Source organism: Kribbella sp. NPDC000426, from assembly GCF_040300265.1.
Taxonomy (GTDB): Bacteria; Actinomycetota; Actinomycetes; order Propionibacteriales; family Kribbellaceae; genus Kribbella.
The window spans coordinates 335735-393405 of record NZ_JBEPDK010000002.1; the positions used below are offsets into that span (position 1 = coordinate 335735).

Here is a 57671-nt window from a genome sequence, read left to right on the forward strand (position 1 = left end):
ACTCCACGGCGACTCGGGCTTCGGGGACGTCCGGCGTACGGTCTCGCGTCCGCAGGCCAGGCACGTTCGGACGCCGGCCTTCGCGATGATCACGGCGAGCAGGCGGTCGAGGTCGCTGGATCGGCCGACGGTCACCCGGTCGGCATCCCAGACGTAGACGCCCGGTCCGCGGCCGTCGTAGTTCAGGCCCGATGAGTCGATGCTGATCGTCGTACCCAGACCGGTCAGGGAGTCGACCGGCGCCTCCGGTCCCTCGCGCACCGACTGCCGCTCGTACACGGACAGGCATTCGAGCAGCCGCCTGGTCGCCTCCGACTCGAGCACGTCGTGGACCAGCGACGACTTGCCTGAGCCCGAAACGCCGGTGACGACGGTGAACCGGTCCTTGGCGAAATCGACGTCCACTCCCTGCAGGTTGTGCGCGCGGGCGCCTCGCACCTGGATCGCATTGCTGGACCGACGGTCTGTGCGCGGATGCGCTCGAGGCCGCACCGGCGGCTGTTTGTCGGCGACAGGTGGGCCGCAATGCTGCAGACGTCCGCCGTCGGGTCCGCCGCCCGGCCCCAGATCGATGCGCCAGTCGGCCGCGGCGATCACGTCAGGCTGGTGTTCGACGACGACCACCGTGCAGCCGTTACCGGTCAACCGGTCGAGTACTGCGAGCAACCGATCCAGGTCGCCGGGATGCAGACCTGTCGTGGGTTCGTCGAGCAGCACGAGGTCGCCGGACCGCGCCTTGGCCACCTCGCGGGCGAGCCGTACGCGTTGAGCTTCCCCGCCGGACAGGCTCGGAGACGGCTGCCCGAGGGTCAGATAACCAAGCCCGACCTCTTGCAGGGGTTGCAGGATCCGGATCACCGAGGGGTGGTCGGCGAACACCGCAGTGGCTTCGTCGATGCTCAGAGCCAGTACGTCGGCAATCGACCGGCCCGCCCAGGTCGCCTCGAGGACCTCGGGACGGTAGCGCTGACCGTCACAGGCCTCGCACGGAATCCAGATCGGCGCCAGGTTGGTCATGCCGATCGCGACCGATCCCATCCCCTCACAGTCCGGGCACGCACCCTCTGCCCGGTTGAAGGTGAAGTCCGACGGCGAGCGCCCGGTCTCGTTCGCGAAGACGTCGCGGATCCGGTCGAGCACTTTGCTGTACGTCGCCGGGTTCGACCGCGGGTTGTTGCCCAGCGGAGCCTGATCCACGGCCCGGGCGCGTGTCGCCGGCGCGTCGAACGCTGCACATCCGACCGGGCCACGCTCGCGGAGCGACGCCAGCAGCACTTCCCGGGAGAGGGTGGTCTTGCCTGCTCCTGACGGCCCGGTGATCACGGTCAGCGATCCGAGCGGGATCTCGCAGTCGACGGCGTGGAGGTTGCGCAGGTTTGCGCCGGTGACGCGGATCCGATCGTTGGACACCGGGCGTTGCGCTCGCTGTCGGCGTACTCCGGCAGAGAAGCCGATGCCCGAGGCCGTGCCGGCTCGCCAGAGGTCCGCCGGAGGGCCTTGAAAGACCAGCCGTCCGCCGCCGTCTCCACCGCCCGGCCCGATCTCGACGACGTCGTCGGCCATGGCGACGGCCTGTGGGTCGTGTTCGACCATCAGCACCGGTCCGGGGAGCGCGGCGATGGCGTCGAGCAGCCGACGCAGATCGTTGTGGTGCAACCCGATCGTCGGCTCGTCGAGGACGTGCAGCAGATCTTCGAGGCGGCCCGACAGTACGACGGCGAGCCGGGTCCGTTGCGCCTCGCCGCGCGACAGCGTCGGCATCGACCGGTCGAGCGCGAGGTACCCCAGACCGAGCTCTTGCAGCGGACGCAGCCGTCGCAGCAGCTCGTCCTGGAGGCGTCGAGCGCGTGGTTCGAGCTCCTGCACGAAATCGAGCACTTCGGTCACCGATCGCGCTGTCAGCTCCTGAAGCGTGACGCCGGCGATGCGGTGCGACGAGGTGTCGTTGTCACCGCGGAACGCCGACGGCGCGAGCGGCCGGACCCACGCGCCACACTGCGGACAGATCGGCGCCCGCAGCACCGGAGTACCACCGAGCAGCACTTCGGGCCTGCCCAACGCATCGGCCTGTTCCAGCGTCGCCCGGACCTCGGCGGCCGACATACCGGGTTGAAGGGTGGCCACACGTACGACGATGTCGTGGGGGAGCGCCGGGTCGAGCCGTGCCCTGGAGGTGGCTGAGCGGGGACGGCCGTCGACGGTGACGTGGGCGAACTGTCCTCGGATACCGGCGAGCAGACGCGCGTGACTTCCTACCAGCCCGCGCACGATCGCCACCTCGACGTCGAGGGCGCCGTTGCCGGCGAGCATGTCCAGAGCGACGGTCAGGCGTTCCTCGGCCGAGAGCGCCCGGACGGGCACGTGGCAGTTTGGGCACTCGACCTCAGCGAACCGCGAGTACAAGATCCGCAGGAACGGGTGCAGGCCGACCGATGTCGCCACTGTCGAGGCTGGGTTCCGATTGAGCACATTCTGAGCCACGGCGACAGCCGGCCCCAGCCCTTCGATGTGCCGAACTCGAGCAGCGGGAACCCTCGCAGTGTTTCCCCCGAGCGCCAACGACTCGAGCAGTCGCCGCCGCGCCTCCGCATAGACCACGTCGAAGGCCAACGACGACTTTCCGGACCCCGACACCCCTACAACCGCGGTCAGCCCGGGGCCGAAGGTCACATCAACGTCGCGCAGGTTGTGCTCGGCGGCGCCTTGTACGTCGACAGCCCGCGGGCGCGGGGTGGTTGCCGGGCCGCGCGCACGCCCAGCCCCGTCGTCACCCGCACTCCTGCGCTCCACCCGGCCATCCTTGCAGCTCCCGGGGACAGGAACGACCCTCCGCGTTTCGCGCGGCGCTTGACCAGCTGTGCCACCAGATCGCCTACCAGCTACAGGAACGCCAAGCTGTCCCTGTCCCGTTGCTCCAGGCAACCACCACTGCACCCTGCGCCGAACTCAGTCGTCGACGCGGCCGCGGTTGGTTACTTGGATGTGGGGGGCGCGTTGGGCGACAGCGCTCACGAGTTCGTCGTACGGGAGAGATCGGCCGAGAATCTCGTGGCTACCTGGCCAAGGACACGACGGCCCCCACGCCTTGGTACTGCGAGGAAGCGCCTCCTCGTCCAGCAACATCACAACCAGCCTCGGTTCCCACGTCTCGTCGCCCTCGTCGTTGACCTCATGCCGCTCCAACCGGCACACCCCGCGGATCTCACCCCAAGGAATCGCCCGCGGCTGCTCCCCACCCAAATAGATCCCCGAGTCGTCAACAGTCAGCAGTACGTCGTCATCGTCCGACTCACGCCGCTCCTCCAGCGCCGTGATCGCCCCCACCACCAGCAAGATCGGCAGCCCGACCGCGAAGATCAACGGCGTACCACCCCATGCCAGCCACACAGCCTCCAGCGGCTCCCGCACAGACTCTCCGCGGATCGACTGCACCACGACGATCCCCAGCGTCATCACCACCATCAGCCCGAACACCACGGTCCCGAGCGCGAGCGCGGTCGTCGTCGTACCGATTCCGTGGCGTTTGACGACGAACGGCTCGCTGAGTTGGTGCGCTGACGGCATACGGGCATTGTCGGCGCTGTCACGCAGCGACACCAGAGCTCTCACGGATTCCTCATCAGAACGGTCGGAACGGTCCTCCGGACGGATGAAATCGCCGTACCTGACCGCGCACGGACTTTGGTCCGGCCCCGGTGTCCGCAACAATCGCTGCATGCCGGACCGCCAGACCGCAGTCGCCACCCGCAAACCTCCGCCGTCGCGCAGCAGTTCGCGCCGCCGGAGGAAGGGCGGTATGTGGCGCCGTGGATGGTTCATCGCGCTGCTGGCGGTCCTGTCCGCGGCCACGCTGATCTTCCATCGTTACGTTCCGAACTCGATCGGCAACCTCGGCAGCCTGCTCGACACGTTCCTCCCCTGGGTCGGCCTGGCCGTGCCGGTCCTCGCCGTCGCAGCTCTGGTACGCCGTTCTGCGACCGCCGGCGTCGCTCTCCTCGTCCCGGCACTGGTGTGGGGCGTGATGTTCGGCGACCTGCTGCTCCCGGGCAAGGGCTCCGGCGGCGCCTACGACCTGCGCGTCCTCACCCACAACGTCGACGCCGCGAACCCGGACCCGAAGGCGACCGCGGACGACCTGCTCGGCGCCGACGCGGACGTGATGGCGCTCGAGGAGCTCACCACGCAGGACCTCAAGGTCTACAAGGCCGCCTTCGCCTCGAAGTACCCGTACCAGGTGTCCCGCGACACCGTCGCTCTGTGGTCGAAGTACCCGGTGGTGGAGACCAAGTCGGTCGACGTCGGGTTCGCGTGGACCCGCGCGCTGCGGGCCGAGGTCAGTACGCCGGAGGGCAAGGTCGCGGTGTACGTCGCCCATCTCGCCTCCGTCCGCGTCGGCACGAGCGGCTTCACGTCCGACCAGCGCAACAACACGATCAAGGCGCTCGGCCGGCAGATCGCGGACGAGAAGCTGGCCGGCGTGATCGTGATGGGCGACTTCAACGGTACGGCGAACGATCGCAGCCTCGCCCCGCTGACGGCCGGGCTGCGCTCGGCGCAAGGCGCGGCAGGGACCGGGTTCGGCTTCACCTGGCCGTCGAAGTTCCCGATGGCCCGCATCGACCACATCCTCGTGCGCGGCGTCACACCGACCAAGGCCTGGGTGATGAAGCCCACCGGCAGCGACCACCGCCCGGTCGTCGCCGAGCTACGAATCTGACGCGATCCCCTTGCGATAGGCGTACCGGACTGCCTCCGCGCGATGCCTGGCGCCGATCTTCGCGAACGTGTTGTTGATGTGCGTCTTCACGGTCGCCTCGCTGATGAACAGCTTCCCGGCGATCTCCGGATTGCTCAGCCCCCGCGCGATCAACCGCAGTACCTCGGTCTCCCGCGCCGTCAGTCCGTCGCTGCCGGCCGACTCGGGCGCGAGCCCCGCGATCAAACGCTTCGACACCTCGGGATCGAACGTGGACTGCCCGGCAGCGGTCGACCGCAGCGCGGCGCCGATCTCGGCACGCCCGGCGTCCTTGGTCAGATACCCGCGCGCCCCGGCACGCAGGGCGTTCGCGATCGAGGAATCATCGGCGTACGTCGTCAGCACCAGTACGGCGACGTCCGGGAAGTCGGCCGTGATCCGGGCCGTCGCCTGCGTGCCGTCGAGGACCGGCATCCGCAGATCCATCAACACCACGTCAACGTTGCCCTCAGCAACCAGAGCGGCAACCAGCTCGACGGCCTCGACACCGTTCGCAGCAGCGCCGACGACCTCGACTCCGTCGATGAGCCCGAGCAGCGCCACCAGACCCTCACGCACGACTTGCTGATCGTCCGCCACCACCACACGGATCGCATCACTCATTCGGCACCTCCGCGACCACCAGCCAGTCGTCCCCGTCCGGACCCGCCGTCAGCGTCCCACCGACCAGGGCCAGCCGCTCGCGCATCCCGGCGAGCCCGAAACCTTCGCCACCTGTCGCCCCCTTGTTCCGCACGGACAGCCGCACGCCGGCCGAGTAGGCGAGCTCCATCCGGATCGGCTGACCGGCTGCGTGTCGAGCCGCGTTCGTCAGCGCCTCCCGGGCAGCGCTGAGCAAGGCAACGGTCACCCCGGAGTCGGTCCGCTCGACCGTACCGGTGACGCTCAGCCGCACCGCCGTACCGTGGTCGTTCTCGTGCTGTTCCGCCAGCGCAGCGACCGCCTGCGCCAGGTCCTGCACGGAGTCGGCCCGCAGCGCGGCGACTGCGTTCCGCGCCTCCGTCAGTCCCTGTACGGCGAGCCGCCGCGACCGCCGTACCCGCTCCAACGCTCCATCCACATCACTGCGCTCGTCGAGCAACGCCTCGGCCACCTCGAGTTGAACGCTCAACGCACCCAGCGAATGCGCGAGTACATCGTGCAGATCCCGCGCGATCCGCCCGCGCTCCTCGAGCGTGGCCGCCCGGGCGTGCTCGCTCTGCGCCAATCGGGTCTGCTCGAGCAACTGCTCGGTCTGCCGGGCCTGGACCTCGTACTGCCGCCGGTTCAACCCGAACGCGACGAGGACGGCCGTCCACAGCAACTGCGTGAAGTACCAGGTGTCCGGCTGGCCGAACCACCACGCCGACCCGGCGTACGCCGCCATCACACCGATGCCCGCGGCAACGATCGGCCGGTTGCCGTGCCGCTGGAAGTCGATCACGGCGATGTCGGTGATCGCGACCAGCACGAGGGCCAGCGAGTTCGACTGCGGGTAGCCGGCGATCAGGGCGTTGACCACGGCGACCGCGGAAAGCAGCACGAGCGCGGCGTACGGGCGAGACGCCATCAGCACCGAGCCGACCGCGAAGACGACGAAGCTGACGCTCAGGACAACCCAGACCCAGGCGTCCGCCGGGCGTGCGGTCGCGAGTACGGCGACCACGACGCCGGCGGTGAGGACACGGCCGACCCAGCCGCTCTCGCCGTGCGGCCGCGTCGGCAGCAGCGCCTTCAGGTTCACCGGGTGCTGTACTCCTCCGCCTCGCGATGGGCCTTGTTCTGGATGACCACGGACTGAGTCAACAGGTTCGCACCCATCGAGACCATCAGCGCAGGGCCGCCGGACATCGAGGCGCCGAGCAGGTGCCCGACTCCCGCCAGCCCGAGGCGGACGACCAGGTAGGCCACCATGATGCCGAGTCCGGGCATCCCGAGCCGGAAGAACACCTTCCCGGCGCGCCGCTCGACCTGGGCGACCCGGCCGGAGGCGGTGCCGGCGATCAGGGCGACCGCGGCGCCGATGACCAGCAGGACGACGTCGATGAAGCCGAGGCCGGTGTGCCGGTCGTACAGCTGATAGACCCCGGCCCCCATCAGGATCAGCGGCCCGCGCCAGACGTCGGTGTCGGAATTCTCCAGCTCGGACCAGGACAGCCGCCGGGCGAGGACGAGGACGACGACGGCGACGACGACGAGTGCGTTGGGTAACGTTCCGAAGCTCATGTCACGGACGGTAGGTCTGTCCGGTCTCTACAGAGGACCGACCAAGGGTGGAGATCCGGGTGGAGAACCGTCGGGCGCCGGTGTCGCCGCCCGCTTGGTTGAAAGTAGGAGTAACGTTCCTCACCGGTAACACCACGATGCGTCACACTCGACGATCCGGAGGGGCGATGCTTCCGCAACAATCCATCCTGAGACTGGATGCCACGGCGATCGACTACATCATCATCGCCTTGTACTTCGTCTTCGTGCTCGGCATCGGGTACCTGGCCAGACGCGCGGTCTCCAGCAGCCTGGACTTCTTCCTGTCCGGCCGCTCGCTACCCGCCTGGGTGACCGGCCTGGCCTTCATTTCGGCCAACCTCGGCGCGATCGAGATCATGGGCATGTCGGCCAACGGTGCGCAGTACGGCATCCCGACCGTGCACTACTTCTGGATCGGCGCGGTCCCGGCGATGCTGTTCCTCGGCGTCGTGATGATGCCGTTCTACTACGGCTCGAAGGTCCGCAGCGTGCCGGAGTTCATGCTGCGCCGGTTCGGCAAACCCGCGCACCTGGTGAACGCGGTCAGCTTCGCCCTGGCGCAGGTGCTGATCGCGGGCGTGAACCTGTTCCTGCTGGCCACCATCGTGAACGTGCTGCTCGGCTGGCCGATCTGGGTGTCGGTGATCGTTGCCGCGGCCATCGTTCTGAGCTACATCACCCTCGGCGGCCTGTCCGCGGCGATCTACAACGAGGTCCTGCAGTTCTTCGTGATCGTCGCCGCGCTGCTGCCGTTGACGCTGGTCGGCCTGCACAAGGTCGGCGGCTGGCAGGGCCTGGTCGACAAGGTGAGCGCGTCGCCGGGCGGTTCGGAGCAGATGTCGGCCTGGCCGGGTAACGCACTGAGCGGCTTCAGCAACAGCTTCCTGTCGGTGATCGGCATCGTCTTCGGTCTCGGTTTCGTGCTCTCGTTCGGTTACTGGACGACGAACTTCACCGAGGTCCAGCGCGCACTGGCCTCGAAGAACATGTCCGCGGCCCGGCGTACGCCGATCATCGGTTCGTTCCCGAAGATGTTCATCCCGTTCATCGTGATCATCCCGGGCATCATCGCCGCGGTGATCGTGCCCGAGATGGCGCAGTTCAAGGCGAACGGGACTGGCGACGTCGACTACAACGACGCGTTGTTGCTGCTGATGCGCGACCTGCTGCCGAACGGCATGCTCGGCCTGGCCATCACCGGTCTGCTGGCGTCGTTCATGGCCGGTATGGCGGCCAACCTGAGCTCGTTCAACACGGTCATGTCGTACGACATCATCGAGCGGTACCTGATCAAGGACCGGCCGGACGAGTTCTACCTGCGAACCGGCCGGATCGTGACGGTGGCCGGCACGCTGGTCGCGATCGGCACGGCCGCGATCGCCTCCGGCTACAGCAACCTGATGGACTACCTGCAGCAGCTGTTCTCGTTCTTCAACGCACCGCTGTTCGCCACGTTCATCCTCGGTATGTTCTGGAAGCGGATGACCGCGACGGCCGGCTGGATCGGTCTGGTCAGCGGTACGGGGACCGCGATCCTGGTGTTCATCCTCTCGGAGAACGGCGTGATCAACCTGCCCGGGCAGGGCGCCAGCTTCGTCGGTGCGGGTGCGGCCTTCGTGGTCGACATCGTGATCAGCGTGGTGGTCAGCCTGATGACGATCCCGAAGCGGGATACCGAGCTGGTCGGTCTGGTGTACTCGCTGACGCCGAAGGAACAGCGCACCGAGGTGGCGGTCGCGGGCGACGGCGGCTGGTACCGCAAGCCGGTCCTGCTGGCCGGGATCTCACTCGCGCTGACCATCGTCCTCAACATCATCTTCGCCTGAGGGAGCCTTCGAGATGGCAGACAAGAAGAAGGCCGGTGCCTTCGACATCCGGATCGTGATCGCGGCCCTGGTCGGCATCTACGGTGTGGTGCTGACGATCCTCGGCATCGTCGAGAAGCAGCCGGAGATCGACAAGGCCGCCGGTATCAACATCAACCTCTGGGGCGGCATCGGGATGCTCGTGTTCGCGGCCCTGTTCGTGCTATGGGCCCGGCTGCGGCCGATCGCCGTACCGGTCGAGGAAGAGTGACCGTGTCCGTTTGAGAAACATCGGCGTCTCTTGCGATCCTGCTGCCGGGCGCCGATGTTTCCTACTCTCGAAGTACCCGATCAGGAGGAACTTCGAGATGACGATCACTTCTGACAGGCCCGACCTGTCGACCGCGGCACAGCAGTACGCCGAGCAAGGCTTCGTACTGGTGAAAGGCCTGCTCAGCAAGGAAGAAGCGGCGTCCTACCGGCAGCGCAGCCACGACCTGCTGGCCCAGCTGAACCGGTCCGACGACCCCACCTGGGGCGCCGCCCGGGGGATGACCGAGGCGCCGACCAAGCTGCAGCACCTACACGACGCGCAGTTCTACGACGCGGCGTTCTCGAAGCTGCTGGTGGACCCGCGGTTCACCGACGTGGCCGCCGCGGTGATGGGTGTGGACAACGTGCAACTGCACCACACCAAGCTGTTCGTGAAGCCGCCGGAGAACGGTTCGCCGTTCCCGCTGCACCAGGACTACCCGTTCTTCCCGCACACCTACCACCGGGTCGGGGCGGCGATCTTCCACTTCGACGACGCTCCGGTGGAGAAGGGGTGCGTGCGGGTCATCCCGGGCAGCCACAAGGCCGGTCCGCGCGAGCATGAGGCCGAAGGGTCGTACCACCTGCTCGAGCCGGCCTTCGAGGAGGCGACGCCGCAGCCGGCCGAGGCGGGCGACGTCCTCTTCTTCAGCTACTTCACCGTCCACGGGTCCGGGGTGAACGTGAGCGACGAGGCCCGCACGACCTGGCTGATCCAGTACCGCGACCCGTCGGACCCGCCGGCGGTCAAGACCCACGACTGGTCGCTCGGTCAGGGCATGATGCTGCGAGGGGTCGACCCGACCGGCAGGAGTGCTGTTTGAGTCTTGCATCCGTCGCAGCGGCGGATCGGTTCGTCGACCTCGCGGGACTACTGGAGTCCTGCGAGGTCGACGGCTTCCACGCGGACTTCCTCAGCTGGGGTCACTACCGGCCGGAGTACTGGCGCAACTACTGGCATACCCACTCCTTCCACGAGGTCTGCCTCGCGTACACCGGGGAGGGGCGTTTCAACTCCGGAGACGTCCGCTACGACGTCACCCCCGGCTCCGTCTTCCTCGCCCGCCCCGGCGACGTACACGAAATCGAGTCCTCCCACACCTCGCCCCTCGGAATCGCCTTCTGGGGCTTCACCTTCCGCCCGGCCGCCTCCGGCGTCCGAACGGGGGACACGAAATCCCACCCTGCCGCAGACCGACGGTCGGCGGTTCCGGACCTTTCCGGTTGGTGGTCGGGGCTGACTCGGGCCGACGGGCCGGTGGTGTCGGATCGGGTCGGCTCGTTGCCGGCTCTCATCACGGCGCTCGCCGCCGAGGCGGCTGCGCCGGTGTCCGGCTACAGCACCGCACTCGGCGCCCTTGGCGCCACTCTGGTTCTGGAGACGGCCCGTGCATTCGCTCTCGACGAGGACCTAGCTGTTGAACCTGTCCGCAAGGACAGGAGTCCGCTGGTGGTGGAGGCGATGCAGCGTCACCTCCGCGACAACCTGTCCCGGCCGATCACTGTCAGGGATGTAGCAGCGGCCGCCCATCTCTCGGAGCGTCACGCCGAGCGCCTGTTCACCCAGCAGACCGGTGCGTCGATCATGTCGACGCTGCGCCGCCTACGTCTCGAGCTGGCTGCCCAGCTTCTCCTGGATCCCACACTGACGATCACCGACGTAGCGCGGGCCTGCGGCTACTCGGACGTCCGTCCGTTCTCCACAGCCTTCCGCCGCAAGTACGGACGCACCCCCGGCGACCACCGCCGCGCCGGCGGCACAGAGTTCATTTAGGGCATGTCTCCCAATCCCGCGCCTACTGCGCGGCACTCGGCACGGCACCTCGCCGCACGGGTGCAAAGGGAACGATGCTCCGCATCGACCCCTTCGCCCCCGCACGCCGATGCACCGCACCGAGCACCTGCTCGCTACGGCGGGGGATTGGGAGACATGCCCTAGAACGACACCTGCTCCGTGGAGTCGGTGCGGAGTACGGACTCCTGCTGGAACTTCTTCTCGTACACGCTGCGGATCTCCTCGATCTTCTTGCTGCTGTCCTGCGCGCCGTCGACCGGATACAGGAAGACGACGACCTTCGACCGCTCCTTCACGATCTGCCCGCTGCCGTCCTTCCACTGCCCGTTGCCGGCCAGCACAGTCAGCCCGTCCGGAAACCGCGGCGTCACCGTGTCGTTCACGAACCGGTTGAACTGGAAGTCGGTCACATCCGGCCCCGGCTTGTCGGACCTGCCCGGACAGGTGGTCCAGGGACGAGGTCTGCCCAGTTGCCGTCGCGGGCTGCCCGGTTGGTACCACCGGCAGTGGTATTCTGGTCACATGCGAGTGAGCCTGCTCCTTAGTTAGCCGTACTGGCGCGGTCAGTACGGCATCCCCTCCTGCGTGAGGGGCTTTTTTATGTCTCGGGTGCCGTCTGGCACATTAAGGCTCAACAAAACACACGAAGTATGGAGTAGGACCGTGAGCGAGCAGGTGGAGGACACTCCGATCGACCGGGGTGGCTACGACTTCAACGCCATGCAGGCCAAGTGGCGTCCGGTGTGGGAGAAGCTGGACCCGTTCAAGGCGAAGGACGACGGCTCCGCGGAGCGTCGCTACGCCCTCACGATGTTCTCCTACCCGTCCGGCGACCTGCACATGGGCCACGCCGAGGTGTTCGCGCTGCACGACGTGCTGGCCCGCTACTGGTTCCAGCAGGGGTACGACGTGCTGAACCCGATCGGCTGGGACTCCTTCGGCCTGCCCGCCGAGAACGCCGCGATCAAGCGCAACGAGCACCCGGCGACGTTCACCTACGCCAACATCGAGACCCAGGCCGAGTCGATCCGCCGGTATGCGATCAGCTTCGACTGGTCCCGTCGCCTGCACACCTCGGACCCGGAGTACTACCGCTGGACGCAGTGGCTGTTCCTGCGGCTGTACGAGCGCGGCCTGGCGTACCGCAAGGCGTCGTACGTCAACTGGTGCCCGCACGACCAGACCGTGCTGGCGAACGAGCAGGTCATCCAGGGACGCTGTGAGCGCTGCGGCCACGAGGTCACCAAGCGCGAGCTGACCCAGTGGTACTTCAAGACCACGGAGTACGCGCAGCGGCTGCTGGACGACATGGAGCTGCTGCAGTGGCCGGAAGAGATCCTGCTGATGCAGCGCAACTGGATCGGCCGGTCCGAGGGCGCGTTCGCGAGCTTCCAGGTCGAGGGTCGTGACGAGCCGATCAAGGTCTTCACCACCCGTCCGGACACGCTGTTCGGCGCCACCTTCATGGTGGTCGCGCCGGATGCGAAGCTGGCTGCCGAGCTGGTCACTCCGGACCAGCAGGCCGCGTTCGACGAGTACCTGACCGCCGTCAAGGCGTCCACCGAGATCGAGCGGCTGAGCACCGAGCGCGAGAAGACCGGCGTCTTCCTGGGGTCGTACGCGATCAACCCGGTGACCGGGCAGCGGATCCCGATCTGGGCAGCGGACTACGTGCTGGCCGACTACGGCACCGGCGCGATCATGGCCGTGCCCGGCCAGGACACCCGCGACTGGGAGTTCGCGGAGAAGTTCGGCCTGCCGATCGTCCGCACCGTGCAGCCGCCTGCCGACTTCGACGGCAAGGCGTACACCGGTGAGGGCGCCGCGATCAACAGCGCGAACGACGAGATCAGCCTGGACGGGCTGGACGTCGCCGACGCGAAGTCGCGGATCATCGACTGGCTGGACGCCAAGGGCCTGGGCGAGCGGACGATCAACTACCGCCTGCGCGACTGGCTGCTGAGCCGCCAGCGGTACTGGGGCTGCCCGATCCCGATCATCCACTGCCCGTCCTGCGGCGAGGTGCCGGTGCCGGACGACCAGCTACCGATGGAGCTGCCCGACCTGCGCGGCGCGGACCTGCAGCCGAAGGGCGTCTCGCCGCTGGCGGCCGACCGCGAGTGGGTCGAGGTCGACTGCCCGAAGTGCGGCGGCAAGGCCGAGCGGGACACGGACACGATGGACACGTTCGTCGACTCGTCCTGGTACTTCCTGCGCTACCTGTCCCCGCAGTACACCGACGGTGCCTTCGACCAGGAGGTGGCGGACCGCTGGATGTCGGTCTACCAGTACGTCGGCGGCAAGGAGCACGCGGTACTGCATCTCCTGTACGCGCGTTTCTTCGTCAAGGCGCTGCACGACATGGGTCTGCTGAACGCCGTCGAGCCCTTCACCCGGCTGCTGAACCAGGGCCAGGTGATCAACAAGGGCAAGGCGATGAGCAAGTCGCTGGGCAACGGCGTGAACCTGGGCGACATGCTCGACGAGTTCGGCGTGGACGCGGTCCGGCTGACGATGGTGTTCGCCGGTCCGCCCGCGGACGACATCGACTGGGCCGACATGTCGCCGGGAGGCTCGCTGAAGTTCCTGCAGCGGGCCTGGCGGCTGGCGGCATCGGTCGAAGCGCCGCTGGGGTCGGATCCCTCGACCGGCGACGTCGAGCTGCGCAAGCTGACCCACCGCACGGTGGCCGACGCGGCCGAGCTGATCGACTCGCACCGGTTCAACGTGATGGTGGCCCGGATCATGGAGCTGGTGAACGCCACCCGGAAGGCGATCGACTCCGGTCCGGGTGCGGCCGACCCGGCCGTCCGCGAGGCGGTCGAGACGGTGTCGATCCTGCTGAGCCTGGTCGCGCCGTACACGGCCGAGGACATGTGGGCCGAGCTGGGCCACGAGCCGACCGTCGCCAAAGCGGGTTGGCCGAAGGTCGACCCGGCGCTGCTGGTGCAGGACACGGTCACCTGCGTGGTCCAGGTCGCCGGCAAGGTGAAGGACCGGCTGGAGGTCTCGCCGGACATCTCCGACGCCGACCTGGAGAAGCTGGCGCTGGACTCCGACGCGGTGCAGAAGGCGCTGGACGGTCGCGGTACCCGCAAGGTGATCGTGCGGGCGCCGAAGCTGGTCAACATCGTCCCGGCCTGATGGATTCCGTCGTACTGGATGTTCACACCGGTGCTCGTGAGGTCGTCATGGACCTCACGAGCCGGTGTGACCAGTTCGTGTCGGGGCGCGGCGACGGGCTGCTGCACGTCTTCGTCCCGCACGCGACCGCCGGTGTCGCGATCCTCGAGACCGGCGCCGGCAGCGACAGCGACCTGCTGGCCGTGCTCGAGGACCTGCTGCCGCGCGACTTCGACTGGCGGCACCGGCACGGCTCGCCCGGCCACGGCCGGGACCACGTGTTGCCGGCGCTGATTCCGCCGTACGCGACGGTTCCGGTGCTGCGCGGCCGGCTGACGCTCGGAACGTGGCAATCGATCTGCCTCGTCGACACCAATCGCGACAATCCCGACCGGCATGTCCGGTTGTCGTTCCTGGCCGGTTAGTGGACTACTAGGTAACTGTCGGCCAACGTATTTTGGTGACTTATCGTGATGTTGCGGATCGCGTTACGTTTGCGAAACACGACTCCGCTTGAATTGCCGCATGGCAGCCCTGGACACCTTGCGCGACGTCACCGTTGAGCTCCTGGTTCGCGCCACCCGAGGGGTTTGCGACGGTAGCTTGCTGAATGCCGATGCCGGTCGCGCGGACACCAGCGCGCGCATCGACGACTGGTCCGGCATCCTTTCTCTCTACGCCGCCGAAAATGAATCCCACTCGGTTCGCGCAACTGCTTGAAACGCGCATTTCTGATCCCGCAACCATTCCTTTCCAGACTCAGATTTGTTGCCTCAGTCAACAACTTGTGTGACCCAGACCGCATCCCGCACGCCGGGCAGTCCCGCCACGAGCACGCTTGTCACGCTATGTTGTGACAGGAACGTGGGGCCTCCAGAGGGGTGACAGGCGGTGTCGGACACGGATGGCCGGGCTGACGGTCGGCGGGGTTTCGCCGATCTGTTGCTCGACCTCAGGGTCCAGGCCGGACTGTCTCAGGAGGAGCTGGCCGACCGCGCCGGGCTGAGTGTGCGCTCGATCCGCGAGATCGAGGCCGGCCGGGTCGCGCGGCCGCGAAAGGATTCGGTCCGGCTGCTGGCTTCTGCGCTGGGTCTGCAGGACACGTCGCAGTTCCTCGCTGCGGCCGGGCACGGTACTGCGCGACGCGTCGTCCAGCCGCCTGTTGTTTCGGTGGCCGATGCCGCTCCGACCGGGCTGCGCTGGCGTGGCACGCGGCCGATCCCGGACGGGCTCGTCGGCCGCGAGCAGGAGCTGTTCGAGCTGGAGGCGCTGCTGCGGCAGAACCGGCTTGTCACGCTCGTCGGTCCTGGTGGGGTCGGCAAGACTGAGCTGGCCCTGGCAGCGGCTGACCGGTTCTCCGGTGCGGAGACGACGGTGGTGGTCGTTGATCTGACCACGGTTCAGCGCGACGCCGCCGTACCGTCGGCCATCCTCGACGCCTTTGGCACCGCGCCCGGGACGTCGGACCTGGACGACGTACTGTCCGGTCGCCGGCCGGGCGACCTGGTCATCGTCGAGGACAACGCCGAGCACGTGCTCGACGGCGTCGCCACGGTCGCCAACCGGATGGTCCGCAGCTTCCCGGGCGTCGGCGTGCTGGTCACGTCGCGGATCCCACTGGGCCTCCCGGACGAGGTCGTACGGCGGGTGCAGGTGCTCGGCGTACCGGCGAACGACGAGAACTTCGAGGAGATCGCAGCGTCGCCGGCCGTGGAGATGTTCTGCCGCCGGGTGGCTCGGGTGCGGCCCGGCTTCGTCCTGACACCTGCGAACGCTCCGACTGTGGCGCGTCTGTGCCGGCGGTTGGACGGCCTGCCGCTGGCGCTGGAGCTGGCGGCCGCGCGGGCGGGGTCGTTGTCGGTGGAGACGATCCTTGCGGCGCTGGACGACCGGTTCCGGTTGCTGTCGGGGCCGCGGCGGTTCGGTGCACCGCATCAGCGGACGCTCGCGGACACGATCGCGTGGAGCGTGGACGCGCTGTCCGATGCGGCGCGGCAGTTGCTCTACCGGTGCTCGGTGCTCGGTTCCCCGTTCACGCTTGAGGCGGTGGCCGGGGTGTGTACGGGCGAGCCGATCGACGGCCTTGACGTACCGATGCTGCTGGCCGAGTTGGTGGAGAAGTCACTGCTGCAGCCGGTGCTCGAGTTCGAGCAGTTGTACGGCACGCGGTACAAGCTGCTGGAGACGATCCGCGAGCACGCGTATGCCGGCCTGTCGTCGCAGGGCGATGACCTGATCGAGTTCCGGGACCGGGCGGTCGCGTGGTGTTCGACGTACGTCGCGGGGCTGGAGGGCGCGTGGTCGTCGCCGGACCGCGATCGGCAGTACCGGGCGGCGCATGCCAACTCCGCGCTGTTCGAGGTGGCGTTGGAGCGTGCCGCTGAGCTGGGGGAGTGGGACGCGGCCGCGCGGATCGTGCTCGGGTTCCGGATCGCGTGGCAGTACCAGGCGAGTGTGGCCGAGAGCGGGATCCGGTGGGCGACGCTGTGTGCTTCTAACGTGTCCGACAAGGAGATCAGCGGTCGGCTGCTGGCGATCGCGGGACGACTGTCCAGCCTGACCGGTGACATCCGTGGAGCGCGCCGGCACTACGGCGAGGCGCGCACGCTGATCCCGGGCGAGACCGAGATGGGGCTGGTCGCTCGCGGCGGCTGGGTGTCGTCCGGCTCGCATCTGCTCGACACACAGAGTCTGGCCGAGATCCCGGCGCTGGTAGATGACGCTCGCAAGCATGGCGACGTACAGCGCTCAGCGACCGTGCAGGCGATCTGTGGGCTCGCGTTGCTGCGCTGGGGCCGACTGGAGGAGGCCAAGGAGCTCCTGCTCGCGTGGGAGGCCGCACTGGTCAATCCGGGCGTCTACCCGGACGAGATCGCCTACATGGCGCTCAGCCGGGTCGACCTGGAGCTGGGGAACCTGCCCGAGGCACGTCACTGGGCTGTGCTGGCCCGCGACAGCCAGGCGTCGGACGATCCGGAGCGGACCAAGGTCGCCGGCTGTCTGGCGATGGTCGAGTTCCACGACGGCCGGTACGACGAGGCCCGGGCGCTGCTCGACCAGGCGGACGCCGACATCCGCGGCCACCGCGGGTACTTCGACTACCTGGTGATGCTGTACCGGTCCCGGCTGGCGCGTGCCGCAGGTGAGGTCGAGCAGGCACAGGTGTCGATCCGGGACGCCGTGAACCGGCTGCTGCTCGAAGGGCGGGTCGTGTATCTGCTCGAAGTACTGCCGGAGGCTGTGGCGGTCCTGCACGCGCTGGGTCGGTCGGAGGCGGGAGACGCCTTGTGCGGGCAGTTGCTGGCGTGGCAGCGGTCGATGGACCCGCCGATGCTCCCGACGGCGTGGGCGGTGCTGCAGGAGTCGTGTGAGAGCGCTTCGGCGGCGGATGGATGGCCTGAGCCGGATCCGGCGGCCGCAGTACAGCGGCTGGCCAACGACGTACTCGCTGCGCTTTCCTGAGCGCTCTCTCGACGGCTTTTATGACGCGGATCCGCGAAAGCTGCCGGGTAACTGCCGGTTGATCTGCCTCGTCCTGACATGGCTGCCGGACGAAGAATTACAGCCGTAGGGCAGGTTCCACGAAGCAGAGTCCGACACCGGGCGACGGCAGCGAAGGGGTGGTGAACCATGAAGAGGCCATGGACCACCGCCGGACTGCCGACGAGCGCGGCGAAGGCGACGCGGAGGGCATCCGGCGGCTGGTTGGTGGGGGCGCCGAGCGGCTGCCGAGAGCTCCGGGGTGCTGTGGAGTGCGGATCTGTCCTGCCTGTACCGGACGCTGTGCACCGTCAGGGCACCGCTTCCGGGGCGGGGTTCCAGCAGCGGGTCAGGCACACGACACAGGGGACGAGTGCCACGACCCGGCCGGCACGGGTAAACCGACGGGTTTGGTCACCCGTCGGCGGGCCAGCCGCTGGGGCCTCCCGGAACCTCGACGAGCTCGCGGTCAAGGCCGGTCCTGCGCGGTACCGGATACGGGGAGTAGCTCGTCGAGGCTCCATCAACTTCAGCTGACAACCAGGGGGAGTCAGCAGGACGAGCCGGGCTGATGACGCACGTGGGGACGTCACCAGCCCGGCGCAGGTCCCGAGCGAGGTGAAGGCTTCGGAGGGGTGGCCTTCACCTCGCTAATCTCCTACCACTGCCGCCTTGTCGAACGCGTAGCCGACCATCCAGTGGGGCTGCAAGCGGCAGTAGACGATGTCGTCACCCCAGCTCGACGGTGAACTGCCGTAATGATTGGTGAGATGATCCTCGATCTCCGCGAAGTCCGGGTGCTCCGCGGTCAGGAACTCGACGTCCCCGTGGCTGAACACCCCGATCCGCTCACCGTCGACGTACGAGATGCTCGCCGCGGGCCGCTTCTTCAGCTGCTTCGCCTTCGCCGCCGACCCCGAAGTCGTGAACACCCACCGGCCGTGCAGGAGGTGTCCGTCCACCGCGCTGATCCGCGGCTCACCCCGCGCCGTCACCGTGGCCAGATTCAGCGTGCACATCCCGGTCAGAACCCCCACCAGCTCCTCGGCATTGAGCCGTCGCGGACCCGTGATGATGTTCCGCAGATGCTGCGTCGATTGGGCGTACGCCGCGTCCAACAACTCCTGCAACTCGGTGACTTCCGCCGCTGTCTCCTTCATGTTGTGGAGTCTGGCACTGCGCTCCGACATTAACTGTCCGGTAACCTCGCTGCATGTCAGCCCGCGTGCAGGTCGTCACCGACTCCACGGCCGGCCTGTCCACGCACGAGGTCCTCCGCCACCCGCTGACCGTCGTACCGCTCCAGGTCGTGATCGGCGGCACGTCGTACGACGACGGCGCCACGTCGGCCGACGCCGTCGCGGAGGCGCTCAAGACCTTCACGCCCGTCTCGACCAGCCGGCCCGCGCCGCAGACCTTCGCCGACACGTACGCCGCCTGCGCCGCCGACGGCGCCGAGGCGGTGGTGTCGATCCATCTGTCCGGCGACATGTCCGGCACCTTCGAGGCCGCGATGATCGGCGCCAAGGAGTCGCCGATCCCGGTCCGCGTGGTCGACTCCCGCTCGCTCGGCATGGGCCTCGGCTTCCCGGTCCTCGCCGCGGCCGCCGCCGCCTCCGCCGGCGAGGACGCCGCCGCGGTCGAGGCCGCGGCCCGAGCCACGATGAAGTTCACCTCGGCGTACTTCTACGTCGACACCCTCGAGTACCTCCGCCGCGGCGGCCGAATCGGCGCCGCCCAGGCCCTCCTCGGTACGGCGCTCGCCGTCAAACCGCTGCTCACGATCAGCGGCGGCCGCATCGTCCCCCTGGAAAAGGTAAGAACCTCCAGCCGAGCCATCGCCCGCCTCGCCGACATAGCCGTCCAACGCGCCGGCGACGCCCCGGTCCAACTGGCCGTCCACCACCTCTCCAGCCTCGAAAAAGCCCAATCCCTGGCGGACGACCTCTCCACTCGCCTCCCCAAAGCCGAAGAAGTAGTCCTCCGAGAAGTAGGCGCCGTCATCGGCGCCCACGTAGGCCCCGGCCTCCTAGCCGTAGTCGTCAGCCCCCGCTAACTCGCGTCTGCCCGTCGGCGGTTCTCCACAGGTTCGAAGTCGTGGGTTCGCAGGCGTCGCGAACTCGTACCTTCTCTGGGCGTGAAGGTCTTCCGCCGTACCCCCACGCCCGACCCAGGCGCCCGAGAGCGAGCCCTCGCCCGCCTCGCCGCCCACCCGCCGTCGCACCCCCGGCCGGACCTCGCGCCCAACCAACCCGAACAGGTCGTCGGGCCCGGCGGCGAACTCCTTCACAACCCGACCGACCCCCGCCGCGAACACCCTCGCGACGACTACCCGGAGGAGCGTGATGATGAGGTGCGCGGTGGATGGATACCCGAACAGATCCGGCCCGAACGACTCCGAGACGCCCGCTGGACCCTCACCCCACGCCACGTCCTGGTCCTCCTCGCCGTACTGGCCATCGGCCTGTCCTGGGCAGCCTGGACCTTTCTCCGAGCCCGCCCCGAAACCCTCCCCACCACCCAACCCACCATCGCCACCACCGGCTCACCCGTCGCCCAACCCGGCACCAACCAATCGCCAGGAGCCAACCCCTCACCGGACCCCAACCAACCACCAGCCACCAACCAACCACCACCCACCAACCAACCACCACCCACCAACCAGCCGCCGGGCACCAACCAGTCGCCGGGAACGAACCAGTCGTCGGGCGCGAACCAGTCGCCAGGCACTGGCCAGTCGCAAGGCACCGCTGGCTCGCCCGGCCAACCCCTCGTCGTCGTGTACGTCGCCGGCAAGGTCCGCCGCCCCGGCCTCGTCCGAGCCCCCACCGGCTCCCGGGTAGCCGACGTACTAGCCCTAGCCGGTGGCCCTCTCCCCGGCGTAGACCTCACCACCCTCAACCTCGCCCGCCAAATAACCGACGGCGAACAAATCACCGTCGGCCTGCCAACCCAACCCCCACCCACCAACCCACCAGCCGCAACCACCCCATCCACCCCGACCGGACCATCCACCGCCTCCGTCAACCTCAACACCGCCACCCTCGCCCAACTCGACGCCCTCCCCGGCGTGGGCCCCGTCCTGGCCCAACGCATCCTCGACTACCGCACCCAGAACGGCCCCTTCACCACCATCGACCAACTCCAGGAGGTCCCCGGCGTAGGCCCCAAAAAGTTCGACTCCCTAAAACCCCATGTCCACCTCTAACCCCACCCCCAACCCACAACCCGCCGAGCCGCACGATCCACCGGCCGGCGAACCCGTGGACACGGCTGCTGGCGAGGCGCCTGCGGGTGAACCGCTCGATGTGCGGTTGTTGGTGCCGGCTGCTGTGGGCTGGCTGACTGCGGTGGTGCTGGTTGGTCAGCGTCCGCTTGCTGCCGCTGTCGTCTCCGTCGTCGCGCTCACCTTCGCCGTCATCCTCGGCCTCGTCCTGCGCAGGAGGCCGACCCACCCCCGCCGAACGACCGGCTGGACAACAGCCGGCTCTCTAGTCGTGATCGCCGGACTCGGCATCGCGGCCGCCCTCCAATCCGCGACCCTCCGCAGCGGCCCGATTCGCGAGCTCGCCGCCGCCTTCGCGACCGTCAACGTCCGGCTCAAGATCGAAGGAGACCCATCACTTCGCCAAAGCACCACCAGCCGCCGCCCGCCGTACGTCGTCGTCAAGGCAACCATCGAGGAGGTACGCACCCACTCGGCCTCATCCGGCATAACCACCACCCGCATCCGTACGCCGGTCTTCGTCATCGGCACGGCCAAGTGGCAGACCGTCAGATACGGCCAGCACGTCGACGCCACCGGCAGGTTGGAAGGCGTCGAAGACGGCTCCGACGTAGCCGCGATGCTCTCGACCCGCTCACCACCACGGATCATCGACCAACCACCGTGGTGGCTGCGCGCCGCCGAGCAGGTCCGGGCCGGCCTGCGCAAAGCCGTCGCCAAAGAGCCTGACGACGTCCGCGGTCTCGTCCCAGCACTCGTGATGGGCGACGTCTCCGGAGTCTCCGCCGAGCTGAACGCCGACTTCCAGACAACCGGACTAACCCATCTCTCGGCCGTATCCGGAACGAACCTCACCCTGTTGCTCACCTTCGTACTCCCGTTGGCACGCCTGGCCGGAGTGCGAGCCCGCGGTCTGACCGCGGTCGGAGTGGCCATGGTCGTGGCCTTCGTCATCCTCGCCAGACCACAGCCGAGCGTCCTGCGAGCGGCCGCGATGGGCCTGATCGCGCTAGCCGCGATGACCAGCGGAGGTTCCGGGCGCCGCGCCGTACGCAGTCTGTCGGTTGCGGTGATCGTGTTGCTGCTGCTCGATACCTCGTTGGCGCGTTCGGCCGGGTTCGCGTTGTCGGTGCTCGCGACCGCGGGCATTGTCCTGCTCGGACCCGGCTGGCGTGACGCTTTGGCGAGGTGGTTGCCGGGTTGGCTGGCCGATGCGATCTCGTGTCCGCTTGCTGCTCAGCTGGCGTGTACGCCGGTAATCGCGTGGCTCTCGGGACAGGTGTCGCTGGTCGCGGTCGCCGCCAACCTCCTGGCGGGCCCGGCGGTCGGTCCGGCGACGATCCTCGGTTTCATCGCGGCCGGAGTCGCCTTGCTGAGCACCGAACTCGCTCAACTGGTCGGCTGGGTCGCGGGCTGGCCTGCCCGCTGGATCATCCTGGTCGCCCGCGAAGGCGCGGACCTCCCGGGCGCCGCCAACGCCTGGCCGGCAACCGTGGTCGGGATCGTCGTCCTCACCCTGCTCTGCCTGGTCCTCGTGCTTGGCCTGCACCGCATCCTGGCGCGCCCGATCGCGATGATCCTGGCGGTCGTCGTACTGGCCGTCGTCGTACTGCGTCCCGTCGGCTCGCTCGGTTGGCCGCCCGACGACTGGCTCTTCGTGGTCTGTGATGTCGGGCAGGGGGACGGGCTCGTGCTCAGAGCAGGCGAGGGTACGGCGGTTGTCGTCGACACCGGGCCGGATCCGGCTGCGATGGATCGGTGCCTGCGGGACCTGGGGATCAAGCGCATCCCGGTGCTCGTACTCAGTCACTTCCATGCCGATCATGTCGGCGGGCTGGCCGGCGTACTGAACGGGCGGAAGGTCGACGAGATCGAGGTGACGCCGTACTTCTCACCGCGGGCGGAGTACAGCCGGCTGGTCGGACTTGCGGCGCAGCACGGCATCGGCTTGCGGACGGTCGCGTTCCACGAGAAGCGGGTGGTCGGTCAGCTGAGTTGGACGACGCTCTGGCCGGCGCGGGTGCCGGCCCTGCCACCGCCCGGTACGTCGTCGGCGACCTCGTCGGATGAAGGTTCGCCGGAGAACAACGCCAGCATCGCGATGATGGTCGAGGTCGCAGGTCTCCGGATCTTGCTCACCGGAGACCTCGAGCCGGAGTCGCAGCGAGCTGTCCTCGCATCAGGTGTCGATCTGCGTGCCGACGTACTGAAGGTTCCGCACCACGGTTCCGCCCAGCAGGAGCCTGAGTTCATCGCGGCCACCCACGCCCGGTTGGCCCTCATCTCCGCCGGCCGCGACAACGACTACGGCCACCCGGCCCCCAGAACCCTCGACCTCCTGTCCCACGACACCATCCGCACCGCCACCACCAGCGTCAACGGCCCGCTCGCCGTCACCAACCACAACCACCAGCTAGCCCTCACCACAACCCACCCCCCGCCATAACCACATGAGGGGCAGTGGTCTAGGAGAATGTGACGGCTGTGGTGGGGACGGTGTTTTCGGGTTGGTCGCCCAGGGACCAGGCGGCTACGCGGGAGACGACGTGAGCCGGGATCTGCTCCGAGATCCCTGGGACGGCGGGGATGTCGTAGGTGCCGTGGGCGTCGTGGGGGAGGACTACGCGATAGCCGCGCGCCAACGCGGTCTTCGACGTTGCGGCCACGCACATCTCGGACATGACGCCGCAGATGGCCAGTGCCCGTACGCCGGCCGAGACCAGGATCTCCCCGAGCGCGGTCCCGTCGAAGCCGTCGTCCCGCGGCTTCCGTACCACGTGCTCGCGCGGCCCAGGCTTCACCGGCAGGTACAGCTCCCACCCCGGCGTCTCCGGCTCGTCATCCGCACCGGGCGGACCGTCGTTCTGCAGATGTACGACGACCGCTCCCGCCGCACGCGCCCGCTCCAACAACTCACCCACGCGCTCAAGCAGCCGATCCGCCCCGGGCACCGCGCCCGCGCCCGATACGAACGCGGTCTGCATGTCCACGACGATCAAGGCGTCGGCAGGTTGGGTCATGAGGCCATCCTCGTTGGTTCGGCGAGGGTGCGCACTCGGATTGTCGGGTCGGCGTGGGATGCTGGCTCGGTGGCTGCTCGTAGGGGTTCTGCGCCGAAGCTCGGTGATGTGTTGCTGGTGACCGGGGCCGAGTCGTTTCTGGCGGATCGGGCGGTGCGGTCGGCGATCGCGGCGGTGTCGAAGGATGCTGCTGACGCCGAGGCGACCGATGTCGACGCGGCCACGCTGGACGTCGGCGTGTTCGCCGAGCTGACCGGCCCGTCGTTGTTCGCGAGCGAGCGGGTCCTGGTGCTGCGATCGCTGGAGAACCTGCCGAGCGAGATGGTGCCGCACCTGATCGAGTACGCCGGGTCGCCGTCCGACGACGTGCTCGTCGTACTGGTGCACTCAGGTGGTCAGAAGGGCAAGGGCGTTCTCGACAAGCTGCGGAAGGCCTCGGTCAACGAGGTCGTTGCGACGGCGCCGAAGGCGTGGGAGCTGCCGCAGTTCGTGGCAGGGGAGATCCGGCTGCACGGCGGGACCGTCGACGAGGGCGCGGCGTCGGCGCTGGTGGACGCGGTCGGGCATGACCTGCGGGCGTTGGCCGGGGCGTGTTCGCAGCTGGTGTCGGATTCCGGCGGCCAGGCGGTGACGGCCGAGCTCATCGGGCAGTACTTCGGTGGTCGCGCCGAGGTTACGAGCTTCGCGGTCGCGGATGCGGCGATCTCCGGGCGGACCGAGCCCGCGCTGGAGCAGCTGCGCTGGGCGCTGGACTGCGGGGTCGCGCCGGTGCTCGTGACGAGTGCGATGGCGGGTGGGTTGCGCGGGCTGGCGAAGTACTCGAGCGCGCCGAGCGGGATGCGCGAGGCGGATCTGGCGCGCGAGGTCGGCGTACCGCCGTGGAAGCTCAAGCAGCTCAAGCAGCAGTCCCGTGGCTGGACTCCTGGCGGACTCGCGACCGCGATCAAGGCTGTCGCTCAGGCAGACGCCGACGTCAAGGGAGCCTCTGGCGACGCCGGGTACGCCCTGGAGCGCATGGTCCTCACCATCACCCGCGCTCACGGCCGCCGCTGACCCGCCACCTCTAGCCAACCGCGCCGGGCACGCCCGGCTCCAACGGGCGCGCCGGGTTTTGGGCATGCAAAAACGATCGGCCGGTCGTTGGGGACGGGCCGATCGTTCGGAGCGGCCGCGCGTCAGGCGCGCGGCCGGGGCCTCAGAGGGAGGCGGCCTTCTTGAAGAGGGCCGACTTCCGGTTGGCAGCCTGGTTGGCGTGGATGACGCCCTTGCTGACGGCCTTGTCGAGCAGGCGGCCGGCCTTGCGGGCGGTCTCCTGGGCCTTGTCTGCCTCACCGGCCTCGACGGCCTCGTGGAAGCGGCGCACAGCCGTCTTGAGGGTCGACTTCACCGACTTGTTGCGAAGTCGCGCAGCCTCGTTCTGGCGGTTGCGCTTGATCTGGGACTTGATGTTCGCCACGAAGAAGAGCCTCGATCAGGTGTGTGCGGTCAATACGGAAGGTGTCGCGGCGCACGGCTATACACCGCCCGTGGGCGCGCGAAGAGCCAGATTACCAACAAGCCGACCCCAGCTCCAAACTCACTCCTGCGGCAGGCCCGCCTCGGCGGTGGATTTCAGGCGGGTGAGGGTGACGTGGATCCCGTCGGCGTTGCGGGGAGTGCGGTTGCCGAAGAAGGGGCGGAAGAGCGCTCGGAGGAGGCTGGGGCGGTGGTCGGTCCAGGATTCGGTGACCTCGCAGCCGCCGTCGGCCGGGGTGAACGAGTAGTCCCAGAGTGATATCGGGATCGGGCCGAAGTGGATGGAGAAGGCGAAGCGGCGGCCTGGCTCGGCGGCGACCACCCGGCCGAAGGTGAACCAGCGCACGACGCCGAGGCGGTTGTGGCCGATGAATCGCTCGCCGTCGACCGTCCAGGTGACGCGGGTGCATTCGGGACTCCACTCGCGCATCCGAGGTAGATCGCTCACCAATGAATAAAGGGACTCGGGCGTCGCGGCCACCGAGATCGACTCGGTCAGATCGGGCATCGGGTTTTCCCTTGCTGTTGGCATCGGCCTGCTGGAGTGAGGGTGACACTGCCGGCGGGTGACGGCATACTCAGGGCCCCGCGAGCCAACGCTCCGCCATCGCGCCGTCCAGCCCTGGAGGATCTCCGTGACCCGCAAACGCCAGGCGATCATCGTCGCCTCAGCGCTGATCGCCGCCACCGCCGGCGTACCGCTGCTGGTGAACGCCGCCAACGCCAGCCAACCGGCGACCCGAGCCGCCGACCCCGACGTCAAGCGCTCCGCCACCGGTTCGTACATCGTCCAGCTCGACGACTCCCCGGTCGCGGAGTACGACGGCGACATCGCCGGTCTGGCCGCCACCAGGGTCGTGCCAGGCGGCAAGCTGCTGAAGACCGCGGCTCCGGTCGTCGACTACGTCAAACACCTGGCCGGCGAACGCGACCAGCTGCTCAAGACGAACAACGTCAAGAAGCTCTACGACTACAACTACACGTACGCCGGTTTCTCCGCCGAGATGTCGTACGACGACGCGGTCAAGCTGGCGAAGTCGTCCGGGGTGAAGAGCGTCGAGCCGAGCGAGATCGAGCACGCGGACACCGTCGACACCCCGCGCTTCCTCGGCCTGTCCGGCAAGGGCGGGGCCTGGCAGCAGGCCGGCGGTGTCGACAAGGCCGGCGACGGCGTGATCATCGGCATGATCGACTCCGGGTACACCCCGGAGCGCCCGAGCTTCGCGCCGATGAAGACCACGAAGCAGTCCGACGCGATCATCGCGAAGAAATGGAAGGGCACCTGCCAGGCCGGCGAGGAAGCGCCCGTCACCTGCAACAACAAGGTGATCGGCGCCCGGTACTTCGACAAGGGCATCGGCACCCGCCCGATCCCGGAGGAGTACAAGTCGCCGCGTGACTACGGCGGCCACGGCACGCACACCGCGAGCACTGCGGCCGGCAACTACGGCGTCGAGATGAGCGTCATGGGCCGCGACTACGGCAAGGGCTCCGGGATGGCGCCGCACGCCCGCCTCGCGATCTACAAGGCGTTGTGGGCGGTGGACGCGACCGGCGGCGGAAGCGGTACGGACGCCGACATCGTGGCTGCGATCGATGCCGCGGTCGCTGACGGCGTGGATGTCATCAACTACTCGATCTCCGGCAGCGGATCGTCGTACGTGAATGCCACCGGGCTGGCCTTCCTCAGGGCCGCCAAGGCGGGCGTGTTCGTCGCGACGAGCGCCGGCAACACGGGCCCGGGCGAGGCGACGGTCGGCAAGACGTACCCGTGGGTGACGTCGGTTGCCAACGGCACCCATGACCGCGACATCCAGACCACGGTCACGCTCGGGAACGGGAAGTCGTACACCGGCGCGGGGATCGGCGCCGGCGTACCGCAATCGCCGGTGATCCTGGCCAAGGACGCGGGCCTCGCCGGCGCCGACCCGGCCAACCTCACGCTCTGCCAGGCCGGCACGCTCGACCAGGCGAAGGTCAAGGGCAAGATCGTGGTCTGCGACCGGGGCGTGAACGCCCGCGTCGACAAGAGCCTGCAGGTGAAGAACGCCGGCGGCGTAGGCATGATCCTGCTCAACCTCACCCCGAGCACCCTCGACTCCGACCTGCACTCGGTCCCGACCGTTCACCTCGACGACAAAGCAGCCCCTGAGGTCAAGGCCTACGTCAGCGGCACCGCCGACCCGACCGCGACCATCAGCGCCGGTACGCCGGTGCGCGTCACGGCCCCGATGGTCGCCGCCTCGTCCAGCCGCGGCCCGTCCCCGGCCGGCAACGGCGACCTCCTCAAACCGGACGTCATGGCACCGGGTACGAACGTCCTGGCCGCGACCACGGCGTTCAGCGCGGCCGGCGGCGAGTACGCGTTCATGAGCGGTACGTCGATGTCGACGCCGCACATCGCCGGCATCGCCGCCGTGCTGAAGGCCAAGCACCCGACGTGGTCCCCGATGGCGATCAAGTCCGCGATGATGACGACCGCCACCGACAAGGACACCGCGGGCAAGCCGATCAAGAACGACTCCGGCTCGCCGGCCAACCCGTTCGGGTACGGTGCCGGGCTCGTGCAGCCGAAGCTGGGGATGGACCCCGGCCTGGTCTACGACTCCACGTACACCGACTGGACGAAGTTCGTCTGTGGCTCCGGTCAGGTCCCGGCTACGCACGAGCTGTGCGCGAACGGCAAGATCGACCTGAGCGACCTCAACTACCCGACGATCGCGATCGGCGACCTGGCCGGCAAGCAGACCGTGACCCGGACCGTGACGAACGTCGGCAAGCTGCCCGAGGTCTACTTCCCGAAGGTCGAGGGCCTGAAGGGTCTCAAGGTGACCGTCTCGCCGCGGATCCTGATCACGCTGCCCGGCCGGAGCACGACGTACAAGGTGACGTTCGAGAACAACGGCGCCCCGCTCGAGCAGTACTCGTTCGGCCGGCTGGTCTGGAAGTCCTCGAAGCACTCCGTGGCCAGCACGCTGGCCATCAAGCCGCTCACGGTCAAGGCGCCGACGCAGGTCAACGGAACCGGGACCACAGGTTCGGTCGAGGTACCGATCACGGCCGGGTACGCCGGGACGCTCAACACCAGCGTTGTCGGCCTGACCCCCGCCACCGTCGGCGAGGCCGCGCTGAAGAACCCGGGCGGCGTGGCGTTCCCGACGACCGCTCCGAAGGCCAACGACCACGTCGCGAAGTTCACGGTCGACGTCCCGGCCGGTACGACGCACGCCAGGTTCTCCACGTTCGACGCGGACTACCCGGCCGGCACTGACCTGGATGTGTTCGTCTACCAGGCCGGGACGACCACTCTGCTCGGTAGCAGCACAGGCGGTTCCTCAGAGGAGGAGGTCAACCTCCCACGGCCCGCAGGCGGCAAGGTCGACGTGTACGTCGACCTGTACGCCGGAGCCAACGAGCAGACCATCAAGCTCAACCACTGGGAGCTCCAGAAGCCCGAGGCCAACCTGACAGCCGCACCGGCCACCCAACAGGTGCAGGTGGCCGGCGCGGCGAGTGTGACTGCTAACTGGACCGGGCTGACGGCCGGTACGAGGTATCTGGGTCAGCTGCGCTTCACCGACGGCGCAGACGGCTCCGGCTCGACCATCATCCGAGTGGACGGCTAGGGCTGGACCTGGCGAATTGTCTCGTCAGGCTTGGCGGTCGCGACCTGCTTGCACTCGCCGGTCGCGACCGCACACCGGAAGAGCTTCTGGGCCGGACCGGCCTCGTCGACCACGATCACGTTGTCCGGGTCCTCGAAGACCCCGTCCTCGAACCACTTCGTGCCGGCCGGGAGCTTCATCTTCGTGGCCTTCCCGGTGGCTATGTCGACGGCGACCCCGATGTTGCTGATGGTCATCGTCGCCCCGTCCGGGGACACCGAGACGTACGGCGCGGCAACCGGAGCCTTGAAGCAGTACTGACGCTTCGTCTCGAGCCCCTTGGCTCCCAGCGTGGCGGCTGTGACGCAGGACTGGTCGCCCTTGTAGGTGATGTGCGTGACGATGTTGGTGCTGCGCGTCACCTGGAGGGTGCCGGCGCTGAATGTCCCGACCGTCCGGACCTCGGTCGCTCCAGGCTGCCAGAGCTTCACGGCCACCGGGTCCGGAGAGTGCTCCTCCATCCAGATGCCGTCCTTGTTCCAGCCGACGAGTTCGAGGTTCGGGATCTTGACGGACAGGCTCGCCACCTCCTTGCCGGACCTGATGTCGACGACGGCCACCCGGTTCTCCGCCCGGCCGTACTTCGAGAGCGCGACGGCGAACTGTTGTCCGTCGGGTGAGATCGACGGGCTGAAGCCGCCGAGCGGCCCGATCGGCCGGACCTTGCCGTTCGCCGAGAGGATGGCGACCTGTGCCTTGTCGGGATCGGGGTAGCCGGTCTGGACGAACCAGCCGCCCTCGGTCCGCGCGACGACCTGGCCCTTCACGCCGGGGTTCTTGACGGTGGTGCCGCCGTCGTGAAGGAGGGCCCACCAGGTGTCGAGCGGGTTGTCCGGGTTGTTGTCGACCGTGGTCGTGTACGGGATCCGCGGTGCCCCGGTAGAAACCGGGCCTGTGGCAGGCAGACCGGCCACGGACGGCTGGTCGGGCTTGGTCAGGCCGTGCAGGTACGGCACCGCCAGAGTCAGCACTGCCGCGATGCCGGCCGCGGCCACTGCCATCGGCACCCAGCGGCGGCGGGTCGACGTACCGGTGCTGTCCAGCTCCAGACCGGGGCCGTGGGCGGAGTCCGGCACAGTGTCGGCCTTGGCGTTCAAGTAGTCGCGCAGGCGGGTCTCGGTGTCGTTCATCGGAGTTCCTCGAGTTTCTTGGTGAGAGCCGTGAGGCCGCGCGACGCGGTCGCCCTGGCGGTGGACGGGCTGATGCCGAGGATCTCGGCGATCTCGTCGAACGGGAGGTCGAGGTAGTAGCGCAGGACGAGCACCTCGCGGGGGCGGGTGGACAGCCCCTGCAGCGCCCGGCGTACTTCCTCGCGTTGCTCCCCGAGGACGGCGGTGCTCTCCGCGGAGTCGTGCGGCGCCTGGTGCGGCGGGGTGTAGAGGCGGGCCACCCGGCGGCGCCGCAGCGTGGACCGGCTCGCGTTGAGCACGGTCGAACGCAGGTACCCGAGCGCCTTGTCGGAGTCCTTGAGCGGCCATCGCCGGTACAGCTGGGCGAACGCCTCCTGGACTATGTCTTCGGCTGTCTGTCGGTCATCGATCACCAGGACGGCCAGGCGCACGAGACCGCGCCACTCCCGGCCGTACAGCGCTGTCACGGCGTCACGTGCCTCGTCGCCGGCCGCCACCTGGTGAGGATGCTGCTCGATACTCACCACTAGATTCGTCACACCCTGAGAGACGTCCGTACGCCGCGAACGCTGCATCAGAGCCGATGGCGTACCCAGTCGAGGTGTACGAGCGCGCTTTCCCGCTGCCATGTCCTCATGGTGGGGATCCCAGGGGGCGCCGGCTGGGCTGAACCCCACCACAGGCCGCCTCCGACGGCTGCGATGAAGCCTGTGATCGCCTCGTCGTCGGGCAGGTCCGGGAGTACGACGGAGCCTCGCATTTCCGCGTGCAGGATGACCGTGTCGGTCCAGCGGGGTGCGAGCCCCGGGTGTGCCCAGTCGATGAACACCACCCGGTCGTCGGTCAGGATGATGTTGTCCGCCCGCAGGTCGTAGTGCGCCAGCGCCTTACCCTCCGCCAGTGCACGCAGCCCCTTCTGGGCCAGCTCGGCGAACTCCTCGACCCGGCCCTCCATCCAGGACGGTACGGCGAGGCCGTCCTCCAGCACGTTGTTCCACCGGCTCAGGAAGTCGCGGCTCCGGACGGCGACCACGGGCGCATCCGGCCACGGCGACGGGTCCAGTGCGTCGGTCAGCTCCGCCAGCGCGTCCAGCACCCGGTCCGCGTCGGCCTGCTCCCACGGGTGTGCAGGCAGTCGCCCGGAGATGTCCTCGTACAGCATGCCGACCCAGTCGCCGTCGTCGTACACGTCGTACAGGCGCGGAGCCATCGGGAGCGGGCCGATGGCCTGCATCGCGGTGATCTCCTGGCGGAACAGCTCGGGCGTCTTCGGGTTCAGTGACGTGCCGACGGCCTTGACGAAGGCCCGGCGGCCGGAGGCGGTTACCAGGCGTGCGGCGACGCCGGGGGAGAAGCCGCCCTGCTGGGTGGCAGCCGACACCACCGCCGAGCCGAGCGCGCGCTCGACCCAGTCCCGGACCTGCACGGGCATCTTCTCGTAGGGCAGCCTGACCCCAGCAGCGTGCGCCATGCGTCACCACGCTATCGGGCTCCCGCCAGCGATTTTCGAATCTGCTGGACCCGCATGGGATGATTGACCGGATATCACCCAAGACCAGAACTGGATCCTCTCCGTGCCCGTTGGCCCCACGAATGTGCCGCAGCCGGGTCGTACCGACCCGTCGCTGATCCGGAACTTCTGCATCATCGCCCACATCGACCACGGCAAGTCGACGCTGGCCGATCGGATGCTGCAGATCACCGGTGTGGTCGACGACCGCTCCATGCGGGCGCAGTACCTCGACCGGATGGACATCGAGCGCGAGCGCGGCATCACGATCAAGTCGCAGGCGGTCCGGCTCCCGTTCACGCCGGGTCCGGACACCCCGGGCGGCCTGCTCGCCCCGGACGGTACGACGTACATCCTGAACATGATCGACACGCCCGGTCACGTGGACTTCACCTACGAGGTCTCGCGGTCGCTCGAGGCGTGTGAGGGCGCGGTCCTGCTGGTCGACGCGGCGCAGGGCATCGAGGCGCAGACCCTGGCGAACCTTTACCTCGCGCTGGGCGCCGACCTGCACATCATCCCGGTGCTGAACAAGATCGACCTGCCCAGCGCCCAGCCGGAGAAGTACGCCGCGGAGTTGGCCCACATCATCGGCTGCGACCCGTCCGACGTGCTCAAGGTCTCCGCGAAGACCGGTGAGGGCGTCGAGGACCTGCTGAGCGAGATCGTCGCCCAGATCGCCCCGCCGAAGGGCGTCAAGGACGCGCCGCCGCGGGCGCTGATCTTCGACTCGGTCTACGACACCTACCGCGGCGTGGTCACCTATGTCCGGGTCGTCGACGGCGAGCTGACCCACCGCGACCGGATCAAGATGATGTCGACCGGCGCGGTGCACGAGATGCTCGAGGTCGGCGTCATCTCCCCGGAGCCGGCGAAGTCGCCGAGCATCGGCGTCGGCGAGGTCGGCTACCTGATCACCGGTGTGAAGGACGTCCGGCAGTCCCGCGTCGGTGACACCGTCACCGCGGCCGTGCACGGCGCGACCGAGGCGCTCGGCGGCTACAAGCACCCACAGCCGATGGTGTACTCCGGGCTGTTCCCGATCGACGGTGACGACTACCCGACGCTGCGTGACGCCCTCGAGCGCCTGCAGCTGAACGACGCGGCCCTGCAGTACGAGCCGGAGACCTCGGGTGCGCTCGGGTTCGGCTTCCGCTGCGGGTTCCTCGGTCTGCTGCACATGGAGATCGTCCGCGAGCGGCTCGAGCGCGAGTTCGACCTGGATCTGATCTCGACCGCGCCGAACGTGGTCTACCGGGTCGAGATGGAGGACGGCAAGGAGTTCACCGTCACGAACCCGAGCGAGTTCCCCGAAGGCAAGATCGCCGACATCTACGAACCGGTGGTCCGCGCGACGATCCTGAGCCCGAAGGACTACATCGGCGTCATCATGGAGCTCTGCCAGTCCAAGCGGGGCAACCTGCTCGGGATGGAGTACCTGTCCGAGGACCGGGTCGAGCTGCGCTACACGCTGCCGCTGGCCGAGATCGTCTTCGACTTCTTCGACCAGTTGAAGTCGAAGACCAAGGGGTACGCGTCGCTCGACTACGAGCCGACCGGCGAGCAGTCGGCGCAACTGGTCAAGGTCGACATCCTGCTCCAGGGCGAGACGGTGGACGCGTTCTCCGCGATCGTGCACCGCGACAACGCCTACGCGTACGGCGTCGCGCTGGCCGGCAAGCTGAAGGAACTGATCCCGAGGCAGCAGTTCGAGGTGCCGATCCAGGCCGCGATCGGGTCCCGGATCATCGCCCGCGAGTCGATCCGCGCGATGCGCAAGGACGTGCTCGCGAAGTGCTACGGCGGTGATATCACCCGTAAGCGCAAACTGCTCGAGAAGCAGAAGGAGGGCAAGAAGCGGATGAAGATGGTCGGCCGCGTCGAGGTCCCCCAGGAAGCCTTCATCGCCGCCCTCCGCACGTCCGAACCGGCCGAGAAGGCAGGCAAGAAGTAGGTGCCTGTCCAAATACCCGCTGGTCTGCTCGCTGTTGCGACCCGCGGGCAGGACTGGGCGGACTGGCTCGATCGGCTGCCGCGGTTGCTGCGGGATCTGCTCGGCGAATGGTCGTTGCAGGTGGACGGTACGGCGGCGTACGGGAACTGCGCGATCGTCGTACCGGTGCTTGCCGACGGGCAGCGCGCCGTACTCAAGGTGCAGTTCCCGCATTGGGAGGCCGAGACCGAGCACCTCGCGCTGCGCACGTGGGCCGGCAACGGCGCCGTCCAGCTGCTGCGGGCGAACCCGCGCCGGTTCGCATTGCTGCTCGAGCGGTTGGAGTCGCGCGACCTGACCACGGTCGACGCGCTGGACGCGTGCGAGATCGTTGGCCAGACCTACAAGCGGCTGCACGTTGCCGCCGGCCCGCAGTACCGGCCGTTGTCGGGGGAGCTGAAGCGCTGGGTGGAGGGCTTCCGCAGATTGCCCGCGTCGGCGCCGGTGCCGCATCGGTACGTCGAGCAGGCGATCTCGTTGTCGGAGGACTTCATCGCCGACCCGGCCACCGACGGCAAGCTGATCCACACCGATCTGCACTACGAGAACATGCTGGCCGCGGATCGTGAGCCCTGGCTGGTGATCGACCCGAAGCCGCTGTCGGGTGACCCGCACTTCGAGGTCGCGCCGCTGATCTGGAACCGCTGGGACGAAGTAGTTGCCGCCGGCGACCTTCGGTTCGCGGTCCGGCAGCGGTTCTACACGGCGATCGACGCGGCCGGCTTGGACGAGGACCGCGCCCGTGACTGGGTGATCGTGCGACAGATGCTCAACGTGCTCGGGACGCTCGAGAACACCGACGGCACCCTGCCGCAGGACTGGCTGACCCGCAACATCGCCATCGTCAAGGCCATCCAGGACTAGCAGCCGGTCATAGGCGCGGACTCGGGCGGCGTGGGCGCCGCCTCACTACCAGCAGGACTCCGGCCACCGCCAGTAACCCGAGCAGGGCGATCGCCCCGATGGCAAGCCCTGTCCGTGCTCCGACAGGCCGGTACGAGCACGACACCTCCGACGTACCCGCCGGTGCCGCGACCGCGACCAGTCCGCCGCGGGTGCTCGGGTTGCGGCCTGGCTTGCCGTCGACCGAACAGCGCCAGCCGTCGATCCGAATCACCGCAATCACGACCGTAGCGGCGTCACCCGGCTGCAGCCGCACGTGGATGCTGTGACCACCGACGCTCACCTCGGACGCCTTGCTTGCGCTCAGCTGTGCCACGGCCGCGTCGAGCCGGTCCCGGTGCAGGCAGCCGATCGGCGACAAGGGCAGTTTCGTCCGCGCCGCAAGCCGGAGCGTCACATCGACCTTACCTTCCGTGCCGACGGTCCCGACCCGGAGCATCGGCGCGCCGGAGTAGATGCCCGGACTCTTCGCCTTCGGATCCAGGTTCGTCACCCAGCCGCGTCCGTCGACGAATACGTCGCCCACGTACGTCGGTGCCGCGAACCAGATCTCCGACCCGGGCACACAGGTCGCATGCAACCGTGTCTCCACCGGCAGAGCCGCACCGGGCGTCGGCGTGATCGTCAGCCCACCGCGCCGATCCGAGACGGTGACATCCGGATCCTTCTCACCCAGCACCTTCGGGATCGTGTACACATCCGCGCCCAAGGCCGTCTCCTGCACGCCGAACGGCCCCGGATCGCGGGATGAGAACGGCTTCACCGGCCGCACAGTGACCAGTGGCGCAGCGTCGTACGTCTCGAGCTTCGGCACATCGTCGTCGTCACCCACGACCACCCGGCTTCGGATCGCGAACGCGGCATCGACCACCGGGTTCTGCGGGTCGATCGTGGCCCGCCCGTACGAGCTGTACCCGAATCCCAGGTCCAGCAGTTGCTGTGAGACCCGGTCCGGGATCGTGCTCGAGTAGTACTGCGGTCCCTGGCCGCCGATCAGCATCGGATCGTTGACCGTCTGGTCCGCGCCCGGCGCCGCGCGATGCGTCGGCCAGTCCGCCGCCGACTCCACCAAGCCACGGATCGCCGTGTGCTGCTCACCCCACGGAGCCTTCGCGCTGAGGATCTTGCTCCGCTGCGCGTCGATCGCCGCCGACGACACCGAGACCTCGGCGATCACCGCGCCGACCAGGAGTGCCACCGCGACCCGTCGTAGCCGGTCCGGCCGCCGCCTCGCGAACCAGGTGCCGGCGGCGATCACGATCAGCAGCGGTACGACGATGCGGGTGGTCGTGGTGGTGGTCCGGACGTTCCACATCACCAGGTACAGAATGAGCACGATGCAGACCGGAGCCGCCACGGCAAGCATCGTACGGAGTCCGGCCGCCGCGGACAGCCAACCGAGGATCACCAGCAGACCGCACACGATGAACGCCTGCCGGTACTGGCTGCCGTTCGGGGTGTCGAACCCGTGCCAGACGTCGTGCGTGAAGTCCACCTGCATGCTGAAGACGGTCAGCACGACCGCCGCCGACCAGACGATTCGCTCGCGGCCGGGAACCGCCCGGTTGAACGGGAAGCTGACCGCGAGCAGCAGGAGCACCGTGCCGACCGCGAGGCCGGGCGTCGCCCCGACACCCTCGCTGCCTGGAAGCAACCTGGCCAGGAAGTCGATCGCGCTGATCGGTTTGAACGTGACATCCGGGCTCGGTCGCGCCGCCTGCACGATCCGGAACGTCGGCAGCAGGAACGGCGCGGCCAGCCCGATACCGATGCCGATAGCAACGACGCAGCGCAGCCCGCCGGTCAGCCGGGTGCGCCAGGACACGGTCGCGTCGTACGCCAGGATCCGCGCCACCACGACGATCGCGGCACCGATCGTTGCCATGTACACCGTGTAGAAGTGCGACGTCCAGAGCAGAGCGACCACGAACGGGGTGACCAGCAGCGAGACCGCCGAGCGCCGGCTGAGGATCCATTCGCAGAGCAGGCAGAGGACCGGGAACGCGACCAGCCCGTTGAGCCAGACACTCATGTACGCGGCGTCGTCGATCGCCCAGCCGCACGCGCCGTACGAGATCCCCGCGACCACCGCGATCCACACCGGGCCGGGCCGCAGGCGGCGCAAGTACGTCGTCATCGCACCGGCGGCGAGCCCGATCGCGAGTACGTCGACCAGGAACAGCGCGAGATCGATGTGGTCACGCGGGAACAGCACCACGATCCACGACAGTGGCGAGCCGACGTATGCCATGAAGTCGCCGAGGAAGGGTACGCCGAAGCCGCTCGACCAGTTGAAGAGCAGGTCGCCGACGCCGCGGCCGGTAAGCATGTCGCGGTAGTGCGCGTACATCGGGACGAACTGCTGGCCGAGGTCGTTGGTGCTCCGCGGGCGGTCTCCGAACGGGTAGGTGCCGCGGATGATGCCGCTGATCACGAACGTCAGCCCGGCCGCGACGCCGGCAGCCGGCGCCGGCCACTGCCGCCCGGCTCGGGCGGCGAAACCCCTGTTCATCCCACCGTCCGGAAGTCGTCGGCCCCGGCCGCCACCGGCTTGGCCGGCTCGAGGAGCTGCGCCGGCGCCGGGTGTTTGAGGTAGCTCAGCCGCGCGGCCTCCTGCCGGTTCCGGCCGATCGCGTCGAGCAGGTAGCCGAGCACGACCAGCAGGATCGCGATCAGCCCGATCGACGACGCCAGCACCGCCGTCGGGAGGCGCGGCACGAGCCCGCTGTCGAGGTACTCGAGCACGACCGGCAGGCCGAGCACCAGCGCCAGCAAGCCGCAGGCCGCGGCGAGTACGCCGTGGAACAGCGTCGGCCGCTCGAGCCGGGCCAGGTGCAGGATCCAGCGCAGGATCCGCGCGCCGTCGCGGTACGTCCGGAGCTTGCTCTCGCCGCCGTCCGGCCGCTCCTTGTACCCGACCTCGACCTCCGCGACCGGGACTCGCAGGTGCAGCGAGTGGATCGTCAGCTCGGTCTCGATCTCGAACTCCTGGGACAAGGCCGGGAACGACTTCACGTACCGCCGCGAGAACGCGCGGTACCCGCTCAGCATGTCGGTGATGTCGCGCCCGAACAGCACGCCGACCGCACCGGTCAGCATCCGGTTCCCGAGCGTGTGCCCCGGCCGGTACGCCGCAGCGTTCGAGTGCCGCCGTACGCCGACGACGTGGTCGTACGGGCCGGTCAGCAACACCTCGACCAGCTCGGCCGCCCGCGCCGCCTCGTAGGTGTCGTCGCCGTCGATCAGTACGTACACGTCGGCCTCGACGTCCGCGAAGGCACGGCGGACCACGTTGCCCTTGCCCTTGCGCGTGACGCGCCGCACGATCGCGCCGGCCTCCGCCGCGATCGCGCCGGTGCCGTCGGTCGAGTTGTTGTCGTACACGTAGATCCGCGCCGCCGGCAACGAGGCGCGCAGCTCGGAGACCACCTTCCGGACCGCCGCTGCCTCGTTGTAACACGGCACGATCACCGCGATCTCGACATCCCCCGAGACCTGCACCTCACCCATGTCCCCTCCAACGACCTCCCCCGAGGTACACAGGGAAGATGCTCCGGACCGGCGATTCGGTTGCGTGAAGTACGTAAAATTCTCATCTAGACCGGAAATATTCGCAGTCCGCGACGTGATGCTCACCACCTGTCAGGGAAGTGGGTTGTAGTTAGTAGTTACTACCTACTAACTTCGTCGGTATGCGGATGACAGGGCGAGAACGGCGCGAGCAGATCCTCGGGATCGCCGAGGAGGAGTTCGCGACCGCCGGGTTGTACGGCGCGTCGACCGAGACGATCGCGCGGCGGGCCGGGATCACGCAGGCGTACGTGTTCCGCCTGTTCGGGACGAAGAAGCAGTTGTTCCTGGCGTGCGTGGACGCCGCGTTCGGCCGGATGGCGCTGGCGATGCTGGCGGCCGCGGGCGGGTCGACCGGGATCGAGGCGCTGACCGCGATGGGGCAGGAGTACAACGAGATGCTCGCCGATCGCACGACGCTGCTGCTCCAGCTTCAGGGCACCGCGGCCGCGGCGGCCGGTGACGGCGAGGTGCGGGACGCCGTCCGGGCGAGCTTCGCCCGGCTGTGGCAGGCCGTTGCCGACACCGCGCAACTGGATCCGGTCACGATCAAGTCGTTCCTTGCCTTCGGCATGCTTCTCAACACCAACGCCGCCCTCGATCTGCCGCAGGTCGACGAACCGTGGTCCCAGCAAGCCAGAACCCGAATAAAACCAGGGCTTTTCGCGCACATCACCACCGAGACCAATCAATGACCACCGCAACGAAACAGGCGCCGGGACTGCTCGCCGGGTTCCTGGTCTCCGTCGGCCTGGCCGGTGCCGTGATCGGCAGCCTCGGCGCACCCTTGATCACTGCGGTCGCCGAGGCGTACGACGTGTCGCTCGCGGCCTCGCAGTGGACGTTGACAATCGCGCTGCTGGCGGGCGCGGTCGCGACGCCGGTGTTCGGGCGGCTCGGGGCCGGGCCGCGGCGGCGTACCGTCGTCCTCGGAATGCTCGGGGCCGAGGTCGTCGGCAGCCTGCTGACGGTTCTGCCGTTGCCGTTCGCGTTCCTGCTGGTCGGTCGCGCGTTGCAGGGATCCGGACTCGGGCTGGTGGTGCTGATGATGGCCGTTGCTCGCGACAATCTCGAGGAGCACCGGGCCGCGCGGACGATCGCGTTGCTGTCGGTTGCGTCGACGGCCGGGATCGGGATCGGCTACCCGTTGTCCGGTCTGCTCACCGACCTGGCCGGCGTACGGGCGGCGTACGGGCTCGGCCTCGTGATCACCGCGGCCGCCTTCATCGCCGCGGTGTTGGTGCTCCCGCACGCTCCGGAGCGGCCCGCGGCCAGGCTCGACGTCCGCGGGGCGATCCTGCTGGCGATCGCCTTGCCTGCTCTGCTCCTGGTGATCGGCGAGACCAGCCTCTGGCGGCATCACGCCGGTCTGGCGATCGGCATTCTGGCGGCTGCACTGCTGCTCCTGATCGGCTGGACGGTTCTCGAGGCGCACACCGACCAACCGCTCGTCGACGTACGCCTGCTTCGTCATCCCGCGGTCGCCGCGGCCAACCTGGTGATGCTGACCGGCGGCGTCGGCATGTACCTGCTGTTCAGCCTGATCACCCGCTTCGTGCAGACCCCGGCCGAGGCCGGCTACGGCTTCGGGCTGAACACCTTCGAGGCCGGTCTGGTGCTCGTCCCGTTCTCGATCCTCGGCTTCGTCGCCGGCCGTCTCGTCCCCGGCTGGCGGGACCGCCTCGGCGCCAGATGGTTGCTGGCGGCAAGCACGGCGGTGGTGCTCGCGGCGTTCGTACTCTTCGCGATCGCCCGCTCACACCTGGTCGAACCAATCCTTGCCATCGGCATCCTCGGGTTCGGTGTCGGCGCGTTCTCCGCGGCCATGCCCGCCGTCATCCTCGCGGTCACACCCAAGGCCGAGACCGCGAGCGCGATGAGCGTGAACGCCGTCGTCCGCAGCGTCGGCTTCTCCACCGGCAGCGCCCTCGGCGGCGTCATTCTCGCCGCCCACACCACCGGCGTCTTCCCCAGCGAGTCCGGGTACGGCGCGGCGGCCTGGATCGGCGCGGCCACGACCGCCGCGACCCTGGCGATCATCGCCGTCCTGCCGCTGAAGCAGCAATAAACCGGTGGATCGCGGCGGGCGGCCGGGGGAGGATGCGCGTATGCGGTTGCTGACGGTCAATGTGGTGGAGAAGCTGATTCCGGGTCCGAAGGAGACGGGATTCACTGCCATCGACAAGCGGCCGCAGCCCGGCCGGGTCCGCGTCGGCGAGCTCGGCCTGGCCGGCGACCGCGTCTGCGACACCGAGAACCACGGCGGCCCGGACCTCGCGCTCTACGCGTACGCCGAAGAGGACGCGAACTGGTGGGCCGCCCAACTCGGCCGCGACATCCCGACCGGCCTGTTCGGCGAGAACCTTCGCACCGAAGGGCTCGACGTCAACGGCGCCGTGCTCGGTGAGGTATGGCGGATCGGCGCCGAGGTCGAGGTGATGGTCCGCGCACCGCGCATTCCGTGCATCACGTTCCAGCACCGCATGCAAGAGCCCCACTGGGTCAAGCGTTTCCATCAGGCCGGTCGCCCCGGCGCGTACCTGAAGGTGCTCCGCGAAGGCTCGATCGGCGCCGGAGACCCGATCGAGATCGTCAGCCGGCCGGACCACGAGGTCACCGTCGCGCTGATGCTGGCGGAGCAGGACGCCGCCAAGATGCAGCAGATGCTGGACTCCGGCGTCGATCTGATGGAGGAACTCCGCGACACCGCGCAGCGCGTGGTGGCGCGCGGATGACCGCGGCGTCTTCGGCAGCGTCTCCGGTACGGCGGGGAATCCTGCCCGAGCCGGGTCCGTTGCGGCCGCTGGCACTCGCCACGCTGCTCAGCCGGGTCGGCAACGGCCTGCTGATGACGGTCAGCGTCCTCTACTTCAACCGGATCGTCGGGTTGTCGATCGCACAGGTCGGCCTCGGCCTCACGGTCGCTGGGTTGTTCGGCCTGCTGTCCGCCGTACCGCTCGGGCATCTCGCGGATCGGCGTGGGCCGCGCGGCCTGTTCGTCGTACTCAGCCTGATGGTGTGCGGGCTGTCGCTGCTCTACCTGGTCGTTCACAACTTCTGGCAGTTCCTGGTCGTGAGCATCGTGCTGACGATGATCGATCGCGGCGCGGGTGCCGTCCGGGCCGCGTTGATCGCCGCGGTGACGGTCGGCGCGGGCCGGGTCGCGGCGCGTGCGTACCTGCGGGCCGTCACGAACATCGGCATCATGGCCGGCGCTGCCGTCGGCGCGTTCGCGCTGCATTTCGACACCGCCACGGCGTACCGCGTGATGTTCGTCCTCGACGCGGTGCTGAGCAGCGTCGCGGCCTTCGTCGTACTGGCGATTCCGCGGGTCGCACCCCAGCATCGTGCGGACGACGGGCCGGTGTGGCTCGCGCTGCGGGACCGCGGGTACCTCGCGGTGGCGGCGCTCAACGCGGGGATGAGCATCCACTTCGCCGTACTCGATGTCGCGATCCCGCTCTGGGTCGTCGACCACACCGACGCCCCGCGGTGGACGGTCGCGTTGCTGCTGATCATCAACACCGTGGTGGTCTCGCTGTTCCAGGTACGGTCGTCGCGCGGCATCGCCGATCCGGCCACAGCTGCCCGCGCCACCCGCACGGCCGGGTTGTTGCTGCTGGCATCGATGGTGCTGCTCGCCGGTGCGACGTGGGGCAACGCGCTGATCGCGGTGGCACTTCTCGCCGCGGGTGCGCTGGTCCAGGTGATCGCCGAGTTGATGCAGTCCTCGGGCTCGTTCCTGCTCAGCTTCGACCTCGCGCCGAACCACGCTCAGGGCCAGTACCAGGGCGTGTGGAACACCAGCATGTCGATCAGCACGATGATCGCCCCGACCGTTCTGGCCCTGTTGCCGCTCGGGCTCGGTGTTCCCGGCTGGATCATCCTCGGCGTGTGGTTCGCGCTGACCGGCGCGCTGTTCGTCCCAGTAGTGCGCTGGGCGGACAGCCGTCGCCCAGCACCCGTAGCGGCTTAGTTAGTAGGCTCGCGGTAGCCGAGCGCCGCGGAGATCTTTCGGGCGGCCTCGATCGCGGCCGGGGCCATCAGTGCCACCTGGGCGATCGACTGCTCCAACGACAACGTGGAGATGCTGACGGCGGCGATTGCTGCGCCGGTGTGGTCGTGGATGACCGCGGCCACACAGCGAATCCCGGGCTCGTTCTCCTCGTCGTCGAGTGCGTAGCCGCGAGTGCGCACTTGCGCGAGATCGGCCTTGAGCGCGGCCGCGCTGGTGTGCGTGAGCGGCGTACGGGCCGGAAGGCCGGTGCGGGTGATGTGGACGTCGAGCGCCTCTTCGTTCTTCTCGGCGAGCAGCGCCTTTCCGATGCCGGTGCAATGCAGCCAGATCGCCTTGCCGACGCGCGACGGCATCCGGTACGGCTTCGGGCCGTCGAGGCGTGCGACATAGATCGCCTCGTCGCCGTTCAGCAGCCCGACGTGCACTGTGCAGCGCGTCTGCGCGACGAGGTCCGCGAGAACCGGGCGGGCAACCGTCGCCAGGTCGACGTTGGTCAACGCGTGACCGGCCAGCCGCAGCGCCTTCGGGCCGGGGTGGTACGAGCCGTCGTCGGCCTGCGTGACGAACTCGTGCTCGACCAGCGACGCCATGATCCGGTGCACGGTCGACTTGGCCAGACCGGTCGCGTTCACGACGTCGGTGAACCGCGAGTGCTCCAGTACGGCGTCCAGCACCATCAACGTCTTGTCGATGGCCGAGGGCGAACTCATGTCGCTCATCCTGCCACTCCTATCTGGCTAGCCAGCCGCCGTCGACCGCGAGCACGTGCCCGTTGACATAGTCCGCGGCCGCCGAGGCCAGGAACACTGCGGCGCCGACAACATCCTCGGGCCGCCCCCAGCGACCGGCCGGGATGCGTTGCCGGATCGCGGCCTCGCGGGCCGGGTCCGCGCGCAGCTCGGTGGTGTTGTCGGTGCTGATGTACCCGGGGGCGATCGCGTTCACCTGCACCCCGGCCGGACCCCACTCGTTGGCCAGCGCCCGGGTCAGACCCGCCACCGCATGCTTGCTGGCAGTGTAGGCCGGAACCGTGATGCCGCCCTGGAAGCTCAGCAGCGAGGCGATCGTGATGATCTTCCCGGCCCCGCGTTCGGCCATCGCGGCGCCGATCGGGCGGGTGACTGCCCAGGTGGAGTTGAGGTTGACGTCGATCACGTGCTGCCAGTCCGCGGTCGTGGTGTCGGCCGCCGGCGCCCGCCGGATCGTGCCGGCGTTGTTGACCAGGATGTCGACGTCCCTGGACCTGGCCAACGAGGCGGCGGTCTCTTCCACCGCGGCGGGATCGGCGAAGTCGGCGATCACCACGCTCGCCTCGCCGCCGCCGTTCTGCTTGATCGCCTCGAGGGTGTCCTCGAGCGCTGCGTCCCGCGTCATCAGGATCAGCTCGGCGCCGGCCGCGGCGTACCCCGCTGCGATGGCGGCGCCGATGCCGCGACGCGCGCCGGTGACGAGCGCAGTACGCCCTTCGAGGCTGAACGTCACCGCAGGTCCCGTACATCGACACCGTCCATGTCGCCGAACGCCTGGTTCTCGCCGGCCATCGCCCAGACGAAGCTGTACGACGACGTGCCGCAGCCGGAGTGGATCGACCAACTCGGCGAGATGATCGCCTGCCGGTCCGCGACGAGCAGGTGCCGGGTCTCGTCCGGCTCGCCGAGCAGGTGGACGATCCGCTCCGTCTCGGGGAGTCCGAAGTACAGGTAGCACTCGGTACGGCGGTCGTGGGTGTGGGCGGGCATGGTGTTCCAGGTGCTGCCCGCGTGCAGTGTGGTGACGCCGAGCACGACCTGGCAGCTCTGCACGCCGTCCGCGTGGATGTACTGATCGATCGTGCGGCGGTTCGCGGTCTGCTGGTCGCCGAGCTCGAGCCGGTTGCCCTCGCCCGGGTTGACCTGTGCGGTCGGGAAGGCGCTGTGCGCGGGTGCGGAGAAGACGTAGAACGTTGCTTCGGGTCCCTCGAAGACGACCTCGCGCACACCGCGTCCGACGTACAGGCAGGCGCCGGTGGTCAGCTCGTACTTCGTGCCGTCCGCGGTGACCGTGCCGGGTCCGCCGACGTTGACGATGCCGGCCTCGCGGCGTTCGAGGAAGTACTCGCTGCGCAGCTCGGGATAGGTGTCGAGCGTCAGCGGACCGTTCGCGGGGCGGGCCCCGGCGAGCACGATCCGGTCGTGGTGGGTGAGCACCGCGGTGATCGCGTCCGGGATGAAGAGGTCGTCCACCAGGTAGTGGCGGCGCAGCGCGGCGGTGTCGAAACCGGGCAGCTGCTCGGGATGGGTGGCGTGCCTGATCTGCAGATTCACGGAACCAGGTTCTATGTCATGGAACCTCTCGTCAAGCCTGGAACCCGTCTCAGGTTTGTTCCAGGTTCCGTCTCTTGACACTAGGTTCTGTTCCATGGAACCTTCCAGTCACTCGCCCCCATCGCCCCTGGGAGGATCCTGATGACCACTCTGGACTGGACGGTCCTGGTCGCGTACTTCGTGTTGATGGTGCTGATCGGCGTCTGGTCGCGCACCAAGATCAAGACCGTCGTGGACTACTTCACGACCGGCGGCCGGATTCCCTGGTGGTTGTCCGGCATCTCGCATCACATGTCCGGCTACAGCGCGGTGATGTTCGTCGCGTTCGCGGCCGTTGCCTACAGCTACGGCATCACGGTCTACGTCTGGTGGGCCATGACGATCGGCGTCGGCGTCGGGATCGGCGCGTTCCTGTTCGCCGCCCGCTGGAATCGCCTCCGCGCCAAACACGGGGTTGTGTCGCCACTGGAGTACCTGGCCCGCAGGTACAACCTGCCGACACAGCAGGCGCTCGCGTATTCCGGTGCCGCGCTGAAGGTCGTCGACATCGCCTCGAAGTGGGTCGCGATCGCCGTACTGCTGAACGGATTCACCGGAGTGCCGATGCGGTGGGGGATCCTGCTGACCGGTGTGGTGACGATGCTGTACGCGACGCTCGGCGGGCTGTGGGCCGACGTACTCACCGACTTCGGGCAGTTCGTGATCCAGTTCGGCGCGGGCATCGCGATGTTCATCGGCGTGCTCGCGCACCTGGACGGCGTACCGACGTTGTGGAAGATGTGGGACCAGCTGCCGGCCGGGCACGGGCACGCGCTGAACGGGCCGTACACACCGATCTTCCTGATCGCGTTCCTGTTCATCAAAACCTTCGAGTACAACGGCGGCATGTGGAACCTGGCGCAGCGCTACATGGCCGCGCCGTCCGGATCCGCGGCCAAGAAGTCGGCGCTGCTGTCGTCGGCGCTCTGGCTGGTGTGGCCGCTGGTGCTGTTCATCCCGATGTGCGCCGCACCGCTGCTCGTCCACCCGGGCAAGCCGGAGCAGTCGTACGTCGAACTGTCGCAACTGCTGCTGCCGAGCGGGTTGATCGGGCTGGTGCTGGCCGGCTTCTTCTCGCACACGATGGCGATGGTGGCCTCCGACGCGAACGCGATCTCGTCGGTGATCACGCGGGATCTCGCGCCGGTGATCGTGCCTCGCGTGCGGCAGTTGACCGACGTCGCGGCGTTGAAGATGGCGCGGATCGTGACGTTCACGTTCGTCACCGTGAGCATGCTGATCGCGATCGCCACCAACGGCGAAGGCGTCGTACTGAAGATCGTCGTCGACCTGGTCGCCGCGACGATGGGACCGATCGCGATCCCGCTGATGCTCGGCCTGCTGCCGTGGTTCCGCCGGAGCGGATCGCGTGCCGCGCTCGCGTCGTGGGCGATCGGCCTGATCGCGTGGGCGATCGTCAAGTACGGCATCGGCTCCACCGACCAGACGCTCGTCGTCGCGTTGCCGCTGGCAACTTCCCTGGTGGTGTACGTCGGCCTCGGCCTGCTGCTGCCGGAGAACCGCGACGAGGTCGACGACCTGGTCGACTCGCTGAACACCGACCCCGACGAGACCGCCCCACGGCAAGCCGCCGTACTGTCCTAGCACCCCCAACCCTGGAGAAACAGATGCCGAACATCACCGTCGAACTCCTGTCCGGCCGTACCCTCGACCAGCGCCGCGAGTTCGTCGCCGCCGTCACCGACTCCGCGATCGCGATCCTCGGCGCCAAGCGGGAGTCCGTCCGCATCGTCTTCACCGAGATCGAGAAGACCGACGTCGCCAACGGCGGCACGCTGGCCGCCGACGTCTGAGGGAGCGGACCGCCAGCACTCACCAAGTCCGCCGAACGGCGGGATCCGCCGCCCGGCTGAGCGTGAATCCGCCGGGCGGCGTGCGGTTGATGAGTGCTGGCGGTCCGCCTCCTGAAACCCACCGCTGGCCCACTGGCCGAGCCAGTACTGTTTTTCCATGCGAGTAGGTGTTTTCGGAGCCACGGGTCAGGTCGGTAGCGTCATGCGGGAGCTGCTCGTCGAGCGGCAGTTCCCGGTGGACGAGGTGCGGTTCTTCGCGTCGGCACGGTCGGCTGGGAAGACGTTGCCGTTCGGTGACCGCGAAATCACCGTCGAGGACTCGGCGACGGCGGACTTCTCCGGGCTGGAGCTGGCGCTGTTCTCCAACGGGAAGACGGCGTCGAAGGAGCTCGCGCCGAAGGTCGCCGCGGCCGGGGCTGTTGTCGTGGACAACTCGTCCGCGTGGCGGATGGATCCCGACGTACCGCTCGTCGTCTCCGAGGTGAACCCGGGCGATCTCGACAACCTGCCGAAGGGCATCGTCGCGAACCCGAACTGCACGACGATGGCCGCGATGCCGGTCCTCGCTCCGCTGCACCGGCTGGCGACCCTGACCCGGCTCGTCGTGTCCACCTACCAGGCCGTCTCCGGCTCCGGCGGTGTCGGGGTGAGTGAGCTCGAGGACCAGGCCCGCGCCCTCGCCGTACCGGGCGGGAAGCTTGCCCGCGGCACCGAAGGCATCACGCTCCCGGAGCCCAAGGTGTACGCGGGCCCGATCGCGTTCAACGTCCTCCCGCTGGCCGGATCGATCGTTGCCGACGGCACCGGTGAGACCGACGAGGAGCAGAAGCTCCGCAACGAGAGCCGCAAGATCCTGCACATCCCGGATCTGCCGGTTGCCGGCACCTGCGTCCGGGTGCCGGTCTTCACCGGCCACTCGCTCAGCATCCACGCCGAGTTCGCCGAGCCGATCACGCCGGAGCGCGCGACCGAGCTCCTCGGCTCTGCTCCGGGCGTGGCCGTCACGGACCTCCCGACCCCGCTGCTCGCGGCCGGCCAGGACCCGTCGTACGTCGGCCGCATCCGTCAGGACCAGTCCGTTCCGGGCAATCGCGGTCTGGTGCTGTTCGTGTCCAACGACAACCTCCGCAAGGGCGCTGCCCTCAACGCCGTCCAGATCGCGGAGCTCCTCGCCCAGCGATAGTCTCTCGACGTCAACGACGTTGAGTGGCGCTAAGGTGAGGTCTCCCGTGGGAGGTGGCCGAGCTGGTGTGCGATGGGGTGAGCGGGGCCGGTGGGCTGCGGTTCCGATTGCTGGGGCCCGTGGAGGTGCTGACCGCTGACGGGGACGTCGTGCCGTTGCCGTCTCATCGCCCGACCATCCTGTTGGCTGCTTTGCTGCTGCGGCTGAACCGCTCGGTGCGCACCGATGACCTGATCGAGGTGCTCTGGGACGACAAGGAGTTGCCGTCCAACCCGCGGGCCGCGCTGCAGATCTACGTCTCGCGGCTCCGGGCCGCACTCGGCGACGCCGACCGTACGACGATCCGCACCGGTGACGGCAGCTACTCGCTGCAGGCGGATCCTGAGCAGGTCGACCTGGAGGTGTTCCGGCGCCTCGTACGCCGGGCGCCGCGGTCGGCGGACCCCGCGACCACCGTCGCGACGCTGACCGAGGCCCTCGCGCTGTGGCGGGCCGAACCGCTGGCCGGCCTCGACACGGGTGCGCTCACGCGCGAGATGATCCCGCGTCTGATCGAGGAACACCTCCAGGCACAGGAGCTTTACTTCGACGCCTGGCTCGCGGCCGGCGACGCAACCGAGCTGATCCCCGAGCTCACCGAGCTCACCGAACGCAACCCGACCCGGGAACGCTTCTGGTCCCAGCTCATCCGCGCACACCGCGCGTCCGGCCAGGCCGCCGTCGCGCTCGAGCTGTACGGCGAGGTGTCGCGGCGGCTGCGGGATCTGCTCGGTGCCGGTCCCGGCGTGGAACTGCAGCGACTGCACGCGGAGCTGCTCACGGCGACCAGCACCGACGACTCGATGGTGCCTCGCCAGCTCCCCGCCGGTGTCCGCACGTTCGCCGGTCGCTCCGCCCACCTCCGCCGCCTCGACGCCCTCCTGCCCGGCGCGAACCTCGGGCTGATCATCGGACCGGCCGGCGTCGGCAAGACCTCGCTCGCGATCCACTGGGCGCGGATGGCCGAGGGGACCTTCTCCGACGGCGTCCTGTACGCCGACCTGCTCGGCTTCTCGCCGGCGTCCGAACCGGCCGACCCGCGGACCGTGCTCCCGCGGTTCCTCGGCGCGCTGGGGATCCCGCCCGCGCGGATTCCGAGGACGGCCGACGAACAAGTCGCGTTGTACCGCACTCTGCTCGCGGACCGATCGGTCCTCGTCGTCCTCGACAACGCACGCACCGCCGAACAGGTCCGGCCGCTCGCGGCAGCGGGCCCGCGCTGCCTCACCCTCGTCACCAGCCGCAACGAGCTCGCTGGACTGGTCGCGGCCGAGCAGGCGCAGTTGATCCACCTCGACGTCCTCGACCGGATCCAGTCGAGACAGTTGCTGGCGGCAAGGGTCGGCGAGGACCGGTTGCGGAACGATGCCGCGAGCACCGATGCGCTGATCGCCCGGTGCGCGGGGCTCCCGCTCGCCCTTTCGCTGCTCGCGGCCCAGATCGCGCTCCGGCCGCGCAGGCCCTTGTCGTCGTTCGCGCAGACGCTGAGCGACGCGCCGCTGGACGCGCTCACGACCGCCGACGGGATCGACGTACGCACGATCTTCTCGTGGTCGTACCGGCAGTTGCGGCCGGAGCAGGCCCGGTTCTTCCGCCGATTGGCGCAGCATCCCGGTGCGGAGATCACGGTCGGCGCGGCGGCAGCGCTGGCCGGTGTGCCGGTCCGTGACACCCGCAGCAGCCTTGCCGTCCTGGTCGCGAACCATCAGCTGATCGAGATCGGCCAGGATCGCTACACGCTGCACGACCTGCTCAAGGCTTACGGGCGCGGGCTGTGCGAGGACGGGGAAGCCGAGGACGCGTTCCGGCGGCTGCTCGGCTATCTCGTCCGCACGGGGAGCGCGGCCGCGCTGACGATTGCGCCGTCGCGCGAGCCGATCGACCTTCCGGAGACAAGTCAGGATCTCGGTCTGACGTTCCCGGGAGGTCGGGACGAGGCCTTCGCCTGGTTCGACGCCGAGCTGCCCAACAACTTCGCCGTACTGCGGGCGGCCGCCGGCGTCGCCGACGAGCTGCTGTGGGCGTATGTGTGGGCGATCGCCGACTACCTGGACTTCCGCGGCCGGCCCGGGTCCCTGGAGGCCGCCGGGCTGGCGCTCGAGGCCGCGATCCGGCTGGGCGACCTCCGCAAGCAGGCACAGGCCCGGCGGGATCTCGGCCGCGGCCTGATGGCCTCGAAGCAGTGGGACGAGGCGATCCGGCAGCAGGAGCTGGCGATGGCCATCTCCGAGGATCTCGGTGACGACAGAGCCGTGGCCGATGCCGGGCTGAGCATTTCGAGGGTGCTGTCGAGGACGGGCGACTATCGGCAGGCGGTCGCGCAGTGCACGGTCGCACTGCGGATCTTCGAACGCATCGGCCACACCGGCGGACGCGGGAACGCCCTCAACAACCTCGGCTGGTACCACGCGCAGCTCGGTGAGTACGAGCTGACGATCGAGCTCTGTGAGCAGGCGCTCAAGCTCTACCAGGAGAACGATTCGGAGCGCGGCCTGGCGGTCGTCAGCGACACCAAGGCGTGTGCGCTGGCTGGACTCGGCCGCGTCGACGACGCTGTCGCGGCGTACCGCACCGCCGCCACGCTGTTCCGCCGGATCGGCCGGCCGTACGACGCTGCCGAGAGCCTCATGTCACTCGCCGAGACGCTCCACGACCACGACCGGACCGAGGCCGCCCGCGTCACCTGGCTCGAGGCTCTCGAGATCCTCGAGACGCTCGATCATCCGGACGCTTCAATCGTCCGCGACCGGCTCACCCGGCAGGACGCACAGTGAGACGCACGCCACGAACTGTAGGTGCACGTTGCGGAAACGTGATGGAGAAGGCCCCACCGGGTAAGCGAGTGCCATGGCCAGACCCACACCTCTGCGATTACCCTCCGGTTACTTGACCCCCAACGGAGGCCAGTTATGAAGCCTGTCGCCGATTCCGGCCAGCTTGCGCTCTTGAGCAACCGCAAGGACAACGTCGCCCAGATGTTCCTGGAGCGGGTGGAGGCGACCCCTGCGCGGGAGGCGTTCCGGTTCCCGCGCGGCGAGCAATGGAAGTCGGTGAGCTGGCGCGAGACCGAGGAGCTGACGCGCCGGCGGGCGGCCGGGCTGATCGCGCTCGGGATCGAGCCGGAGCAGCGGGTCGCGATCGCGTCCAGCACCCGGATCGAGTGGATCGAGTGCTACCTGGCCACCGTCCTCGCGGCCGCCGCGACGACCACGATCTACCCGACGACGATCTCGTCCGATGTCGCGTTCATCGTGGCCGACGCCGACGTACAGCTGGTGTTCGCCGAGGACGCGGGACAGGTCGACAAGCTGCGTGAGCGCCGGTCCGAGACGCCGTCGTTGCGCAAGGTCGTGCTGCTCGACGGTACGCCGGAGGACAGCGACGGCGACTGGGTCATCTCGCTGGGGGACCTCGACGCGCTGGGCGACGAGCACCTGGCCGGGCACTCGTCGGCGGTCGACGAGCGGATCGCGGCGATCAAGCCGGACGATCTGTGCACGCTGATCTACACCTCGGGTACGACGGGCCGGCCGAAGGGCGTTCGGTTGCCGCACTCCGCATGGACGTACGAAGGCGCCGCGGTCGAGGGGATGCGGGTGCTGTCGCCGGACGACCTGCAGTTCCTCTGGCTGCCGTTGTCGCACGTGTTCGGGCAGGTGCTGCTCGCCGTACAGTGCCAGATCGGGTTCGCGACCGCGGTGGACGGGCGGATCGACAAGATCGTCGACAACGCGGCCGTCGTCCAGCCGACGTTCATGGCGGCGGCGCCGAGGATCTTCGAGAAGGCGCATGCGCGGATCCGCACGATGATCCAGTCCGAGGGCGGCGTGCGGGCGAAGATGTTCGACTGGGCGTTCGGGGTCGGGGCGCGCGTGTCTGCTCTGCGGCAGGCGGGACGGGAGCCATCCGGTGTGCTGGCGGCGCAGTTCGCGGCGGCGGATCGGCTGGTGCTGTCGAAGATCCGGGCTCGCTTCGGCGGGCGGATCCGGTTCTTCGTGTCGGGTTCGGCGGCGCTCGACAAGACGCTGGCCGAGTGGTTCCACGCGGCAGGGTTGCTGATCCTCGAGGGGTACGGGCTGTCCGAGACGTCGGCGGGATCGACGTTGAACCGGCCGTCGCAGTACCGGCTCGGCAGTGTCGGACCGGCGTTCCCGGGGACGCAGTTCAAGATCGCCGAGGACGGGGAGATCCTGATCAAGGGCGACGGCGTGATGAGCGGGTACCACAACCAGCCCGAGCAGACGGCCGAGGTGCTGGACGCGGACGGGTGGTTCCACACCGGCGACATCGGGCACTTCGAGGACGAGTTCCTGTTCATCACCGACCGGAAGAAGGACCTGTTCAAGACCTCGGGCGGCAAGTACGTCGCGCCGCAGGTGATCGAAGGCCGGTTCAAGACGATCTGCCCGTACGCGAGCCAGTTCATCGTCCACGGCAACAAGCGGAACTTCGTCTCGGCGCTGGTCACGCTGGACCCCGATGCGGTCCAGGGCTGGGCCGCGGCGAACGGTATGGCCGGCATGCCGTACGCCGAGATCGTCACGTCGGACGCGGCCCAGACGATGGTCCAGGGCTACGTCGACGAGCTCAACGCGACCCTCAACCGCTGGGAAACCATCAAGAAGTTCACCATCCTCGACCGCGACCTCACGGTCGAGTCCGGCGAAATGACCCCGAGCCTCAAACTCAAACGAAAGTACGTCGAGACCGAGTACGCCGCCGTCCTCGACAAGATGTACGAGTAGTCACCGCTGCTGCAGCACCACCTCGGTAAACGCGGGGGTGTCGAGGCGCACGGTGATGGCGGCGACTCGGAGAGACGGCTGCAGTGACTGCCAGATGACGTCGGTGAGGTCGGACCATGGAGGGTCGACAGCGGCGATCTCGGGGTGGCCGTTGGTGACGATGTGCTCTGCGGTGCCGGAGTACGTCGTGGTGGTGAGCGCGGTGCCGGGTGCGACCTGGGCCGCGTAGAGGGACGGGTGGACGGTGAGGTCTGGTGCGCCGTCGTACGCGCGGGCGGAGCCGACCACGACCTCGGTGAGCTCCAGGCCGGTGATTGTCGCGGCGGCGGTGATGCGGGGCGTGCGGATGGGTGGGTCGGGTTCGTAGGTTTGCTGCCGCAGGGCGAGTTGGAGGTCTGGCTGCTGCGGGCGCAGGGCCGCGACGTCGCTGACCTGGGTGCCGTTGCCGACGATGACCCAGTCGGGTCCGCGGGTGGCGGCGGTGTAGTGGCGGAGGTCGTCGACCGGGCCGCCGGAGGTGTCGCGGACGACGACCTCCTGGTCGTGGACGACGAGTTCGCGGGCCTGAGATGCCGGCGATCGCCCGGTCAGCCAGTAGGTGAAGAACGGCACGCCGTCGGCGTCGCGTCCGATGGCCAGGCCGCGGCCGGGGTACTCGACCGATTCTCCGAGTGTGTGCACGGCTCAGCGCTCCAGGAAGGTGCGGATGACCTCGACGTACTTCGCCGGTTCCTCGTCGGCGATGGAGTGGGCCGAGTCGGTGAAGATCTCGAGGGTGGCCCGGGGGAGGCGGGTGGCGAGGTCGCGGGGCATGTCGAAGCCGACGTGGCGGTCCCAGAGGGCGGCGAGGATCAGGGTGGGTACGTCGACCTCGGCCAGGTCGTCGGCGAGGTCGGGGCGTTCGGTGCCGACGAGCGCCATCGCCATCTCCATATTGGACTCGGGCGCCGACGGGTCGTCGGCGGGGATGTTGGCCGGGTCGTAGTAGAAGAAGCTGGCCGCGTTCTCGCTCCGGGCGATGGCGCCGATGGCGGCAACCGTGCGCTCGATCGGGTCGGTGAGTGGCTCGAGCTGACTGCGCAGGGCAGCGCGCTCGGCCGGCGTCAGGACCGGGTCGACCGCGGCCGGACGCAACGTCCACAGCCCTGGGTGGAGCGGATCGACGATCGGCGGGGCGTGCAGGATCAGACCGGCCACATGGTTGCTATGGGCAACGGCGTACTCCGCGGCCGGCAGGCACCCGAACGACACCCCCCACGGCACGATCCGCTCGACGCCGAGCGCCGTACGCAACTCGTCCAGGTCGGCGACGAGCTGGGTCATCGTGTACGTGCCCGGGTCGGACGGACGCGCCGACCGGCCGCACCCGCGCTGGTCGTAGAAGACGACCGGTGCGAGCTTCGCAACCTCGTCGCCGACGGAGTGCTCGATCGAATACGAGCTCTCGCCCGGCCCACCGTGCACCAGCACCAGCGGCACCCCGTCGTTGCCGGCGCCCGCGACCCGAACCCAGTGATCGACCCCACCCGCGGCAACTGTCCGCACTCCGTCACTCAACATGGCTGCGAGGATACGTCAGCGGTTCAGATATGCGAGGACGGCCAGGACGCGACGGTTGTCGTCGTCGGAGGCGGGCAGGTCGAGCTTGGCGAAGATGCTCGCGATGTGCTTGGTGACAGCGCTGATGGACAGCGCCAGTTGTTGCCCGATCGCGGCGTTCGAGCGACCGGCAGCCATCAGTTCGAGTACGTCGCGTTCCCGCGGCGTCAGGTCCGCAGTACGGCCGCGAGCATCTCCTCGGCTGAGGAGCTTGGCAACGACCTGCGGATCCATCGCCGTACCGCCACCGGCCACGGACCGGACCGCCTCGATGAACTGTCCGGTGTTGAAAACCCTGTCTTTCAACAGATAACCGACCGAACCGTTGCCATCAGCAAGAAGCTCCCGGGCGTACAGCTGCTCGACGTACTGCGACAGCACGAGCACCGGGAAGCCAGGTCGTTGCCGGCGCGCCTCGATCGCGACCTGCAGGCCCTCGTCGGTGAACGACGGCGGCAGCCGTACGTCGACCACCGCGATATCAGGCTGTTCGTCGGCGATCGCCTTCCGCAACGACGGGCCGGTGTCGACCGCGGCGACCACCGTGAACGCGTGCTCGGTCAGCGTCCGGACGAGTCCGTCGCGCAGCAGGAACAGGTCCTCGGCGACCACTACACGGATCGGATCGCGCACGGCACCTCCAGCTGGACGCAGGTCGGACCGCCGGTCGGGCTGTCGACCTCGACAGTGCCGTCGAAGATCGCCAGTCGGCTCTCGATGCCGCGCAGACCGGTCCCGTTCATCGGGTCCGCTCCGCCAGGGCCGTCGTCGGTGACCTCGCAGCGCAGTACGCCGTTGGCGTGGTGCAGCGCGATCGCCACACTGCTTGCCGTCCGGGCGTGCTTGGCCGCGTTGGCGAGCAGCTCGTTGACGGCGAAGTACACCGCCGACTCGATCGGCAGCGACGGGCGACCCGGCAGGTCGGAGGTGACGTCGACCTCGACCAGCGAGTCGAGGGCCAGCGCGCGGATCGCGTCGGCGAGACCGCGGTCCGCGAGTACGGGCGGATGTACGCCGCGGACCAGGTCGCGCAACTCGTCGAGTGCCCTGGACGAAGCCTCGCGGGCGGCGATCACCAGATTGCGGGCGGCCACGGGGTCCTCGTCGAACAGGCGCTCGGCGTTGCTGAGGCTCATGCCGAGCGCCACCAGCCGCGCCTGCGCGCCGTCGTGAAGATCACGCTCGATCCGGCGGAGCTCAGCGGCCTGGGCTCCGGCGCTGTCGGCGCGGGTCTCGACCAGCGTCTCGACGCGCTCCTCCAGCGCAGCGGTCCGCGAGGGGCCGAGCAGGTCGGCCGACCAGTCGGCGCGCAGGGTGAGCAGCGGCGGACCGACGTACAGGCCGGCGGCGATCATCGCGAGGCCGACCGGGATCGCGGCGATCGCGGTCGCGGTCGAGGTCACGTGGATCGGGCCGAACGAGTTGATTCCGCCCGCGCGTTCGTTGGCCCGCCAAACGAACGGCTGGACGACGGCGCCGTACACCCCGAAGAGCGGCATCGCGAGCGCGAGTGCGGTCGCCCACGTCCCGATCACCGGATCGATGAACGCCCACAGCACATCTCGCCAGGTACTGCGGGACTTCAGCAGCGCGATCGCACCGGTCTCAGGCCCGTACGGTCGCTGCACGCCGACGCCCGCCATCCGAGCCAGCCTGCGTGCAGCGTCGGCCACCCTCCGCAAGAGCCGGACGGCGGGTGGGACGGCGTACCGCCCGATCCCGATCAGAACCAGCGCGCTGCTGATCAAAACAAGCACCGCCGCAACAACACCTGCCACGGACAGCAGCATCGTCGCCAACGCCCGTACCGGCGTGAACAGCCTCGACCTCAGTTCCGTCACCATGCTCCGAGCCTGTCGCCTCCCAGCCGTCATTCCATTGCGGTTGGCTCCCCGACCACCCTGTACTTATCCCCACCCCAGAGTCCGTGATGGAGGAGGTCATCGGCGGGATAATCCGGAGTGAAGGGGGCGAAGATGACTATCGAGTACGGGCCGTTGATCGGTGGTGAGGGGTCGCCGATCGGTAAGACGTACTTGTCCGTGGCGGTGACCGAGGACGGGGTCGACAGGCCGCTGGTGCCGGGCAGTCGAATTTCGTTGACCATCCGAAAGGACGGCGTACTGATCGTCCGCGCCGGATGCAACCAGCTGGGTGGTGGAGTCACGCTCGACGACGGCGTACTGGGGTTCGTCGAAGGCGTGCAGACACAGATCGGATGCGGTCCTGAACTGGAGGCCCAGGACGACTGGTTGATGGAGTTCGTAACTCGCCGGCCCGCGTGGACCATCGACGGCGACACTCTCACGCTGAACAGCGGTGGTACGACGATCGTCCTGCTCGACCGCCGCCTCGCGGAACCTGACCTTCCGCTCGACGGCACCGACTGGACAGTCCAGTCGATCCTCATCGACGATGATGATCTGCGTTGGCGCTACACACTCGGCGACGCCGCGACTCTCACCCTCAACGGCACCCGAGCGACCGGTTCCACCGGGAGTAGCTCATTCACCGCGACCGTGATCCGCGACGACCGGACTCTCACACTCAACGATCTGGTCGTTGCTCCTACCCGTCCCACGGGCCGAGCTGCCGACCTGGAGCGAGCCGTCCTCGAGATTCTCCGCACCCCGCTCACCTACAGCATCGAGTCCAACCGTCTGAGGCTTCGCGGCCCGACCGGGATCACCGGCTTCAACCTCATCGCCGTACGCCCTGAAGGAGACTCAGAGAAAGCCTGGTAGTCCGACGCTTCCTATGACTGCTCGAGGAGCTGCTTCAGTACGGCGAGGTTTGCGGCGACTGCGGACTTGATGCGGCTGGTGGCGATCGGGGCCAGGAGTTTCAGCGGGCCTGGCGGTTGGAGGTCGACTGTGTTGGTGAGGGTTGTGCCGCCGGGGACCGCGTCGAGGGTGTAGGTGAAGACCGCGGGGAGTGAGTTGAGAGTGCCGGAGATGGTGAGTTTCTGGTCGGAGACGAGTTCGGTGATCTCCAGGGATTCCTCGGTGTGGACGGGGATCGTGCGGGTCTGCACGTAGCGGGTGCCGACGCCGGGCGGGCCGGGGGTGAGTTGGCGGGTTTCGCCCAGTGCGTAGTTCCACCGCGGGAGGTTCTCGAGGTTCGCCAGGTAGGCGAAGACTGCGGCCGGCGGGCGGTCGACGGTGATCGTGTTGGTGAATTTCATCAGGGCCGCCGGGAGCTGTCGACGAGGCGTTGCGCCGCGGTCGGGTCGTGGGCGGGGAGGACGACGAGGCCGGGCAGCTCCTCGGCCAGTGCCAGGACGTTGTCGGTGGTACGGGCGAGTTCGTCGCGGTCGCCGACTCCGGGAAGTTGGCGACGCTCGAGGAGCCCGGCCTCGTAGGTGAGGTCGCCGACCATCAGCAGCGGCGGCAGCTCGCGCCGACGTACGAGCATCGAGATCGACCCGGGCGTGTGACCGGGCGTCGGGAACAGCAGGATCGACCCGTCGCCCATGACGTCGAACGCTCGCGGGAACGACGTGAGATCCACCTCGGTGGTGAAGTCGACATGCTTCCAGCGCGCACCCGGTACGTCGATGTGCGACCGGAGGAAGCCGCGCGCCTCGGGGGAGAAACCGGACAGCTGCGCCCACTCCGATGCGGTGATCAGCAACTCGCTACCGCTGAGCTGGGGGATTCCGCCGATGTGATCCTGGTGCAGGTGCGAGATGACTGCCTTGTCGACGTCGGCGGTCGAGTACCCGAGGGTGCCCAGTTGCGCGTCGAGCGTCTGGTGCTCGGCGATGTGGAACTTGGCCAGCCGGTCGTACACGACGCCGTTGAACCCGCCCGGGAAGTACGACGGGTCGGTCACCGAGGCGCGGTCCTGGCCGGTGTCGAACAACACCAGCCCGTTCGCGTGCTCGATGACGTACACGTTGA

The 57671-nt window shown here is 68.6% G+C and carries 50 protein-coding genes (2 of these 50 running past the window's edge); 26 read left to right on the top strand and 24 right to left on the bottom strand.

The window, feature by feature from the left end; translation table 11 throughout:
* Nucleotides 1–2790, bottom strand: the 5' portion of a protein-coding gene (locus ABT313_RS09495) for an ATP-binding cassette domain-containing protein (RefSeq protein WP_350850502.1). It extends 1932 nt beyond the left edge of the window; 2790 of the gene's 4722 nt are visible here — the first part of the coding sequence; the start codon lies at nucleotides 2788–2790; its stop codon lies beyond the left edge, outside the window.
* A 156-nt stretch (nucleotides 2791–2946) separates the two neighbouring features.
* Nucleotides 2947–3564: a hypothetical protein gene (locus tag ABT313_RS09500; RefSeq protein WP_350850504.1), complete on the bottom strand. Its 618-nt coding sequence runs from the start codon at nucleotides 3562–3564 to the stop codon at nucleotides 2947–2949.
* A 232-nt stretch (nucleotides 3565–3796) separates the two neighbouring features.
* On the opposite strand from ABT313_RS09500, the gene ABT313_RS09505 reads away from it, so the two are divergent.
* Nucleotides 3797–4717, top strand: coding sequence for an endonuclease/exonuclease/phosphatase family protein (locus ABT313_RS09505; RefSeq protein ID WP_502883973.1), 921 nt, complete (start codon nucleotides 3797–3799; stop codon nucleotides 4715–4717).
* Here the strand turns inward: ABT313_RS09505 and ABT313_RS09510 are convergent.
* The 3 genes from ABT313_RS09510 to ABT313_RS09520 are packed head-to-tail and all read right to left on the bottom strand — an operon-like array spanning nucleotide 4706 to nucleotide 6961.
* Nucleotides 4706–5359, bottom strand: a complete 654-nt coding sequence (locus ABT313_RS09510) for a response regulator (RefSeq protein WP_350850508.1) — start codon at nucleotides 5357–5359, stop codon at nucleotides 4706–4708. The genes ABT313_RS09505 and ABT313_RS09510 overlap by 12 nt on opposite strands.
* Nucleotides 5352–6479 (bottom strand): sensor histidine kinase, encoded by a 1128-nt coding sequence (locus ABT313_RS09515; protein ID WP_350850510.1) that lies wholly within the window; start codon nucleotides 6477–6479, stop codon nucleotides 5352–5354. Before ABT313_RS09515 ends, ABT313_RS09510 begins: the two co-directional genes overlap by 8 nt.
* On the bottom strand, nucleotides 6476–6961 hold the full coding sequence (locus tag ABT313_RS09520) for a hypothetical protein (RefSeq protein ID WP_350850512.1): 486 nt from the start codon (nucleotides 6959–6961) through the stop codon (nucleotides 6476–6478). Before ABT313_RS09520 ends, ABT313_RS09515 begins: the two co-directional genes overlap by 4 nt.
* A gap of 167 nt (nucleotides 6962–7128) precedes the next feature.
* On the opposite strand from ABT313_RS09520, the gene ABT313_RS09525 reads away from it, so the two are divergent.
* The 4 genes from ABT313_RS09525 to ABT313_RS09540 all read left to right on the top strand — a co-directional run bounded on the left by ABT313_RS09525 (nucleotide 7129) and on the right by ABT313_RS09540 (nucleotide 10873).
* The gene (locus ABT313_RS09525; RefSeq protein ID WP_350850514.1) at nucleotides 7129–8808 is read left to right on the top strand and encodes a sodium:solute symporter family protein; all 1680 of its coding nucleotides are present in this window, start codon (nucleotides 7129–7131) and stop codon (nucleotides 8806–8808) included.
* Nucleotides 8809–8821: 13 nt separating this feature from the next.
* A complete protein-coding gene (locus ABT313_RS09530) occupies nucleotides 8822–9058 on the top strand; it encodes a hypothetical protein (RefSeq protein ID WP_350850516.1) in 237 nt (78 codons plus the stop codon).
* 97 nt (nucleotides 9059–9155) lie between these two features.
* Entirely contained in the window at nucleotides 9156–9923 is a 768-nt protein-coding gene (locus tag ABT313_RS09535) for a phytanoyl-CoA dioxygenase family protein (RefSeq protein WP_350850518.1), read from the top strand.
* A complete protein-coding gene (locus tag ABT313_RS09540) occupies nucleotides 9920–10873 on the top strand; it encodes a helix-turn-helix domain-containing protein (RefSeq protein WP_350850520.1) in 954 nt (317 codons plus the stop codon). Before ABT313_RS09535 ends, ABT313_RS09540 begins: the two co-directional genes overlap by 4 nt.
* A gap of 161 nt (nucleotides 10874–11034) precedes the next feature.
* Here ABT313_RS09540 and ABT313_RS09545 read toward each other — a convergent pair whose 3' ends face one another.
* Entirely contained in the window at nucleotides 11035–11364 is a 330-nt protein-coding gene (locus tag ABT313_RS09545; RefSeq protein WP_350852103.1) for a DUF3574 domain-containing protein, read from the bottom strand.
* Between the two features lie 193 nt (nucleotides 11365–11557).
* On the opposite strand from ABT313_RS09545, the gene leuS reads away from it, so the two are divergent.
* From leuS to ABT313_RS09565, 4 genes are all read left to right on the top strand, one after another.
* On the top strand, nucleotides 11558–14038 hold the full coding sequence (leuS, locus tag ABT313_RS09550; protein WP_350850522.1) for a leucine--tRNA ligase: 2481 nt from the start codon (nucleotides 11558–11560) through the stop codon (nucleotides 14036–14038).
* On the top strand, nucleotides 14038–14442 hold the full coding sequence (locus tag ABT313_RS09555; RefSeq protein ID WP_350850524.1) for a YjbQ family protein: 405 nt from the start codon (nucleotides 14038–14040) through the stop codon (nucleotides 14440–14442). Before leuS ends, ABT313_RS09555 begins: the two co-directional genes overlap by 1 nt.
* Before the next feature lie 100 nt (nucleotides 14443–14542).
* A complete protein-coding gene (locus ABT313_RS09560; protein ID WP_350850526.1) occupies nucleotides 14543–14737 on the top strand; it encodes a hypothetical protein in 195 nt (64 codons plus the stop codon).
* A gap of 171 nt (nucleotides 14738–14908) precedes the next feature.
* On the top strand, nucleotides 14909–17479 hold the full coding sequence (locus ABT313_RS09565) for an ATP-binding protein (RefSeq protein ID WP_350850527.1): 2571 nt from the start codon (nucleotides 14909–14911) through the stop codon (nucleotides 17477–17479).
* 668 nt (nucleotides 17480–18147) lie between these two features.
* Here ABT313_RS09565 and ABT313_RS09570 read toward each other — a convergent pair.
* Nucleotides 18148–18657 carry a pyridoxamine 5'-phosphate oxidase family protein gene (locus ABT313_RS09570; RefSeq protein ID WP_350850529.1) on the bottom strand — a complete coding sequence of 170 codons (510 nt, stop codon included), beginning with the start codon at nucleotides 18655–18657 and terminating at the stop codon, nucleotides 18148–18150.
* A 53-nt stretch (nucleotides 18658–18710) separates the two neighbouring features.
* On the opposite strand from ABT313_RS09570, the gene ABT313_RS09575 reads away from it, so the two are divergent.
* From ABT313_RS09575 to ABT313_RS09585, 3 genes are all read left to right on the top strand, one after another.
* Complete coding sequence (locus tag ABT313_RS09575) at nucleotides 18711–19553, top strand: DegV family protein (protein WP_350850530.1); 843 nt, start codon at nucleotides 18711–18713, stop codon at nucleotides 19551–19553.
* A gap of 81 nt (nucleotides 19554–19634) precedes the next feature.
* Complete coding sequence (locus ABT313_RS09580; RefSeq protein WP_350850532.1) at nucleotides 19635–20705, top strand: ComEA family DNA-binding protein; 1071 nt, start codon at nucleotides 19635–19637, stop codon at nucleotides 20703–20705.
* 55 nt (nucleotides 20706–20760) lie between these two features.
* Nucleotides 20761–23169: a ComEC/Rec2 family competence protein gene (locus tag ABT313_RS09585; RefSeq protein WP_350850534.1), complete on the top strand. Its 2409-nt coding sequence runs from the start codon at nucleotides 20761–20763 to the stop codon at nucleotides 23167–23169.
* A gap of 19 nt (nucleotides 23170–23188) precedes the next feature.
* Here the strand turns inward: ABT313_RS09585 and ABT313_RS09590 are convergent, their stop codons facing one another.
* Nucleotides 23189–23743: an isochorismatase family protein gene (locus ABT313_RS09590; protein WP_350850536.1), complete on the bottom strand. Its 555-nt coding sequence runs from the start codon at nucleotides 23741–23743 to the stop codon at nucleotides 23189–23191.
* 69 nt (nucleotides 23744–23812) lie between these two features.
* On the opposite strand from ABT313_RS09590, the gene holA reads away from it, so the two are divergent.
* Complete coding sequence (holA, locus tag ABT313_RS09595; protein ID WP_350850538.1) at nucleotides 23813–24796, top strand: DNA polymerase III subunit delta; 984 nt, start codon at nucleotides 23813–23815, stop codon at nucleotides 24794–24796.
* A 142-nt stretch (nucleotides 24797–24938) separates the two neighbouring features.
* Here the strand turns inward: holA and rpsT are convergent, their stop codons facing one another.
* Complete coding sequence (gene rpsT, locus ABT313_RS09600; protein WP_134097262.1) at nucleotides 24939–25199, bottom strand: 30S ribosomal protein S20; 261 nt, start codon at nucleotides 25197–25199, stop codon at nucleotides 24939–24941.
* Between the two features lie 120 nt (nucleotides 25200–25319).
* Nucleotides 25320–25766, bottom strand: coding sequence for an SRPBCC family protein (locus tag ABT313_RS09605; RefSeq protein ID WP_350850540.1), 447 nt, complete (start codon nucleotides 25764–25766; stop codon nucleotides 25320–25322).
* A 127-nt stretch (nucleotides 25767–25893) separates the two neighbouring features.
* On the opposite strand from ABT313_RS09605, the gene ABT313_RS09610 reads away from it, so the two are divergent.
* Nucleotides 25894–28884, top strand: a complete 2991-nt coding sequence (locus tag ABT313_RS09610) for a S8 family serine peptidase (RefSeq protein WP_350850542.1) — start codon at nucleotides 25894–25896, stop codon at nucleotides 28882–28884.
* Here ABT313_RS09610 and ABT313_RS09615 read toward each other — a convergent pair.
* The 3 genes from ABT313_RS09615 to ABT313_RS09625 are packed head-to-tail and all read right to left on the bottom strand — an operon-like array spanning nucleotide 28881 to nucleotide 31524.
* Nucleotides 28881–30053 carry a hypothetical protein gene (locus tag ABT313_RS09615; RefSeq protein ID WP_350850544.1) on the bottom strand — a complete coding sequence of 391 codons (1173 nt, stop codon included), beginning with the start codon at nucleotides 30051–30053 and terminating at the stop codon, nucleotides 28881–28883. The genes ABT313_RS09610 and ABT313_RS09615 overlap by 4 nt on opposite strands.
* Nucleotides 30050–30577 carry a SigE family RNA polymerase sigma factor gene (locus tag ABT313_RS09620; RefSeq protein WP_350850546.1) on the bottom strand — a complete coding sequence of 176 codons (528 nt, stop codon included), beginning with the start codon at nucleotides 30575–30577 and terminating at the stop codon, nucleotides 30050–30052. Before ABT313_RS09620 ends, ABT313_RS09615 begins: the two co-directional genes overlap by 4 nt.
* A gap of 50 nt (nucleotides 30578–30627) precedes the next feature.
* A complete protein-coding gene (locus ABT313_RS09625; RefSeq protein WP_350850548.1) occupies nucleotides 30628–31524 on the bottom strand; it encodes an aminoglycoside phosphotransferase family protein in 897 nt (298 codons plus the stop codon).
* A gap of 103 nt (nucleotides 31525–31627) precedes the next feature.
* On the opposite strand from ABT313_RS09625, the gene lepA reads away from it, so the two are divergent.
* The gene (lepA, locus tag ABT313_RS09630) at nucleotides 31628–33517 is read left to right on the top strand and encodes a translation elongation factor 4 (protein ID WP_350850550.1); all 1890 of its coding nucleotides are present in this window, start codon (nucleotides 31628–31630) and stop codon (nucleotides 33515–33517) included.
* Nucleotides 33518–34420, top strand: coding sequence for an aminoglycoside phosphotransferase family protein (locus ABT313_RS09635; protein ID WP_350850552.1), 903 nt, complete (start codon nucleotides 33518–33520; stop codon nucleotides 34418–34420). It begins immediately after the preceding gene.
* Nucleotides 34421–34427: 7 nt separating this feature from the next.
* On the opposite strand, the gene ABT313_RS09640 is transcribed toward ABT313_RS09635, so the two are convergent.
* Together ABT313_RS09640 and ABT313_RS09645 are read right to left on the bottom strand one after the other, a co-directional pair.
* Nucleotides 34428–36971 carry a YfhO family protein gene (locus ABT313_RS09640; RefSeq protein ID WP_350850554.1) on the bottom strand — a complete coding sequence of 848 codons (2544 nt, stop codon included), beginning with the start codon at nucleotides 36969–36971 and terminating at the stop codon, nucleotides 34428–34430.
* Nucleotides 36968–37969: a glycosyltransferase gene (locus tag ABT313_RS09645; protein WP_350850556.1), complete on the bottom strand. Its 1002-nt coding sequence runs from the start codon at nucleotides 37967–37969 to the stop codon at nucleotides 36968–36970. The genes ABT313_RS09640 and ABT313_RS09645 overlap by 4 nt, the downstream gene beginning before the upstream one ends.
* A 182-nt stretch (nucleotides 37970–38151) precedes the next feature.
* Here ABT313_RS09645 and ABT313_RS09650 point away from each other — a divergent pair, with 182 nt between their 5' ends.
* Genes ABT313_RS09650 through ABT313_RS09665 form a run of 4 tightly spaced genes read left to right on the top strand, consistent with a single transcriptional unit; the run spans nucleotide 38152 to nucleotide 42005 of the window.
* A complete protein-coding gene (locus ABT313_RS09650) occupies nucleotides 38152–38724 on the top strand; it encodes a TetR/AcrR family transcriptional regulator (protein WP_350850558.1) in 573 nt (190 codons plus the stop codon).
* A complete protein-coding gene (locus tag ABT313_RS09655; protein ID WP_350850560.1) occupies nucleotides 38721–40097 on the top strand; it encodes an MFS transporter in 1377 nt (458 codons plus the stop codon). The genes ABT313_RS09650 and ABT313_RS09655 overlap by 4 nt, the downstream gene beginning before the upstream one ends.
* 40 nt (nucleotides 40098–40137) lie before the next feature.
* Nucleotides 40138–40764 (top strand): MOSC domain-containing protein, encoded by a 627-nt coding sequence (locus tag ABT313_RS09660; protein WP_350850562.1) that lies wholly within the window; start codon nucleotides 40138–40140, stop codon nucleotides 40762–40764.
* Nucleotides 40761–42005 carry an MFS transporter gene (locus tag ABT313_RS09665; RefSeq protein ID WP_350850564.1) on the top strand — a complete coding sequence of 415 codons (1245 nt, stop codon included), beginning with the start codon at nucleotides 40761–40763 and terminating at the stop codon, nucleotides 42003–42005. Before ABT313_RS09660 ends, ABT313_RS09665 begins: the two co-directional genes overlap by 4 nt.
* Here ABT313_RS09665 and ABT313_RS09670 read toward each other — a convergent pair.
* The 3 genes from ABT313_RS09670 to kduI are packed head-to-tail and all read right to left on the bottom strand — an operon-like array spanning nucleotide 42002 to nucleotide 44350.
* Nucleotides 42002–42766: an IclR family transcriptional regulator gene (locus ABT313_RS09670; RefSeq protein ID WP_350850566.1), complete on the bottom strand. Its 765-nt coding sequence runs from the start codon at nucleotides 42764–42766 to the stop codon at nucleotides 42002–42004. The two genes, ABT313_RS09665 and ABT313_RS09670, sit on opposite strands and share 4 nt — an antisense overlap.
* A 10-nt stretch (nucleotides 42767–42776) precedes the next feature.
* A complete protein-coding gene (locus tag ABT313_RS09675; RefSeq protein ID WP_350850568.1) occupies nucleotides 42777–43529 on the bottom strand; it encodes an SDR family oxidoreductase in 753 nt (250 codons plus the stop codon).
* The gene (gene kduI / locus ABT313_RS09680) at nucleotides 43526–44350 is read right to left on the bottom strand and encodes a 5-dehydro-4-deoxy-D-glucuronate isomerase (RefSeq protein ID WP_350850569.1); all 825 of its coding nucleotides are present in this window, start codon (nucleotides 44348–44350) and stop codon (nucleotides 43526–43528) included. The genes ABT313_RS09675 and kduI overlap by 4 nt, the downstream gene beginning before the upstream one ends.
* A gap of 141 nt (nucleotides 44351–44491) precedes the next feature.
* Here kduI and ABT313_RS09685 point away from each other — a divergent pair, with 141 nt between their 5' ends.
* The 5 genes from ABT313_RS09685 to ABT313_RS09705 all read left to right on the top strand — a co-directional run bounded on the left by ABT313_RS09685 (nucleotide 44492) and on the right by ABT313_RS09705 (nucleotide 52170).
* Nucleotides 44492–45994 (top strand): sodium:solute symporter family protein, encoded by a 1503-nt coding sequence (locus tag ABT313_RS09685; RefSeq protein ID WP_350850571.1) that lies wholly within the window; start codon nucleotides 44492–44494, stop codon nucleotides 45992–45994.
* A gap of 23 nt (nucleotides 45995–46017) precedes the next feature.
* On the top strand, nucleotides 46018–46203 hold the full coding sequence (locus ABT313_RS09690) for a tautomerase family protein (RefSeq protein WP_137253774.1): 186 nt from the start codon (nucleotides 46018–46020) through the stop codon (nucleotides 46201–46203).
* A 157-nt stretch (nucleotides 46204–46360) separates the two neighbouring features.
* Complete coding sequence (locus ABT313_RS09695; RefSeq protein ID WP_350850573.1) at nucleotides 46361–47386, top strand: aspartate-semialdehyde dehydrogenase; 1026 nt, start codon at nucleotides 46361–46363, stop codon at nucleotides 47384–47386.
* A 119-nt stretch (nucleotides 47387–47505) separates the two neighbouring features.
* On the top strand, nucleotides 47506–50199 hold the full coding sequence (locus tag ABT313_RS09700) for an AfsR/SARP family transcriptional regulator (protein WP_350850575.1): 2694 nt from the start codon (nucleotides 47506–47508) through the stop codon (nucleotides 50197–50199).
* Nucleotides 50200–50334: 135 nt separating this feature from the next.
* Nucleotides 50335–52170, top strand: coding sequence for an AMP-dependent synthetase/ligase (locus tag ABT313_RS09705; RefSeq protein ID WP_350850577.1), 1836 nt, complete (start codon nucleotides 50335–50337; stop codon nucleotides 52168–52170).
* On the opposite strand, the gene ABT313_RS09710 is transcribed toward ABT313_RS09705, so the two are convergent.
* From ABT313_RS09710 to ABT313_RS09725, 4 genes are read right to left on the bottom strand one after another with little or no spacing between them, the layout of a single operon-like run.
* Nucleotides 52171–52851 (bottom strand): IMP cyclohydrolase, encoded by a 681-nt coding sequence (locus ABT313_RS09710; protein WP_350850579.1) that lies wholly within the window; start codon nucleotides 52849–52851, stop codon nucleotides 52171–52173.
* Between the two features lie 3 nt (nucleotides 52852–52854).
* A complete protein-coding gene (locus tag ABT313_RS09715; protein ID WP_350850581.1) occupies nucleotides 52855–53730 on the bottom strand; it encodes an alpha/beta fold hydrolase in 876 nt (291 codons plus the stop codon).
* 15 nt (nucleotides 53731–53745) lie between these two features.
* On the bottom strand, nucleotides 53746–54390 hold the full coding sequence (locus ABT313_RS09720; RefSeq protein WP_350852105.1) for a LuxR C-terminal-related transcriptional regulator: 645 nt from the start codon (nucleotides 54388–54390) through the stop codon (nucleotides 53746–53748).
* Complete coding sequence (locus ABT313_RS09725; protein ID WP_350850583.1) at nucleotides 54381–55613, bottom strand: sensor histidine kinase; 1233 nt, start codon at nucleotides 55611–55613, stop codon at nucleotides 54381–54383. The genes ABT313_RS09720 and ABT313_RS09725 overlap by 10 nt, the downstream gene beginning before the upstream one ends.
* Nucleotides 55614–55745: 132 nt before the next feature.
* On the opposite strand from ABT313_RS09725, the gene ABT313_RS09730 reads away from it, so the two are divergent.
* The gene (locus ABT313_RS09730; RefSeq protein WP_350850585.1) at nucleotides 55746–56513 is read left to right on the top strand and encodes an META domain-containing protein; all 768 of its coding nucleotides are present in this window, start codon (nucleotides 55746–55748) and stop codon (nucleotides 56511–56513) included.
* Between the two features lie 11 nt (nucleotides 56514–56524).
* Here the strand turns inward: ABT313_RS09730 and ABT313_RS09735 are convergent, their stop codons facing one another.
* The gene (locus ABT313_RS09735; protein WP_350850587.1) at nucleotides 56525–56953 is read right to left on the bottom strand and encodes an SRPBCC family protein; all 429 of its coding nucleotides are present in this window, start codon (nucleotides 56951–56953) and stop codon (nucleotides 56525–56527) included.
* Nucleotides 56953–57671: the 3' portion of an N-acyl homoserine lactonase family protein gene (locus ABT313_RS09740; protein ID WP_350850589.1), read on the bottom strand. 175 nt of this gene lie beyond the right edge of the window; only the last 719 of its 894 coding nucleotides appear in the window; its start codon lies off the right edge, out of view; its stop codon occupies nucleotides 56953–56955. Before ABT313_RS09740 ends, ABT313_RS09735 begins: the two co-directional genes overlap by 1 nt.

Bases quoted from the DNA above. Each gene is read 5' to 3' on its own strand.
- ABT313_RS09500 (WP_350850504.1), bottom strand. From the start codon at position 3,564: ATGCCGTCAGCGCACCAACTCAGCGAGCCGTTCGTCGTCAAACGCCAC.
- ABT313_RS09505 (WP_502883973.1), top strand. From the start codon at position 3,797: ATGTGGCGCCGTGGATGGTTCATCGCGCTGCTGGCGGTCCTGTCCGCG.
- ABT313_RS09510 (WP_350850508.1), bottom strand. From the start codon at position 5,359: ATGAGTGATGCGATCCGTGTGGTGGTGGCGGACGATCAGCAAGTCGTG.
- ABT313_RS09520 (WP_350850512.1), bottom strand. From the start codon at position 6,961: ATGAGCTTCGGAACGTTACCCAACGCACTCGTCGTCGTCGCCGTCGTC.
- ABT313_RS09525 (WP_350850514.1), top strand. From the start codon at position 7,129: ATGCTTCCGCAACAATCCATCCTGAGACTGGATGCCACGGCGATCGAC.
- ABT313_RS09530 (WP_350850516.1), top strand. From the start codon at position 8,822: ATGGCAGACAAGAAGAAGGCCGGTGCCTTCGACATCCGGATCGTGATC.
- ABT313_RS09535 (WP_350850518.1), top strand. From the start codon at position 9,156: ATGACGATCACTTCTGACAGGCCCGACCTGTCGACCGCGGCACAGCAG.
- ABT313_RS09555 (WP_350850524.1), top strand. From the start codon at position 14,038: ATGGATTCCGTCGTACTGGATGTTCACACCGGTGCTCGTGAGGTCGTC.
- ABT313_RS09560 (WP_350850526.1), top strand. From the start codon at position 14,543: ATGGCAGCCCTGGACACCTTGCGCGACGTCACCGTTGAGCTCCTGGTT.
- ABT313_RS09570 (WP_350850529.1), bottom strand. From the start codon at position 18,657: ATGAAGGAGACAGCGGCGGAAGTCACCGAGTTGCAGGAGTTGTTGGAC.
- ABT313_RS09575 (WP_350850530.1), top strand. From the start codon at position 18,711: ATGTCAGCCCGCGTGCAGGTCGTCACCGACTCCACGGCCGGCCTGTCC.
- ABT313_RS09590 (WP_350850536.1), bottom strand. From the start codon at position 23,743: ATGACCCAACCTGCCGACGCCTTGATCGTCGTGGACATGCAGACCGCG.
- ABT313_RS09605 (WP_350850540.1), bottom strand. From the start codon at position 25,766: ATGCCCGATCTGACCGAGTCGATCTCGGTGGCCGCGACGCCCGAGTCC.
- ABT313_RS09615 (WP_350850544.1), bottom strand. From the start codon at position 30,053: ATGAACGACACCGAGACCCGCCTGCGCGACTACTTGAACGCCAAGGCC.
- ABT313_RS09625 (WP_350850548.1), bottom strand. From the start codon at position 31,524: ATGGCGCACGCTGCTGGGGTCAGGCTGCCCTACGAGAAGATGCCCGTG.
- ABT313_RS09640 (WP_350850554.1), bottom strand. From the start codon at position 36,971: ATGAACAGGGGTTTCGCCGCCCGAGCCGGGCGGCAGTGGCCGGCGCCG.
- ABT313_RS09645 (WP_350850556.1), bottom strand. From the start codon at position 37,969: ATGGGTGAGGTGCAGGTCTCGGGGGATGTCGAGATCGCGGTGATCGTG.
- ABT313_RS09650 (WP_350850558.1), top strand. From the start codon at position 38,152: ATGCGGATGACAGGGCGAGAACGGCGCGAGCAGATCCTCGGGATCGCC.
- ABT313_RS09655 (WP_350850560.1), top strand. From the start codon at position 38,721: ATGACCACCGCAACGAAACAGGCGCCGGGACTGCTCGCCGGGTTCCTG.
- ABT313_RS09660 (WP_350850562.1), top strand. From the start codon at position 40,138: ATGCGGTTGCTGACGGTCAATGTGGTGGAGAAGCTGATTCCGGGTCCG.
- ABT313_RS09665 (WP_350850564.1), top strand. From the start codon at position 40,761: ATGACCGCGGCGTCTTCGGCAGCGTCTCCGGTACGGCGGGGAATCCTG.
- ABT313_RS09670 (WP_350850566.1), bottom strand. From the start codon at position 42,766: ATGAGCGACATGAGTTCGCCCTCGGCCATCGACAAGACGTTGATGGTG.
- ABT313_RS09685 (WP_350850571.1), top strand. From the start codon at position 44,492: ATGACCACTCTGGACTGGACGGTCCTGGTCGCGTACTTCGTGTTGATG.
- ABT313_RS09690 (WP_137253774.1), top strand. From the start codon at position 46,018: ATGCCGAACATCACCGTCGAACTCCTGTCCGGCCGTACCCTCGACCAG.
- ABT313_RS09695 (WP_350850573.1), top strand. From the start codon at position 46,361: ATGCGAGTAGGTGTTTTCGGAGCCACGGGTCAGGTCGGTAGCGTCATG.
- ABT313_RS09705 (WP_350850577.1), top strand. From the start codon at position 50,335: ATGAAGCCTGTCGCCGATTCCGGCCAGCTTGCGCTCTTGAGCAACCGC.
- ABT313_RS09715 (WP_350850581.1), bottom strand. From the start codon at position 53,730: ATGTTGAGTGACGGAGTGCGGACAGTTGCCGCGGGTGGGGTCGATCAC.
- ABT313_RS09725 (WP_350850583.1), bottom strand. From the start codon at position 55,613: ATGGTGACGGAACTGAGGTCGAGGCTGTTCACGCCGGTACGGGCGTTG.
- ABT313_RS09730 (WP_350850585.1), top strand. From the start codon at position 55,746: ATGACTATCGAGTACGGGCCGTTGATCGGTGGTGAGGGGTCGCCGATC.
- ABT313_RS09735 (WP_350850587.1), bottom strand. From the start codon at position 56,953: ATGAAATTCACCAACACGATCACCGTCGACCGCCCGCCGGCCGCAGTC.